Source organism: Streptomyces sp. NPDC058683, from assembly GCF_042716195.1.
Classification (GTDB): domain Bacteria; phylum Actinomycetota; class Actinomycetes; order Streptomycetales; family Streptomycetaceae; genus Streptomyces.
This window is the reverse complement of sequence record NZ_JBHXSK010000009.1, coordinates 1-52,740: the sequence shown is the minus strand read 5'-3', so window position 1 is coordinate 52,740 and position 52,740 is coordinate 1. Positions and strand designations below refer to the sequence as shown.

The window sequence follows — 52,740 nt, the reverse complement described above, 5'->3', positions numbered from 1 at the left end:
CACGGGGGGGGGTTTCTGTACCGGGGTTATCGACACCCTCCAACGGCGGGCGGGCTGGGGGGGGGGGGGGCGGGGCCGGCCGCCGTCGGCCGGCCGCTCCGCGGTGCGCCTCAGCTCGCGGCCCCGGCGGGATGTGCCGTCGCCTCCGCCGTCGCCTGCGGAGCCCGTGCCGGGCGGATCCCGATCAGGGCTACGGCGATGACCGCGGCCACCAGCATCCCGATCCCGCCGACGAGGGCGCAGGTGTGCAGGGCGTCGGTGAAGCTCGCGCCGTAGGCGGCCTGGGCCTGGCCGGTGCTCTCGGGGGTGTTCAGGTGCAGGAAGGCTCCGGCCTGGATACCGACGCTGGAGACCAGTCCGCCGACCTGCCCCTGATCGGCGGGGCTCAGCCCGGACGAGGCGAGGTGTCCGGGCAGGGTGGCCAGGGTGCGGTGGGTGAGGATGACGCCGAAGACGGCCGGGCCGAGGGCGCTGCCGATCTGGCGGAGCGCGCTGTTGGCCGCGGCGGCGGTGCCCCCGAGCCGGTGCGGCAGGGCGTTCATGGCGATGGTGGTGATCGGCGCCATGGCGAGCGCGATGCCGATGCCGAGCACCGCGATGACCAGGGCGGCCTCACCGGTGCCGGTGTCGGCCTGGAAGACGTTCATGACGAGGGCGCCGATCCCGCCGATCACCAGGCCGGTGACCAGCAGCAGCCCGGGCGTGACCCGGTTCATCAGCCGCCCGACCAGCGGGCCGAGCACCACCGTGAAGCCGTTGATGGCGATGAGGCGGATGCCGATGTCCAGCGTCGAGGCGTGGTGGACGAGCCCGAAGTACTCGCTCAGCGAGAAGACCAGGCCGACCTGGGCGAACAGGGTGACGGCCATGACGAGCGCGGCCCCCGAGAACGCCGCCGACTTGAACAGGCGCATGTCCAGCATCGGGCAGGAGGAACGGAGTTCCACGAGCACGAAGCCGACCGCACCGCCGGCGGCGGCCACGAAGGCGATCACGGCCTGGGCCGACGACCAGCCGTCGCTGCCGCCCTCGATGACGCCGTAGACCAGTCCGGTGATGGCGACGACGGCCAGGAGCTGCCCGGGGATGTCCAGGTGGCGTTCGCGCTCCGCGCGGGAGTCGGTCAGCACGACGGCGCCGATCACCGCGGTGGCCACGCCGACGACGAGCGAGGGCAGGAAGATCCACCGCCAGCTCGCGTGCTCCACGATCACGCCGTTGACCACCGGGCCGAGGGTGAGGCCGAGGCCGAGGGCGGCCGTCCACAGGGCTATCGCCCGGGCGCGCTTACGGGGGTCCGGGATCACATGGCCGATCAGGGCCAGCGTGGACGGAAGCAGCGCGGCCGTGCCGACACCGGTCAGCGCCTGGCCCACACAGACCTGGACGACGCTGCCGGCGGTCAGGCACACCACGCAGCCGAGGCAGAACAGCACCAGCCCGGCCAGATACGTCTTCTTGCGGCCGTACAGGTCACCCACCATGCCGCAGGTCAGCAGCAGTGCCGCGGTCGGCAGGATGAAGGCGTCGGTGATCCACTGGAGCCCGACGGTGGAGGCGTCGAGTGCCTGTTGCATGACCGGAAGCGCGACGGAGACACCGACGACGGGCAGATAGGAGACGAACACGCCCAGGCAGGCCAGCACGACGGTGGCCGTGATGTGCCGGGTGCCCGTGTCGGGCGGCGCGGACGGGGACGAGGCAGGAGAAGACATGGCCACAGGGCACCTCGAAGCAGTGGAGTGACAGGGCGACGTGCTGGGGCGGTGATCGGCGACCCGTCGACTCCCGATCGACTGGCGCACCACGGCTCTACCGCCGGTCCGACAGCGCGGACCCGGTCATGTCGATCCCGTCGGCCGGCCGCGCGACGCCTGCGCGGTGGGTTCGGCCGGAATCTCCGTTGACGTGGGCCAGCTCTGTCGGGGCGAGCGTTACGGACCGTATACCGAGGCGTGGCCTGCGGAGATGCCCTTGGGCCTGCAACCTAAGGTGAACGCCGCTGACGCCTGCCCGGCCGTCCTCGGTCGGCGCCCCCGTCGACGCCTGGCGGGTGGGCGGCTTGGGAGCGTTCGTGGCGGGCGGCGCGCCTACTCGCTTCGGGACAGCTCCGCCCGCAGCGCGGTCACCTGCATGTCGAGGGCGAACTCGAAGCGCTCGTCGAAGGTGCCGGCGGTGAGGTGGGAGGAGGCCTCCCGCAGGGCGGGGAATTCCGCGTCGTCGAAAGCGGTCGCGAGGTCGGGTGCCTCGGCAGGCTGGGCTTGCTGTTCCTGTGTGATGCCCAGGATCAGATAGAACACCGTCCAGTTGGCCCAGGCCGCGGTTCGCGGCGGGAACCCGGCGTCGAGAAGGGTCTGGATCATCGTGTCGGCGAACCGGTAGGTGTTGGTCTCCGTCGTGGCGAGCCCCGCGATCAACCGCGCCGCGTCGCGATGCGCCAGGATCGCCCCCCGGCACCAGCGGGCCAGCGCCCGGACCCGCTCCTCCCAGGGCGCGGGCAGGGCGTCGGTGTCCAGACCCGCGAGGACCGCGTCCGACATGAGGACGAGCAGTCGCTGCTTGCTGTCCGCGTGCCAGCGCACCGTGTTGTGCCGTACGCCCAGCCGGTCGGCGACGGCTCGCATCGTCACCTTGTCCAGGCCCTCCTCGTCGAGCACGTCCAGTGCCGCGTCGACGACCGCCGCACGACTGACGACCATGGTGCCTTCCTCCACGACCTCTCTTGTCCAGTGGGAAATACCCCGCGGGAAATATACCCCGGCGGCGATGCGGCAGCCGGGGCGCCGTGGCGCACGGTGTCCGTCGACGACAGGGCGAAACACCTGGTCAGCGTCGACCGGGGCGCCTGGACACCCCTCGCACGACACCTCCCCTTGTCCAATGGACAACGCCAGACCGCGAGAGTATTGTCCATTGGACAAGAGAGAGGAGTGGGTCATGTTCACCGATGGCGAGTTCCTCCCCGTCCACGCGGCGCTGAGCGCGGCCGGCAACGGCGTCGCACTTCACCGCGTGCCGGGAGTACCGCACATGTCCGACGGCCCGGCCCCCGCCACACGCGCCGGCCGCCGGGCCGTCGAGGCACGGGCGACGGCGTTCGCGCACGGCATCGGAGGCGACGGTGACTGACGTGCAGGTGATCGTGCGCCAACTGCGCTGGGAGGCCGCGGGGGTGGTCTCGGTCGAGCTCTCCGCCGCGGACGGGTCGGAACTGCCGTCCTGGCGGCCGGGTGCCCATGTCGAACTCGCGCTGCCCACCGGGATCGTCCGGCAGTATTCGCTGTGCGGGTCCCCGGACGACCGGTCCCGCTATCGCATCGGGGTGCTGCGGGAGCGGGCGAGCCGGGGCGGCTCGGAGTACGTGCACGCCTTCCTGCGGCCGGGGCAGCCGGTGCGGCTCCGCGGCCCGTCGGACAACTTCGGTTTCCGGCAGGAGAAGGCCTACCTGTTCATCGCGGGCGGTATCGGGATCACCCCGATCCTGGCGATGGTCAAACAGGCGGTCGCCCGGGGCGTGCCGTGGCAGCTCCTCTACGGCGGCCGCACCGCCGGCTCGATGGCCTTCCTGGACGAGCTGGCCGGCCATCCCGACAACGTCCGGCTCTACCCGGAGGACCGGGGCGGGCGGATTCCGCTGGGCGAGTGGCTGCAGCGGCCGCACCCCGACACCGCCATCTACGCCTGTGGTCCGGAGTCCCTGCTGACCGCGGTCGAGGACGGGGCCGCGCACTGGGCTCCCGGCTCGGTGCGCCTGGAGCGGTTCCGGCCGCGCCCCAAGCCGGCCCGCCCCGACACCGAGGTCGAGGTGGTGTGCGCCCGGTCCGAGCGCACGGTGACCGTGCCGGCCGGCCGGAGCATCCTGAGCGCGCTGGAGGATGCGGGTCTGCCGGTGACCGGTTCCTGCCGCGAGGGCGTCTGCGGCACCTGCGAGACACGGGTCCTCGACGGCGAGCCCGACCACCGCGACGACATCCTCACCGCCGAGGACCGCGCCACCGGCGACCGCATGTACCTCTGCGTGTCCCGCGCCCGGGGCGGACGCCTCGTCCTCGACCTGTAAGGACACCCGAGCCACTGCCAGGAGGGCCGCCATGAGCCGCCACGACGACACCCGCGCCGCGCCCGCGGCACGAACCGCTGCCGACGACTACCACCCCATCGACATGGACCGCGTCCGGGAGATCATCGGATACCCGGCACCCTTCATCGCGGACAAGAAGGAAGACCACCTCGGCGAGTTCACCACCAGGTTCATCGCCCACAGCACGTTCTTCTGCCTCGCCACGGCGGACGACGCCGGGAACCTCGACATCAGCCCCAAGGGCGATCCACCGGGAGCCGTCCGGGTGCTCGACCCGTGGACCCTGGCCGTCCCGGACCGTCCCGGCAACAAACTCGCCGACACGTTCGAGAACCTCACCCGCAACCCCGGGGTGGGCCTGGTGTTCCTCGTGCCCGGACTGCGCGAGGTCGTACGCGTGAACGGGGACGCGTTCATCAGCGACGACCCCGAGCTGCTGAGCATGCTCAGTGCCGACGGCAAGCCGGCCGTGCTGGCGATCGTCGTGCGCGTGCGGGAGGTGTTCTCCCAGTGCGGCAAGGCGGTGGTCCGCTCGAAGCTGTGGGAGGGCGACCCGCGCCACCTCGCCGACGCCGTCCTGCTCGGCGGCGACTTCTACACGATGCATGTCGCCGAGAACGCCGCCAAGATGGCGGACAATCTCGGCGACCAGCTCGGGCAGCTCACCGCGATCGCCGAGCAGCAGTACCGGCACAACCTCTACTGAACAGCCTGCTCAGTAGCTCGACCCCAGCGCCTGCGTCGTGTACGCGCACTCCGTGTAGATGTAGCCGTAGCTCAGTTTGGCGGTGTCGGAGCCCGGGGAGGCCGTGCTGTCGTTCTTCGGCTTGTGCACGAAGTACGTGGTGCCGGGCGGGAGGCTGATCGTGCGCTGCGGATAGTTCTTGCCGCTGTCACTGCAGGGCTCCCATCCGGGCAGGAGGGAGCTGGCGAACGAGTACGCCTCGCAGCTGCCGCACGCGCCGAGGGTGAAGCTGCCGGTGACCGGACCGGTGTACAGGACGGTGATCTCGTCGGGACTGTCGTTCCTGACGGTCACCGAGATGCCGCCGCCGGATGCCATGGTGGGCAGCTTCTTGCCGGCGGCCGGGAGCGTCTGGGCGACCTCCGCGCCGATGGAGATCTTGCGGGCGCGGTCACGGTTCTTGTCGTGCGGGCTGTCGGAGATGAACTGCTGCATGGTCTCCTGCGCCTGCGCGTAGTCTCCGTCCTCGTACTGCTTGACACCGCACGTGTACTCCCCCGCGTCACCGCTGCGGTCGGCCCGGCCGGCGACCTTGGCCAGGCTGCCCGACTCGGCGCCGGTCCCGTTCGACAGCTGCATGATCTGGGTGTTCAGCGCGTCCAACTGCTTGACGGCGCCGCAGGGGTCCTTCCCGGAGACGGCCTTCGCCGCCTTCTTCTCGGCCGCGTCGACGGCGGGGACGACCTTGGCGGCCTGGCCGGAGTCGGGGAAGGTGTCCAGGAGTTCGCCGAACTGGGGGACCCAGTCGCCCTCGCCGTCGGCCAGACCGCCCGCTCCGCACTGGTACAGCGAGGTGGCCAGCCGGTCGTCGGGCCAGTGCGTGAGCGTGCCGAGCTGGTCCCTGGGCATGGAGTTGGGCACCGTCCGCAGGTATTTCAGCGGTTCGACCGCCGTGCAGTAGTCCTTGTGGCCGTAGGCCGCCGCGACCGTCGTGTAGTACGTCTTCATACGGTCGGGGACCTGCCCGGCGGCCCGCGAGCCGGAGTGGTGGACCGCGAGGTCACGGTAGACGGCCAGGGCGTCCTGGTAGGCGGACTTGGCGGTGGCGAAGTCCTTCTGCCCGGCCGCGTCGACCCGTTTGTCGGCGGCGTCGAGGCGTTCGAGGAGCGCGCGTTCGACGGCTTCCTTGTGGGCGCTGTCGTACCAGAGCGCGCCGCCCACCGGGACGGCGAGCAGGACGACGCCCAGCACGAGTGCGACGGGCTGCTGCCCCGGCCACACCAGCCTTGTGCGCAGGCCGACGAACGCGCCGTGAACGGCCGCGAGCAGCAGGAACACGGCATAGACGACGAGCGCCGATCCGGGCACGCCGTCGGCGTCCGCGGGCAGGGCGACGAGCAGCAGGACCGCGGTCGCCGCCAGACACGCGGCCAGCGGGATCCATCGCCGGACGAGCAGATAGCCGAGGCCGAGGCCGGTCAGGTTGAGCAGGCCCACGGCGGTGGCGCGCAGGGCGTCCGGCGGGGCGGGCGGCGGACTCGACGGCATGGGCGGCGCGAAGGGACCCGGGAGCCGGAAGCCCGGCTGCGAGTACCCCGGGCCCGCGAAACCCTGCCCCGGAGAACCCTGACCGGGCAAACCCTGGTCCGGGATCCCGAAACCGGGAGCGCCTTGAGCCGGCGCTCCCTGGGGCGCCGGCCCCTCAGGCGAAGGCCCCTGATGCAGCGGTTCTTGGTTCGGTGGCCCCTGATGCGGACCGTAGGCATCCCCGGACATGGCGGCCCCCCACCAATTGCTGCCGAATCCTTCGGAATTGACAGCGTACGGCCAAGCGTGCGAATTCGACAGTGCCCCGGGCGCCCATCCCGCCTCCCGAGTGGCCGACATCGTTGTCCGGACTTGATATGGACGTCAACTCCCGTGTCCGCTGGGGTACTTGGGCAGCAGGCGTTGACCGTCGACATGCCGCACCGACAAGGAGCAGAAGCAGGCCCGCTCTGACACTCCCTCACCTCAGCGCTCCCCGGCATCCGGCGGAAGATCACCCCGGACGGCCACCGCGTCGGCAGCTGCACCGGCATGCGCTCGATCGCGGTCGAGAACGTGGACGGTGTCCGGTGGCCGGTCCTCGACGGCGGGTTCGTCTTCCGGACCGGCACCCCCGACCAGGGTCTCCGGCCCGACGGCATCCACACCGCGCCCGCCGACGCCGCCCTGGGCCGTGGCGGCACCCTGGGCGCCCTAGTCCCGTGGGATCTCCTGCTCGGCCCAGATGATCTTGCCCTCGCCGGTGTAGCGGGCGCCCCAGCGGTGGGCGAGCTGGGCCACCAGGAAGAGGCCGCGGCCGCCCTCGTCCGTGCTGCGGGCGTGCCGCAGCCGGGGTGCGGTGCTGCTGGCGTCGGCGACCTCGCAGGTCAGCCGGGAGTCCCGCAACAGCTTCAGCCGGATGGGCGGTTCGGCGTAGCGGATGGCGTTGGTGACCAGTTCGCTGACGATGAGTTCGGTGGTCATCGCCAGCTCGTCGTAGCCCCATGCCACCACCTGGCGGGCGGCCCGGGCCCGGACGTCGGCGACGGCGGCCGGGTCCACGGGCACCTCCCAGGAGACCACGTGGTCGGCGCCCAGGGCGTGGGTGCGGGCCAGGAGCAGGGCGATGTCGTCGGGCTGGGGCACGGGGAGCAGTTGCTGCACGGTGGCCGTGCACAGCGTGGCGAGGTCGGCGCCGGGGTCGGCCAGTGCGGCGCGGAGGCGGGCCATGCCCCGTTCGACGTCCTGGTCGGCACCTTCGATGAGGCCGTCGGTGTAGAGGCCGAGCAGGCTGTTCTCGGCGAGTTCGATCTCGGTGGCCTCGAAGGCCATGCCGCCGAGCCCGAGCGGCGGTCCGGCGGGCATCTCGGCGAACCAGGCCCGCCCGTCGGGTGCCACGACGACCGGCGGTGGGTGTCCGGCCCGGGCCATGGAGCACCGCCGGGTCACCGGATCGTAGACCGCGTACAGACAGGTCGCCCCGACGAACGTGGCCGTGCTGTCCTGGGAGGCCGTGCTCCCGCTCTCCTCCTCCCCCAGCCGCAGCACCAGGTCGTCCAGGTGGGCGAGGAGTTCGTCGGGGGGCAGCTCCATGTCGGCGAGGGTCTGGACGGCGGTGCGCAGCCGGCCCATGCTCGCCGCCGCGGTGAGGCCGTGGCCGACCACGTCGCCGACGACCAGGCCGACCCGGGCGCCGGACAGCGGGATCACGTCGAACCAGTCACCGCCGACGCCGCCGGTCGCGTCCGCCGGCAGATAGGAGGACGCCACCTCCAGGGCCGTGCCGCCCGTCAGGGCCTGGGGCAGCAGGCTGCGCTGAAGGGTGACGGCCGCGGTGTGCTCCCGGGTGTAGCGGCGGGCGTTGTCGACGCAGACGGCGGCACGCGCGACCAGCTCCTGGGCGAGCAGGACGTCGTCGGGCTGGAAGGAGACCGGATTGAGCGAGCGGGCGAACGTGGTGAGTCCCAGGGCGGCGTTGCGGGCCCGCATCGGGACCGCGATGAGGGAGTGCAGTCCGAACTCCCGCATGCTCGCGGCCCGCTCGGGCTGCTCGGCGAGCCACAGGGGGTCCTCCGGGTCGAGCTCGGGGATGAGGATCGGCTCGCCGTTGATGAGCAGGTCGATGCCGTACGTCGGGGGCAGGAAGTCCACGGGGGCGCCGATGCGCGCCACGACCTCGGGGTTGCCGTCCCGGACGGTCTTCAGTGCGGCACGTCGCATCACCGGCCCGGTGGGCACCGGGCCGGCGTCGCTCAGCCAGGTGCCGTTGTCCTCGGTGCTGAGCACGGGCTCCAGGAGGTCGACGACGACGAAGTCGGCGAAGCGGGGCACGGCGAAGTCGGCGAGTTCCTGGGCGGTGCGCAGCACGTCGAGGGTGGTGCCGACCTTGGTGCCGGCCTCGTTGACCATCGACAGCCGTTGGCGGGCGTTCCAGCGCTCGGTGACGTCGGAGACCATGTAGCAGACCCCGGTCACCGAGTCGTCGGCGTCGACGAGCGGGAAGAACGAGGTGGAGTAGGCGCGTTGGCGGTGCGGATCGGCCCAGCTCCAGCCGAGGTACTCGTAGTCCTTGACCGGCTCCCGGGTGGTGAGCACCTTGCGCATCAGGCCCTCGATGGTGGTCGCCTGCAGCCCGGGCAGCAGCTCGCTCAGCCGGCGGCCCAGGCGCTGTTCCCGGGGAACTCCGCCGAAGCGCTCCAGGGTGTCGTTCAGCCACACATAGCGCAGCTCCGGGTTCATCAGGGCCAGGCCGATCGGCGAGCGGGTCAGGAACCCGTCGAGGACGGACTGGCCCACCGTCCACTGCGGCCGCCGCTCGCGGGCGGAGAGGAGGAAACACTCGTCTCCGTCGATGCGGAAGGCGGCGGAGACCCGCAGGTCCACGTCGAGGGTGTGGCCGTCGCGGTGCCGTACCGGGACGAGCCCGCTCCATCCCATGCCGGAGCGGCACCGCTCGGCGACGCCGGCGGCACGCGCCGGGTCGGCTCGCATGGCGAGCAGCCGGGCCGCGGGCCGGCCGACCACCTCGGCGGCCGGGCGGCCGAGCAGGGCCTCGGCGCCACGGGTCCAGCCGATCACGACGCCCTCGGCCGACAGCACCGCCGCGGCGTCGCTGGAGGCGTCGAGGAGGTCGCGCGGGCTCATGGAGGGCGGCGCGTCGAAATCTTCTCGCGGAAAATCCATTGGCTACATCCTCTACGTACCCCAATGTTCCTGCTTGTCCACTCGATGCGCACAGCCCCCGGGGGAACGCGGGCGGGGGCTTCGAGTGTCACGCGGGCACGGGGCGGGAGCGCCGCGCGGATCGGGGTACTCGGCCCGGGTCGGCGCGGTCGGGCAGCCGGGGGCAGCATGGAAGTGCCGCAGCAGCGGTATCGGCCCGCCGGCCGGTGGAGGTGGTTGAGGCATGGCTGTGGGATTCCTGCGGTCCGGTGGCCCGGACGGCTCCGGCGCTGAGGGGTACGGCCTCGGCGGAGCGCGTCCGACCGGTCTGCTGGACGTGCTGAGCGTGGCCGCGGTGGCCCTGGACTCGCAGGGCCGGATCGTGTTCTGGACCCCGCAGGCCCAGGACCTCTTCGGCTACACGGCCGAGGATGCCCTGGGCAAGAACGCGGCGCGACTGCTCGTTCACCCGGAGCATCTGAAGGCCGCCGTGAACCTGTTCATGGAGGTGCTGGAGACCGGCCACAGCTGGGCCGGTGCCTTCCCGGTCCGGTGCAAGGACGGCGGCAGCCGGCTGATGGAGTTCCGCACCATGCGGCTGCTGGACGATCTCGGCGACGTGTACGCGCTGGGCATCGTGGCCGACCACTCCATGCTCCAGCGGGTGGAGACCGACCTGGCGCTGTGCGAGCGGCTGATCAACCAGTCCCCGATCGGTCTGGCCCTTCTCGACCCGGATCTGCGCTATCTCCTGGTGAACCCGGCGCTGGAGCGGATCGACGGCGTCCCCGCCGAGGAGCACATCGGCCGCCATCTGCGGGAGACCCTGCCGCTGCCGGACATCGACAGCGTCGAATCGGCGCTGCGCCAGGTGCTCACCACCGGCACTCCCCTCCTCGACCAGTACCACGTGGGCCGTCCGCCGACCGATCCCGAGCACGAGCACGCCTGGTCGCTGTCGTTCTACCGGCTGGAGGATCCCGGCGGCCGCACCCTGGGCGCGGCGACCTCGGTCGTCGACGTCACCGAGCGGCACCGGGCGGCCGCCGAGGCCGACCGGGCCCGGCGCCGGCTCGCCCTCATCGCGGACGCCTCGGCCCGGGTGGGCACCTCGCTGGAGGTGGAGCGCACGGCGCACGAGCTGGCCGAGATCGCCACCCCGGTCCTCGCGGACGTGGTCGCGGTGGACGTACTGGACTCGGCGCTGGCCCTGCGCCGCTCCCGCAGACCGGAGAACGGCCCGGAGCTGTTCCGTGCCCTCGCCCTCGAGGCGGCCCATCCGACGGTCGCGCTGCGGGCCGCCGACCCGCCCGGCGACCTCGCGGCCTACGAGGGCGACCGGCTGGTCACGCTGTGTGTGCACACCGCGCGGCCGGTCCTGGTCCCGCAGGTCGGCGCACACGACCTGCCACGCATCGCCCGCAACGCGGAGGCGGGCGAGCTGCTGGCGCAGGCCGGTGTGCACTCGTATCTCGCGGTGCCGCTGATCGCCCACGGGGAGGTGCTCGGCGCCCTGGACCTGAAGCGGACCCGCAATCCGCTGCCCTTCGACCAGGACGACGTCGTCCTCGCCATGGAGCTGGCCGGCCGTGCGGCCGTGGCCATCGACAACGCCCGCTGGTTCCAGAGCGTCCGCAACACCGCCCTCACCCTCCAGCGCAGCCTGCTCCCCGACCACCCGCCGCACCACACGGGCCTCGAACTGGCCTCCCGCTACCAGCCCGCCCAGGCGACCAGCGAGGTCGGCGGCGACTGGTACGACGTGATCCCGCTGTCGGAGGACCGGACCGCGCTGGTCGTCGGTGACGTGATGGGCAACGGCATCGACGCGGCCGCCACCATGGGCCGGCTGCGCACCGCCACCTGCGCCTACGCGGACCTGGAGCTGCCGCCGGCCGCGGTGCTCCAGCACCTGGACAAGATCACCTGCGACCTGGAGCACTACATCGTCACCTGTCTCTACGCGGTGTACGACCCGCACACCCGGAGCTGCGAGATCGCCAACGCGGGCCACATGCCGCCCGCGCTGGTGCACTCCGGAGGGACGCCGACCCTGCTGGAGCTGCCGCCCGCCGCCCCGCTCGGCGTCGGCGGCATCCCCTTCGAGACCACCACCGTCGACCTCGCCGCAGGCGACCTCCTGGTCCTGTACACCGACGGCCTCGTCGAGACCCGCCGCCATCCCATCGACGACCGTCTCGGCGTCCTGCTCGGCTTCCTGGACGAGCCGAACCGGCCGCTGGAGGAGACCTGCGACCTGCTGCTGCACGGCCTGCGCCACCCGGACGACCACGACGACGTGGCACTGCTGGTCGCGCGGACGCTCTAAGGCGTACGGCAGCAGTCGGTCCGGCAGAAGCAGGACGCGCCGATCGGCACGTCCGCCGTCGCCGCCGCGAGCTTCAGCTGCTGGGCCACGATCCGCGCTTCACCCTCCTTGCCGAGCCGCTGGAGGCATTCGTGGAAGCCGTGCAGGGACCAGACGTTGCCCGGGTGCTGCAACGGCCGGGGCAGGGTGTCGTCCAGGCCGAGATCGGCCCGGTAGACCGCCTCGGCCTCCTCCACGCGGCCCCGCTCCAGGAGCAGGGCGCCGTAGGCGTGCCGGGTGGGCTGCATCCAGCCCCAGGGTTCGTCGTAGGGAAGGTTGTCGTCCAGGTCGGTCGAGCGGCGCAGTTCGGCGAAGGCGGTGTCGAAGTCGCCCTTGCGGTAGGCGAGTTCGCCGTCGAGCATGGCGGCGGCGATGGCCAGGATGTCGACGCAGGTGTTGTTGAACAGCATGCGGGTCCCGGGGACGGCGGCGGCCGCCTCCCGGAAGCGGGCGCGGTCCGCCTCGGCCTCGGCGGTCCGGCCGGTGGCGGAGTGGGCGACTCCGCGCGCGTAGTGCAGCATCGCGGTGGTCACGCAGTACAGCCGGGGGTCGGCGGGCAGCGGCAGGCGCAGGATGTCGTCCCAGCGGCCGAACCGGATCAGGACGTGCACCCGCATCGCCAGGAAGCCCTCCAGCCAGTCGGCCATCGGCGGGCTCTCCACGCGCAGCAGCTCTTCGGGTACGGCGGCTTCGAGCCGGTCGGCCGTGGCCAGGGCGTCCTGGAGGCGGCCCAGGAACATCGCGCCGTAAATCCGGAAGTGGAGGTTGTGGCAGCGGTAGAGGGTGTAAAAGTTCATCGCGCCGGCGCGGGCATGGTACTTCTCGTCTGCGGCGACGGCCGCGGCGTTGTCGGAGACCACGCGCCGGTAGTCGCCGCAGAGGACTTCCAGGTGCGAGGGCATGTGCTGGAGGTGCCCGGCATCGGGGACGAGGCCGCGCAGCAGGTCGGCGACGGGCAGGGCGGTCTCGGGGGTGGGTGACATCTCCATCAGGTGGATGAAGAGGTGCAGCAGGCCCGGGTGGCGGGTGCCCTCCTCGGTCCCGAGGGCCTGTTCCAGTACGGCCCTGGCCTCCGGCGTCCGGGCGCCCTCGGCCGGCCGGCCGCTGCGGATGTCCCAGAGCTGCCAGGGGGTGAGGTTCATCAGGGCGTCGGCGTACAGGGTGGCCACGTCGAGGTCGTCGGGCGCCAGTTCGTACACTCCGCGCATGCTGTCGGCGTAGGCCGTGTTCCACACCGAGCAGGCCTCCGCGTCCGGAGCCGCGGCCTGCGGGTAGCGGGCGCGCAGCGCCTCGACGAGGGCGCGCTCCACGGGGGTCGCACGGGCGGCCTTGGCGTGGGCGCGCTCCACGGCGGCGTGCGTGCGCTCCACCGTGCGCGCCAGGTCCTCCTGGTCGAAGAACTCCCAGGGCTTGTTGTAGTTGGGGCCGAGGGCATAGGCCACGCCCCAGTCGGCCATGGCGCATTCCGGGTCGGCCTTGCCGGCCGCCTCGAAACAGCGGACGGCCTCCTCGTGGTTGAAGGCGTAGGTCCAGACGAGCCCCCGGTCGAACCACGTCTGCGCCTCGGGGGACGACGTCGTCACGCGCCGGCTGTGACTGCCCAGGTCGTAGTAGTCCACGACCACGAACCTAGCGGCGGAAAGCGCGCGAAAGATCCCGTTCATCCGAAGTCGTGAGGATGGCGCGGCGGCCGACGAGCCGCCGCGCCACTCGTGCCGTTGCTGTCAGGGAGCGACCGCGCGGCCGGTCCCCGGGGAGATCCGGCCGGGGCACAGCCCCTTGGCCGTGAGGGTCCCCGCGATGCGCGGGATCGCGGCGAGCGTGTTGGCCGGCCACTCGTGCATGAGGATGATCTGGCCGCTGGTGAGCCGGGAGACGGCCTGCACGATCGCGTCGGTGCTCGCGCCGTTCCAGTCCTGCGAGTCGACGTTCCAGATGATCTCGGTCAGCCCGTACTTGGCCTCGACCGTGCGCACGGTCGCGTTGGTCTCGCCGTACGGCGGCCGGAACAGTACCGGTGTCCCGCCACCGGCGGCGGCGACTGCGGACTGGGTGCGGGAGACCTCCGAGTCGATCTGTGCCTGGGTCTGCTGGGTCAGATGGGGGTGGGTGTAGCTGTGGTTGCCGACCCACATGCCCGCGCTCACCTCGGCCCGGACCTGGGCCGGGTAGGCGGCCGCGTACTGGCCCTCGTTGAACAGGGTGGCCCGCAGCCCGTTCGCCTTGAGGGCGCTGAGCAGGCCCGGCGTGTGGGCGGTGGACGGTCCGTCGTCGAAGGTGAGACCGACGTAGCCGGCGCAGGTGGCGGAGTGGGCCGGTCCGGCGCCGACGGCGAGCGTGCCCGCGACGGCCAGCGCGAGGGCGACGGCGGTCGCCGGCGAGGGGCGTGCCGAGCGCTCCGATACGGCGCTCATCACGCCACCGTGATGGTGGAGCTGCCGCTGCTCTGGTAGCCCTCGGTCGCGAGGATCTGGTAGTAGCTGAAGCTGCCGAGGGACATGCCGGCCCTGGCCCAGGCGTCGAAGTGGTTGCCGGTGGTGATGGTGCCGCCGGTGCGCTTCGACTGGCGGACGCTCCAGTACTGGTTGAAGGTCTTGGTGCCTTCGACGGACGGGGCGTTGTACCGCGTCGTCAGGTAGATGTCGTAGGTGCCGCCGTCGCTGGTGACGCTGCCCTTGTACGTGCCGGTGGGCCGGTAGGTGCCCCAGCTGTCGACGATGTAGTACTCGACGAGCGGGTTGGACGTCCAGCCGTACAGGGCCAGGTAGCCGTTGCCGGACGGGCTGAAGCTGCCCGAGTAGGTCACGTTGCGGCGGGCGCCGGTGCTCCAGCCCTTTCCGCAGACGAAGTTGCCGGTGTTGCGCCAGCTGGTGCTGTAGTTGCCGCCGGAGCCCAGGGTCATGGAGACGGTGCCCTGCGCGTCGGTCCAGAACGAGTAGTAGTAGCCGTTGTTGGTGCCGGTCTGGTTCGTGGTGATGACGGTGGCGGCGCGGGCGGTGCCGGGCAGGGCCAGCCCGGCGGCGGCGCCCAGCAGCAGGGCGCCGGCACTCCGGCGGCTCAGTGCGTGGTCGAGCGGGTTCATGCGGTGCCTCCTCGTTTGGCCTGTGCGGGTGTGGCTTGGTGGGGAGTGTTGGTCTGCCCATGTCACCTGTCAACAGTTTCGGTAATTATTTCGAAACCTTCGATTTACCTGATCAACCATTTCCGCACTTCACCTACATGGCAAGCGAATCGGCCATCAACTCTGTCGACAATCGGCAAATTCAAGATCAGGTTGATGCTCCCCAAATCCTCGAATGTTTCGACGTCGAGCGCGAATGCTGCCGAGGACGACGGAACATGCCGCTGAGTGGAGCAATCACCGGCGCGGCGGGCGGCGGCCCGGGAGGCTGGGCGTCTTGTCGAGATGCGTATGCCAGGAGTCCCGGGTGAGGCACGACGGTCGCAACTCAGCACTGCCCGCGCCCCCCGCGTGGATGCGCTGGCTTCCGCTCCTGTACGTCATCGGTGTGCTGCTGATCGAACCGGTCACCCCCGTGCAGTGGCCGGTCAGCTTCGCGCTGATCGCCCTCCCCCTGGTGACCGCCTTCGCGCACCCGCCCGTCGTCGTCGCCGGCGCCACCGTCTTCGGTATCGGCTTCGAGCTTTTACTGGCCGGAACCCCGTGCTGCGCGGGACGCGACGTCGGCTACCTCTGGGAACGGCACTATGTCGCCGCCTACGCGTGTACGGCCCTGGTGGGCGCCCTGGGCACGATCCTGGCCGCGCACCGGATCCGCCGGGAACGCACCCTGGCCGACGTCCGGTTCGTGGCCGAGATCGCCCAGCGCGTCCTGCTCAGACCGGTCCCGTACCGGATCGGGAACCTGCTGCTGGAGAGCTTCTACCTGTCCGCCGCCGCGGAGGCACGGATCGGCGGCGACCTCTACGAGGCCGTGCCGACCGCGTACGGGGTCCGGCTGCTCATCGGTGACGTGCGCGGCAAGGGCCTGCTCGCGGTGGAGACCGCGGCCGCGATGCTGGGCGCGTTCCGTGAGGCAGCACACGACGAACCCGACCTCAACGCCCTGGTGGAGCGGGTGGACATCAGCATGACGCGCCGGGCCCATCAGCTGGGCGGCAGCGAGACGGGCGAGCGGTTCGTCACCGCCGTCTTCGCCGAGATCCCCGACGACAAGAGGGTCGTCCGAGTCCTCAACTGCGGCCACCCGCCGCCGCTGCTCATCCGCCCCGGCGAGGTGAGCGAGCTGGACCGGGGGCGGTCGGGGCCGCCCCTGAATCTCGGCATGCTCGTCGGGGACCCCTATCACGTCGACACCTACGCCTTCGGCCCGGGCGACCAACTGCTGCTCTACACGGACGGCGTCACCGAGACCCGCGACCCGGACGGTTCCTTCTACCCCCTGCTCCAGCGGCTGCGCTCATGGGGTCCGATGCCGCCCCCGGAGCTGCTGGAACGGCTCCATCAGGATCTGCTGGCCTACAGCGGCGACCAGTTGCAGGACGACACGGCCGCGCTCACCGCCTTCCTGCTGCCCGCGGGAGCGGCCGGCACGCCGGTCGGCGGCCACGACGGTGCAGCCGCCGGGGAGTTGGACGACCCGTCGGTGTGACGCGTGTTGTGAGGGTTCTGGGCCGGTCTCCGTCAGGCCCTGTGGGGCAGATCACGGGTGACTACACTCCGCCACCGTGAGTTACCACCACGCGGGTGACGTGCGGCGAGGGGCGGGGCGGTGCTGGTAGAACCCGAGGCCGGAGACAGGATCTCCGGCCGTTACGTGCTGCGGGAGGCCATCGGCCGGGGCGGCATGGGTGTCGTCTGGCAGGCCTGGGACGAGCGGTTGCGGCGGCGGGTCGCGGTCAAGTGCGCGCGCCTGGACGACCCCAAGGCCGCACAGCGGCTGATGGGCGAGGCCCGCAACGCGGGGCGCCTGCACCATCCGAACATCGTGGGCGTCTTCGACTTCGTCGACGAGGGCGCCACCTGCTGGATCGTCATGGAGTACGTGCCCTCGCGCAGCCTCGCCCAGCTCATGGCCGAGGACGGTCCGCTCTCCCCCGAGGACGTCGGCTCCGTCGGCTGCCAGATAGCGGACGCGCTGGCGAAGTCGCATGCCGAAGGCGTGGTGCACGGCGATGTGACTCCGGAGAACATCCTGGTCACCGCCGAAGGAGTCGCACGGCTCACCGACTTCGGGATCTCCCGGGCCCTGTGGAGCGACACCACCCAGAGCGTCACGGGCGGGGTGCGCGGCAAACCCCGCTATCTGGCCCCCGAGGTGGCCAGGGGGCGGCAGCCCGGTGAGAAGGCCGACGTGTTCTCCCTGGGCGCCGCACTGTTCGCGGCGGTCGAGGGCAGGTCGCCGTACGGGGAGGCCGAACACCCGATGGCGTACGTCGCCCGGGCCATCGAGGGACATATCGAGACCGCGCGCCGGGCCGGCGCGCTGGCCGAACCGCTCGCCGCACTGCTGGAGTTGGAGCCCCGGCACCGCCCGGACGCCGCACGGGCGCGCAGACTCCTGCTGACGGCCGTCGGTCCGCCCGCGCACCTGCACGACCGGCGGACCATCGACCTCACCCCGCTCACGCTCCGGCTGCCCCGCCCGGTGCGCCGTCGCCGCCGCCCGCTGCTCGTCGCGGGCGTGGCCACGGTGGCCGCGGTCACGACCGGGCTGGTCCTGCTCGCCCCGTGGGACGCGAAGGACGAGGGCGGCGGGAGCACCGCCCCGGACGCGAAACCGCCGGCCACCGCGCGGGCCGCCGGCACGATGGGCGAGGCCCGCACGGCCGACCCCTGCAAACTGCTCGACGCGGCCTCCCTCAGCCGTTTCGGCGGTACCGAACTGGACCCGGACTACGGGGAGATCGACCGCTGCGACGTCCTCGTCAAGAACACCGACGGCGACGACAACGCCGACGTCCAGGTCAACCTCGACGCGGACCAGGACAACTACGAGGGCGACCTCACCACCCGGGTCGTCGGGCACCTCACCGTCGTCGACCTCAAGCCCGACAACGACTCCTGCGAGCGGGCCGTCCTGACCGCCGACCGCCACCAGATCCGCATCATCGGGAAGAAGCTCGGGAAGGTCGCGCCCGACCCCTGCGACCTGGCCGACGCCGCCACCGACCACGTCGTCGGCGTTCTGGACGACGGCCCGGTGCCCCGCCGCACCGCACCGCCCGCCGCGGACTCCCTGGCCCGCCTCGACGCCTGCGCCCTGCTCGGCGCGGCCGACCTCGCCCGCGTGCCCGGCGTCGACGCGGACAACCTGGACCGCGGCTTCGGCGGCTGGGACTGCGACTGGTCCAGCGACGACGGCAACCGCGAGGTGGAGATCCAGTTCAGCCGCGACAACTCGCTGGACTCCGACGACGGGCATCCGGTGGACATCGCCGGCACCCGCGGCTACTTCGTCGCGGACGAGGCCGAGGACGACAGCTGCACCGTACGGACACCCCACCGGACGTACACGGACTCCGCCGGCGACCACACCGTGGAGCTGTTCCAGCTGACCGTGTACGCCCCGCTGCCGGAGAAGAAGCTGTGCGGTGACGCCGAGGATCTCGCGGCGGCCGTCGTGGGGAACATCGCGAAGCGGCTGCCGGGGACGTGAGACGGGCCGCCGCCGCCCGCCTCCCGGGTCTCGTCAGAGGAAGCTGACGCCCTGGGCCAGGGCGAGTTCGCCGGAGTAGTTGACCGTGTTGGTGACCGCGCGCATGTACGCCTTCCAAGCGTCGGAACCGGACTCGCGGCCACCGCCGGTGTCCTTCTCGCCGCCGAAGGCGCCGCCGATCTCCGCTCCGGAGGTGCCGATGTTGACGTTGGCGATGCCGCAGTCGGAGCCGGCCGCGGACAGGAAGATCTCGGCCTCCCGCTGGTCCCGGGTGAAGATGCTGGACGACAGGCCCTGCGGGACGTCGTTGTGCAGTGCGATCGCCTCGTCGAGGGTGTCGTAGGTGAGGACGTACAGGATCGGCGCGAAGGTCTCCTCCCGTACGACGTCGGTCTGTTCGTCGACGCGCACCAGGACGGGCTCGGTGTAGGCGGCCGCCGGTGCCGCCTCCGCCAGCCGCCGGTTTCCGCCGGCCAGGACCTTGCCGCCCTGCGCCTGGACGCGGGTGAGGGCGTCATGCATGGCGTCCAGGGCGGCGGTGGAGATGAGCGGGCCGACCAGCGTCGTGTCGTCGAACGGACTGCCGACGGGCAGCCTGCCGTAGACCGCGGTCAGGCGCTCGGCCAGGGTGTCGGCGATGTCGCGGTGGACGATGAGGCGGCGCAGTGTGGTGCAGCGCTGGCCCGCGGTGCCGGCCGCGGCGAAGACGATGCTCTGGACGGCCAGGTCCAGGTCGGCGGAAGGGGCCACGATCGCGGCGTTGTTGCCGCCGAGCTCCAGCAGGCTGCGGCCGAACCGGGCGGCGACGCGCGGGCCGACCTCGCGGCCCATGCGGGTGGAGCCGGTGGCGCTGACGAGGGCCACCCGGGGGTCGTCGACGAGCCGCTCGCCGACCGTGCGGTCACCGAGCAGGAGGCGGTGTACGTCGCGGGGTGCGCCGGTCTCGTCGGCGGCCCGGGCGAGCAGGTGGTGGCAGGCCAGGGCGGTCAGCGGGGTGAGCTCCGAGGGCTTCCAGGCCACTGTGTCGCCGCAGACCAGGGCGACGGCGGTGTTCCAGGACCACACGGCGACGGGGAAGTTGAAGGCCGAGACGACGCCGACCACGCCGAGCGGGTGCCAGGTCTCGGCCAGGCGGTGGCCGGGGCGTTCGGAGGCGATCGTACGGCCGTACAGCTGGCGGGACAGGCCCACCGCGAAGTCGCAGATGTCGATCATCTCCTGGACCTCGCCGAGCGCCTCGGAGCGGATCTTGCCCGCTTCGACGGTCACGAGATCGGCCAGGTCGCTCTTGTGCTCACGCAGCAACTCCCCGAGCCTGCGTACGAGTTCGCCGCGGCGCGGGGCGGGTGTGGTGCGCCAGGCGAGGAAGGCGGTCCGGGCGGCCGCGAGGGCCTGCTCGATGTCGTCGCCGGTGGCGGACTTCAGCCCGAAGAGGTCCTCGCCGGTGATGGGGGTGCGGGCCGGGAAGTCGTCGCCCTCCGCGACCTGCACGCCGATGGTCCGCAGGCAGGCCCGGGCGCGGGCGCGCAGGTCGTCCGTGGTGGGCAGCGCGGTGCTCGTCATCGTGGGGCCTCCAGGGGGTGAGGGGTCAGCGGAGGGTGCCGGTGAGGCCCAGGGCGCGGGCGACCTGGGCGAGGGAGCGGTTCTGCTGCTGCTCGTAGAGGGCGAAGGGGTCGAGGACCTCGCGGCCGATGGCGCCGGAGAGCCAGTCCGCGTCGTAGGCGGTGCCCTGCTGGTCGTTGTCGCGGGTGCCCTCGCCGGTGAGGTTGGACTGGAAGATGCCGGCGGCGGAGCGGGGCAGGAAGTCCTCGTAGACGACGGGCTCGGCCAGCACCCAGCCCTGCCGTACCAGTTCGCCGACGTCGGTGGGCGGGTTGCCGCCGTCGTGCGGCCGCCGGTCGGCGGGCCGGTAGGTGAAGTAGGCGAGACCCTGCGCCGCGAGTTCCTCCTCGCTGCCGGGCATGTGCCGCTCCCAGACGGCGCGCGCGAAGTCACCGCGCGCCGCCGTGGGGTGCTGGGACGCCTGCTCGTCGACGCGGCCGAGGAGTTCGTCGTAGTGCGCGCGTCCGGTGCGGGTGAGGGCGATGCCACGGGCCTCGACCTCGCCGAAGCGCACCCGCAGGGAGCCGCTGACGACGCTGCCGTCCTCGGTGCGCATCGGGCGGGATTCGGCCAGGGCGCGGAAGGAGGTCTGGCGCAGCAGGACGTCGGGGCCCTTCCAGGCCGGCGGGCCCTGGATGGTGTCGATCATCTCGATACCGCGGTCCGTCATACGCCGGTACAGCTCGTCGATGTCCAGGACGCGCGGGGTGAGATGGTTGATGTGCGTGCCGCGGACCCCGCCGATGTCGGCGGCGACGGCGGAGACCCGCTCCAGGGTCCGGTACCAGGCCCGGTCCACCGGTTCCTTCGACAACTCGAAGACCCGCACGGCCAGTCGGAGGAAGCGTTCGGCGTCGTCCGCCGGCAGTTCGCGCGCGGCCGCTGCACGGTCGGCCAGCGTGAGCAGCTCCGGGGGAAAGAGCTCGCGGCCGGCCAGGAACGTCTCCAGGCGCGAGCGCAACTCGGGGTCGAAGAAGCGCGGGTCGGCGACGGTGAGCATGGAGGTGAACACCCGGAAGGGGTTGCGGGCGAGTTCCACGCCGTCGACCGGCCGGAAGGCGGTGGAGACGACGGGGACGGCGCTGGCGGCTGCCTCCCGCAGGTCGTAGAAGCCGACCGGGTGCATGCCGAGGGCACCGAAGACCCGGGCGACCTGGCGCAGTTCCCGCGGGGTGCCGACGCGGATGGCGCCGTGCCGCTCGGCGGTCACCCGGCCGATGGATCCGAGACGTTCGGCGTCGGCTCCCCGGGCCCGCAGCACGTCCTCGTTGACCTCGCGCGAGACGTCCACCAGCGTCGTGTAGGCGGGCACCTCCCGCCCGTACATCTCCGACAGCCGTTCCGCGAACGCGGCCCGCAGCTGCCATTGACTGATCGTTGACATGGTTCGGCCTTCCGGGCGGACGACGGTACGGCGATCATGTCTTCGATGGTCTCCGACCGGGCCCCTGCCGTACAGATGACAGGGCCGCGCGCGAGGCGCTCGTGGTGGTGTCGGAAACTCACTGGACCGATCTCCACCTGTGATCCCTACGATATGACCGCAAGACATCTATGCGACCGGCCCGTCGGATGCGGGCCGGTCGGGGTCGCCGATGCCAGGGTCCGCTCCCCGGGCTGCGGTGATCTTCCTAACCAGGAGGACCTTCCGCATGTTCCGACGTATTGGCACTGCCGTCGTCCGGCATCCTGTCTGGACGATCGTGGCATGGCTGATCGCGGCGGTGGCGATCGTCGCCACCGCCCCGAGCCTGCCCTCGAACAGCGACGAAAGCAGTTTCCTGCCCAAGAGTTACGAGTCGATCAAAGCGGCCGATCTCCAGCAGAAGGCGTTCCCCAGCGCCTTCACGCCGTCCGCGATCGCGCTGTACCAGCGCACCGACGGCGGCAAGCTCAGCGACGCCGATCTGAAGGACGTCGCCCGGATCACCACCGAACTGGGCGACAAGCACATAGATCAGGTACAGAAGGTGGTCCCCGGCCAGCCGTCCAAGGACGGCAGGTACACCCTGACCCTGGTGCAGATGGACAGCAAGAAGGCAGGTCAGCCCGTCCAGGCGGACGCCGCCAAGGTGTTGCGCGACGACGTCAAGCAACTGGCCAAGGGCACCGACCTGGAGGTCAAGCTCGGCGGCTCCGCCGCGCAGGCCCTGGACCAGCAGGACTCGTCCAAGCGCGGTGAGGCGCTGATCGGCATCGGCACCTTCGTGATCATCCTGGTGACCCTGCTGATCATCTTCCGGGCGCCGATCCTGGCCTTCCTGCCGCTCCTGCTGATCGGCGTGGTGTCGGCGATCGCCAACGGTCTGATCGCGTACGCCACCAAGCTGTTCGGCCTGCAGGCCAACAGTTCCGTCTCGTCGATCCTGATCGTCGTGCTCTTCGGCGTGGGCACGGACTACTTCCTGTTCCTGATGTTCCGTTACCGCGAACGCCTGCGCGCGGGTGACGAACCCAAGCAGGCCATGATCAACGCGGTCGACCGGGTCGGCGAGGCCATCGCCTCGGCGGCCGGCGCGGTCATCATCGCCTTCCTCGCGCTGGTGCTGTCCACGCTGGGCTTCCTCAAGCAGATGGGCCCGGCGCTGGCCATCTCGGTCTCGGTCACCCTGATCGCGGGGCTGACCCTGATCCCGGCCGTGGTCTCGCTCATCGGGCCGAAGGTGTTCTGGCCCTCGAAGTCCTGGCAGCAGGAGCCGGCCAACGCGCGCTTCGCGGCGCTGGGCCGTGGTGTGCAGCGCCGCCCGGCGCTGACCGCGGTGGTCTCCGGTCTGGTCCTGATCGTGCTGTCGCTCGGCACGCTCGGCTACAAGGCCACGTTCGACCTGGCGTCGGGCTCGATGCCCAAGACCAAGGAGTCCATGGTCGTCCAGGACGAGATGCAGACGGCGTACTCGGCGGGTGCCGCGGCGCCCACCGACGTCTACCTCTCCAGCACCGACGGCAAGCCGCTGGACAAGTCCGCGTTCGACGCCTACGCCTCGAAGCTCGGGGCCGTGGACGGGGTCGCGAACGCCCGGATGAGCCAGGTGAACAAGGCCGGGACCACGGCGGACTTCACCGTCACGCTCAAGTACGAGGCGTCCACGGACAAGGCGATCGACGCGGTGGGCCGGGTGCGGGACGTCGCGCATGCCGACGCTCCCGACGGCACCGAGGCCGTCGTGGGCGGCATGTCCTCGATCTACAAGGACATCGACTCCGCGGTCAACCACGACTACCGGACGGTGTTCCCCGTCGCCGCCCTGCTGATCATGGTGATCCTGGGGCTGCTGCTGCGCAGTGTGGTCGCACCCTGGTACCTGATCGCCTCGGTGGGGCTGGGCTTCGGTGCCACGCTCGGTGCCACGGTCTGGATCTTCCAGGAGGCGCAGAACAAGCCCGGGCTGATGTTCATGCTCCCGGTGATCATGTATCTCTTCGTGGTCGCCATCGGCACGGACTACAACATCCTCATGATCGCCCGGCTCCGCGAGGAGGCCCGTGAGGGCCGTGAGCCACGCGAGGCGGCCGGGATGGCGCTGCGGCACGCCGGGCCGACGGTGGCCGCGGCGGGCTTCATCCTGGCGGCGACCTTCGCCACGATGATGCTGGCGGGCAACGCGCTGCTCACGGAGATGGGCTTCGCGGTCTCCTTCGGCATCGCGGTCGCCGCGTTCGTCATGGCGATGTTCTTCACCCCGAGCCTCACCGCGCTCATCGGTCACGCCGCCTGGTGGCCGGGCCACGCCGACCGGGCGGAGCCGGAAGCGGACGCCGGGGCCTCTCCCGCCGCGGACGACGAGTACCAGGCCGCGGGACGTCGCGGCTAGCGGCGACGGGACAGCGGGGGTCTGCCGGGCCGTGTGGTCCGGCAGGCCCCCTTGCCCGTTCCGGAACTCCGCTCAGGTGAGGCGGGTCCGGCGCACGGTGTTGCGCAGTTCCCCGAGCCCGCCGACCCGGGTCACGACCACCTCGCACGGTCTCGCCGGGAGCCGCGGTACTGGCCGCTTTCGAGAGCCTCCGGGCCGCCGCGGACGATGTCGTCGACGGTGCCGCTCTCCGTCGGCAGCACCATGACCGTCTACTCGGGCTCGTCCACGACGCCGGACCGCAGCACGCCGTCGACGCCGAGGGATGCAAGTTTCACGTCGCCTCTTTCGCTATGCCGGGGTTCGGGCACCCCAAGACCGCCCGCGGACCGCGAGGCGACGTGTTGACTTTGAGTGACGGTCGTGAAAAATACGAGATATCACTTCCCCCTCCCCCTCGGAAGGCCGGCCCATGGCTCCTGAAGCGGCCCGCACCGTCCACCGGTGCCGTGTGGAGTGGCCGGACACCGATGCCTCCGGGCACTACCACAACTCGGCGGTGGTGCGGTTCGTGGAGGCAGCCGAGGCGGCGCTGGTACGCGAGCGTGGTCTCGTCGGCTATTTCGGTACGGCGCCCCGCGTGCGCTACGAGGTCGACTTCACCTCCCCCCTCTGGTTCCAGCAGGAGGTGACGACGGTCCTCGACGTGGAACGCATCGGCACGTCCTCCCTGACGTTCCGGTTCGAGGTGTGGGGCGAGGAGACCGACGGCCGACCGCGCCGCCTCGCCGCGTCCGGCCGCTACACGGTCGTCCACGTGCCGCAGGGGGAGGAGCGGGTGAGCGCGCCCTGGCCCGCCGAGTGGATCGCCGCCCTCGCCGCGGCCCCGGCGGACGCCGGAACGGGCCTGTCCCGGCAGCCGTAGCCGCCGGGACGGGCCGCCGGGCGATGACGTCGCGGCACGCGGCGGGCCGGCCACCGGAGCCGGGCCGCCGCGCCGTGAGGACGGTGCTACGCCGCGAGAGCGTGGCCGGGATGCAGGACGACCTTGGTGTAGCCCTCGATCCGCTGGTCGAACTTCTCGTACGCGCGCGGTGCGTCCTCCAGGGGCAGTTCGTGGGAGACCACGAAGCTGGGCTTGGCCCGCCCCGCGATGATCAGGTCACGCAGCTGCCGGTTGTACTGCTTGACGTTGCACTGGCCGGTGCCCATCCGCTGGCCCTTTTCGAACATCCTGCCGATGGAGACAAGCAGCTGGCCGTGCTTGGCGTGCTCGTCGGGTCCGCCCGGGTCGGACGGGACGTACAGGCCCGGTATGCCTAGCATGCCGGTCGGCCGTACCGTCTCGACGAGGGTGTTGAGGACGACGGCGGGTTCCTCGTGGCTGGCGTCGGGCGACTGGGCCTGGTAGCCGACCGCGTCGACGCCCTTGTCGGTGCCCTCACCTCCGGTCTGTGCCTTGATCTGCTCCGCCGGGTCACCCTTGGAGAAGTCGATCGGTATCGCCCCGATCTGCTCGGCCTTGGCGAGCCGCTCGGGCACCCGGTCGACCGAGAACACCTTGGCGGCGCCGCGCAGCAGCGCGGAGTACGCGGCCATCAGCCCGACCGGGCCGGCTCCGAAGACGGCGACGCTCTCACCGGGGGTCACCTGGGCCAGCTCACAGCCGTGGTAGCCGGTCGGGAAGATGTCGGCGAGCAGCACGAAATCGGTCTCGAACTCCTCGCCCGGCGGCAGCTTCAGGCAGTTGAAGTCGGCGAACGGCACCCGTAGCAGCTCTGCCTGTCCGCCCTCGTAGGGGCCCATGGCCACATAGCCGTAGGCTCCGCCGGCGAAGCCCGGATTGACCGTGAGGCAGAAGCCGGTCTTGCCGGCCAGGCAGTTCTTGCAGAATCCGCAGGCGACGTTGAACGGCATGACCACGCGGTCGCCCTTGGACAACGAGGTCACACCGGTGCCGATCTCCTCGACTATGCCGAGGTTCTCGTGTCCGAAGACGATGCCCGACTCGGCGGCCGTACGGCCCTCGTACATGTGCAGGTCGGATCCGCAGATGGCGGTCGACGTGACGCGTACCAGCACGTCGTTCGGGTGCTGGATGCGCGGATCGTCGACGTCCCTGACCGCGACACTGAAGGGCTTCTCATACACAACGGCTTTCACCTGGTTCACCTCCGCGTGGAACGCCGGGACGCGACGACGGACCGCACAGACCGAGGCTCTGGCCAGGAGAAACATGTCGAGACAGAGCCCCCGGTCCATGCCGCAACCCTAGGCGCTCGTGTTTCACCATCGGATACTTCAAGAAAACGCCGGTCCCGCAGGCGCTGCAACCCCCGGAGCGGATCACCGGCCCGGACCGCCGGTCCCTGACCGCGCGCCACACCGCCGCAGCGGCTCCGCCGCCTCGGTCGCCAGGGCCGCGCAGCGGCCTTCGGGCCGGGCCGCCACAGCACCTCGCACCGGCCCCTCGCCGCCCTGGACCGGCAGCGGCGCGGCGAGCAGGACGGCGCCGCCGGTGCTCGGCCGCTGCACCCCGCCACCGCCGGACGGCTCGCCCGTTGATCCACGCCGCCCCGCGCGTCGCCCTCGACACCACCACCATGCCGGGACGTAGGCTCGCCAACAGGTCCATATGGCAAGGGTGTTGGTCCAAGGGGGAGATTCGTGGCAGTGGCGGAGACACCGGCCGTACGTCCCGTTGCGGAGTTGCTCGTCGAGAACTCCCGGCGGCAGGGCGGGAAGACCGCCTTCGCCGACGACCGGAGGGCGGTGAGCTGGGCGGAACTGGAGCGCAGGACCGGCCGGTTGGCGGTCGGCCTCGGCGTCGGCCGTACGGCACGGGTGGCGTTCTGCCTGGACAACAGCGTGGAGCTGGTCGAGGGGCTGCTCGCCACGGTACGGGCCGGCGCGGTGGGGGCACCGCTGAGTGCGCGCGCCACGGATGCCGAACTCGCCCAGTTGCTGGCCGACTGCGATCCGGCCGTGCTGGTCACCGACCGGCGCAACCTGCCCCGGCTCGCCCGGCTGACCGCCGGCCGGCCGGTCCGGTTGCTGGTCACCGGCGAAGGCCCGCCGCCGGACGGGGCCACCGGCTGGGAAGCCCTGGTCACGGAGTCGTCGTCCGTTCCCCCTGACGACCTGGGTCTGGACGAGCCGGCCTGGCTGCTCTACACCTCGGGCACCTCGGGCGTCAGCCGGGCCGCGGTCTCCAGTCAGCGGTCCGCACTCTGGTCCTCGGCCGCCTGCTACCTCCCCCGGCTCGGTCTCTCGGCCGGGGACCGCGTCCTGTGGCCGCTGCCCCTCTCCCACACCTACGCCCACTCGCTCTGCGTCCTGGGCACCACCATGGCCGGGGCGAGTGCCCGGATCACCGAGGCCCCCGAACCGGCCGCGCTGGTACGGCTGGTCGAGGAGTACGCCCCGACCGTCCTGGCCGGGGTTCCCCTCACCTACCGGCAGTTGCTGGACGCCGGGCTGGGTTCCGTGCCCTCGCTACGGCTGTGCGTCACGGCCGGCGCACCCAGCGACCCGGAACTGCGGGAGGAGGCCGAGGCACGGTTCGGCGCCCCGCTGCTGGACGGCTACGGCTCCACGGAGACCTGCGGAAAGATCGCCATGGAGGGGCCCGAGGGGCCGAGGGGTCGGGGCAGCAGCGGAATGCCGCTGCCCGGCATGGAGGTGCTGATCGCCGAGCCGGGGACCGGCGGCGGGGACGGGGACGGGGAGATCTGGGTGCGCGGCCCCGGCCTGATGCTCGGCTACCACAACCGGCCCGAGGAGACCGCCGCCGCTCTGCGCGACGGCTGGTACCGCACGGGTGACCTGGGCCGGCTCGACGGGCACGGCCGTCTGACCGTCACCGGGCGGGCGAACGACCGTATCGTGCGCGGCGGCGAGAACGTCGATCCGGCCGAGGTGGAGCGCGTGTTGTGCGAGCTGCCCGGTGTGCGGGACGCGGCCGTGGTCGGGCGGGCCCATCCGCTGCTCGGTGAGGTTCCGGTGGCCTTCGTGGTACCGGACCGGCCGGACCTGGACCCCGCACCGCTGCTGCGCGCCTGTGCCGCGGTGCTCTCCGCGCCCAAGGTGCCCGAAGAGGTACTGCTCACCCCGGCCGTGCCGCGCACCTCCGCCGGCAAGCCGCGCCGGGCGCTGCTGCGCCAGGCACTCGCCGCCCGCCCCGCCGAACCCGGCCTCGCCGGACTGGCCGGCCGGACCCCGGGAGAGCGGCGGGCCGCCCTGACCGACCTGGTGTGCACGGAGACGGCGGCGATCCGGGGAACCGGGGGGACGGCCGCCGAGCCCGGCACCGCGTTCGCCGACCTCGGGCTGACCTCGCTGGACGCCATGACCCTGTGGCACCGGCTCGGCACCCGCACCGGGCTGCGGCTGCCGGCGACGCTGGTCTGGGACCACCCGAACCCGGCCGCGGTCGCCGCCTACCTGGACACCCGGCTGCACGGCACGGCCGGGTCCGCGCCCGCGCCGGGTCCGCACCGGCGGGTCTCGGAGCCGGTGGCGATCGTGGCGGCCGGCTGCCGCTACCCGGGCGGGGTGAGCTCACCGGAGGACCTCTGGCGCCTACTGGCCGAAAAGGTCGACGCCACCGCCGAGTTCCCCGCCGACCGAGGCTGGGACCTGGCGTCGCTCCACCACCCCGACCCCGACCGGCTCGGGACGACGTACACCCGCCGCGGCGGATTCCTGGACGGTGTGGCGGACTTCGACCCGCTGTTCTTCGGCATGTCGCCCCGTGAGGCGCTCGCCACCGATCCCCAGCAGCGGCTGCTTCTGGAGGTCGCCTGGGAGACCTTCGAACGCGCGGGCATCCCGGCGCCGGAGCTGCGCGGGACCGACACCGGGGTATTCGTCGGTCTGATGCATGCCGGCGGGTACGCCACCGGGCTGCCGCCGCACGAGCTGGAGTCCCACCTCGGGGTCGGCTCGTCGGCGAGTGTGGCGTCCGGCCGTATCTCGTACGTCCTGGGGCTGCGCGGCCCGGCGCTGACCCTGGACACGGCCTGTTCGTCCTCGCTGGTCGCGCTGGACCTGGCGGCCCGGTCGCTACGGGCCGGGGAGTGTTCGCTGGCGCTGGCCGGCGGGGTGACGGTGCTGTCGAACCCGCAGCCGTTCGTCGCGTTCAGCCGGCTGCGCGGGCTGTCGCCGGACGGCCGCTGCCGGTCGTTCGCGGCGGGCGCGGACGGCACCGCCTGGGCCGAGGGCGCCGGTCTGGTACTGCTCGAGCGGCTGTCGGACGCCCGGCGCAACGGTCATCGGGTGCTGGCCGTGCTGCGCGGCTCCGCCGTCAACTCGGACGGCGCGTCGAACGGACTGACGGCGCCCAACGGCGAGGCCCAGCGGGAGCTGATCCGACTGGCGCTGGCGGACGCGGGGCTGCGGCCGGCCGACGTCGACGTGGTCGAGGGCCACGGCACGGGAACCGAGCTCGGCGACCCCATCGAGGCGGGCGCGCTGCTGGCGGTCTACGGACAGCACCGCGACCGGTCCGACCCGGTGTGGCTGGGGTCGGTGAAGTCGAACCTCGGACACACCCAGGCCGCGGCGGGGGTGGCGGGCCTGATCAAGGTGATCGAGGCGATGCGCCACGACGAGTTGCCCGCCTCGCTGTACGCGGACCGGCCGTCGCCGCACGTCGACTGGTCCGCGGGCGCGGTACGGCTGCTCGACCGGGCCCGCCCGTGGCCGCCCCGGGAGCGCCCGCGCCGCGCGGCGATCTCGTCCTTCGGCATCGGCGGCACCAACGCCCACGTGATCATCGAGGAACCGGCCGCGGAGGACGCCACGGCCTCGGCCGGGCCGGCCGGAGTGCTCGCACGACGGCTGCCGGTCACCCCCTGGCTCGTGGGCGGGGGCGACGAGGCCGGGCTGCGCGCGCACGCCGCCACGCTGGCGACCGCGCTGACCGGCGTACAGGACCGGGCCGGCGCCCTGGACATCGCGTACTCGCTGGCCACGACCCGGGCGCCGCTGACCCACCGGGCCGCCGTCCTGGCCGCGGATGCCGAGGGCCTGCGCGCGGGTCTGCGCGACCTGGCGGCCGGCGTCGACGGTCCGGGCCTGCTGCGGGGCGTCGCACACCCGCGTCCGAAGGTGGCGCTCCTGTGCCCCGGCCAGGGAGCCCAACGCCCCGGGATGGGCCGGGAACTGCGGGCGGCCTTCCCGGTCTTCGACGCTGCCTTCACGGGGCTGTGCGAGGAGTTCACCCCGTGGCTCGACCGCCCCCTGCTGGAGGTGCTCGACGACCCCGGCCTGCTCGACCGTACCGACTACGCTCAGCCCGCGCTCTTCGCCTACGCGGTGGCCCTGCACGCCCTGCTCGACGCCTTCGGGGTGCGCCCGGACCTGCTGGCCGGGCATTCGATCGGCGAGCTGGCCGCCGCCCATCTGGCCGGGGTGTTCTCCCGCGCCGATGCGGTACGGCTGGTCGCCGCGCGCGGCCGGCTGATGGCGGCCCTGCCTTCCGGCGGCGCGATGATCGCCGTCCGCGCGCCCCTGGCCGAGGTGACGCGCCTCCTCGACGGGACGCCCGGCCGGGCCGTCGCGGTCGCCGCGGTCAACGGTCCTGAGGCGGTTGTGCTCTCCGGGCCCGAGGACGCGGTGACGGCGCTGGCGACCGCCGTCGGACGGCCGTACCGCCGGCTGCGGGTGAGCCACGCCTTCCACTCGCCGCTGCTGGACCCGATGCTGGCCGAGTACCGTGCGGTCGCCGAGTCGGTCGCCTACCACCGGCCGTCGACGCCGGTGGTGTCCACGCTGACCGGTCGTCCCGAGTCGGACGCGCTCGCCACCGCCGACCACTGGGTGCGGCAGGCACGGGAGACGGTCCGGTTCGCCGACGCGGTGAACCGGCTGGCCGAGGCGGGCGGCACGGCCTTCGTCGAAGCCGGTCCCGCCCCCTCCCTCGTCGTGGCGGCCGAGGAGTGCCTCGGGCCGGACACCGGTGCGGTGTTCGTGTCCTGCGGGGACGCGGGTACGACGGTCGAGGCGCTCGCCGCGCTCCATGTGCACGGCGTGCCGGTGGACTGGCGGCCGGTGTACGCGGACACCGGTGCCCGTCGGCGTCCGCTGCCCACCTACCCCTTCCAGCGGCAGCGTTACTGGCTCGACGGCACCCCGCATCCGGGCCGCTCCGGCCACCCGCTGCTGGGAGAGCCGCTGCCCGACGCCGACGGTCCCGGCGTCCGGCACACGGCAGTGCTGTCGCTCGCCCGTCATCCCTGGCTGGCCGATCATGTGATCGGCGACCGGGTGGTGGTGCCCGCGACGGTCTTCGCCGAACTCGCCGCGCGGGCGGGCGGCTCCCCCGGCCCCGCCCGGCTGGCCGAACTGTCCCTCCACGAACCGCTCGTACTGTCTCCTGAGCATGGCGCGCAGGTGCAGGTGGTGGCCGGGGAAACGGACGGCCTGGGCGGGCGCCCGGTCACCGTCTGGGCGCGCCGGGCCGGGGCGGCGGGGCCGTGGACCCGACACGCCACCGCCACGACCGCTCCCGCCACGACCGCTACTGCCGGGGCTTCGCCCGCCGCCACGCCCGGCCCGTGGCCGCCGGTGGGTGCCGAGCGGCTCACCGTCGACTACGGGCGCCTCGCCGCCCACGGGCACGGTTACGGAGCCGCCTTCCGCGCGGTGACCGCGCTGTGGCGCCGGGACGACGAGGTCTTCGCCGAACTGGCACTGCCGCCCGGGGAGGCGGCTACCGCGGGCTCGTACGCCCTGCACCCGGCGCTGTTCGACGCGGCGCTGCACGCCGCGCTGCTGGCAGAAGGCCCGTGTGAGCCGAAGGCGCCGCTCTCCTGCTCCGGTGTGACGGTGTTCGCACCCGGTGCCTCCGCCGCGCGGGCGGTCGTACGGCGGCTCGGCCCGGACGAGTTCCGGGTCACCCTCACCGACGGGACCGGGCTGCCTCTCGCCGCCGTGGAGTCGGTGGTCACCCGGGCGATCCCGACACAGCCGTCCGCACGGACCTACCGCCTCGGCTGGCGGCCGGTGTCGCCGGACGGTGCGGGGAGCACGGAGCACGAGGTGCTGGACGTGGCCCGGCTGGCCGCCGCCCTGCCCCCGGACGCCGCCGTTCCCGACCGGGTGCGCGGGCTGCTCACCGCCGTGCTGGGGCGGGTACGGGACTGGACGGCCGACGTGCGGCCGGGCCGTCTGCTGGTGCTCACCCACAACGCCACCGGCGACGATCCCGACCTCGCCGAGGCGGCCGTCGCCGGACTCGTGCGCAGCGCCCGGTCCGAGCATCCCGGCCGGATCGTCCTGGTCGACCGGCGGGGCGCCGCGGCCACGGCGGCGGTCCTGGCGGCGGCGCTGCGGTCCGGCGAGCCGGAACTGGCCCTGCGCGACGGTGTCGCGCTGGCGCCCCGGCTGACTCCCGCCGGTCCGCCGGCCGCCGAGCCGGCCGCGCTGGGGCCGGAGGGGACCGTGCTCGTCACCGGTGGCACCGGCGCGCTGGGGGCGAGCCTGGCCCGGTATCTGGTTGCCGAGCGCGGGGTCCGGCATCTGCTGCTGGTCAACCGCGGCGGAAAGGTGCCGGACTGGGCGGGCGAACTGGCCGCCGAGGTGCGGGTGGTGGCCTGCGAGGTGAGTGACCGGGCCGCCGTGGACGCCCTGGTCGCGTCCTGCCGACCGGCGCTCACCGCGGTCTTCCACCTGGCCGGGGTGGTGGACGACGGTGTGGTGGACACCATGACGCCGGAGCGGCTCGCGGCCGTGCTCGCACCGAAGGTGGCCGGCGCCTGGCACCTGCACGAGGCGACGAAGGACCTGGGCCTGTCCGCCTTCGTGCTCTACTCCTCCGCCGCGGGCGTCCTCGGCCGGCCGGGGCAGTCCACCTACGCGGCCGCGAACGGGTTCCTGGACGCGCTCGCCCGGCACCGGACGGCCCACGGCCTGCCCGCGCGGTCGCTGGCCTGGGGACCGTGGGCCACGCAGGACGAGCAGGGCATGGCGGGCCGGGTCGCGCCCGACCGCCTCCGCCAGGGCGGTGTCCTGCCGGTCGGCGAGGCGGAAGGCCTGGCCCTCCTCGACTCGGCGCTGCGGACTCCGGAACCGGTGCTGGTGCCGGTACCGCTGGACCTGCGGGCCGCCGCCGCGGACGCGGCGCCCGTACTCGCCGACCTGCTGCCGCGCAGCCCGGCCGCCGCCGTCGCGCCACCCGCCGAAGGCGCGGGGCAGGCGCCCGGTGCCTGGCGCGAGCGGCTGGCCGCCGTACCGGCACCCGAACGACCGGCTCTGCTGGCGGAGTTGATCCGCGCCGAGATCGCGACGGTGCTGGGTTTCGCGCACCCCTCCGCCCTCCCCGTCGACCGCGGCTTCACGGAACTCGGCTTCGACTCGCTGTCCGCGGTGCGGGTCCGCAACCGGCTCAGCGCGTTCACGCGGGTACGGCTGTCCCCGACCGTCGTACTGGAGCACCCCACGCTGCCCGAGCTGACGGCACACGTCCACGCGGCTCTGGCCGACGGGGAGGCGGTCCCGGAAACCGGGCAGGAGCGGGTGGCCGACCTCCGGGAGGCCGAGGCAGCGCCCCCGGCACGGGTCTCCCACGCCCCCTACCGGTTCAGCCCTCTCTACCACCGTGTCCTGCGCGAACAGGGGCCGCGGGAGGCGATGAGTCTGCGCTTCTTCGCGTCGTACGCCCTGCCGGTCTTCTCGGACGGGGAACGCGCCCGCCACTCGGTGCCGCCACTCCGGCTCGCCCACGGCGACGGCACCCCGCTGGTGTACCTGCCGGACTACATGGCTCCGCACCTGCGGCTGCCCACCACGCTGGCGCGGCGGTTCGACGGTGAGCGCGATCTGTACATCCTGGAGCATCCCGGGTTCGGCACCCGCCGGGCCGTTCCGGACAGTGTGGCCACGCTGGTGCGGGCGCATGCCGACGCCGTGCGCTCGCTGCCCGTCCAGAGGGCACCCGTGCTCGTCGGCTACTGCGCGGGCGGGGCGATCGCCCATGCCGTGGCCCGGCGGCTGGCGCGGGAGGGGCGGCCGCCGGCCGGGGTGGTCCTGATCGACTCCCATGCCGGAGTGCTGCGGCGCGACGACGCGCGCGGGCAGGCCCTGATGGCCGCGGGCGCCGCGCTCAGCACCGATGTCGTCGACGGGCTGGACGACTCCCTGCTGCTCGCTGGGGGCGCGTACGCGCGGGTGCTGGAGGACTGGCGGCCCCGGCCGTCCCCGGTCCCGGCCCTGTTGCTGCGCGGGCGGCCCACCGCCGAGATGCTGCGCAGCGCACCCGACGGGGACTGGCGGCCGTACTGGCCGCTGCCGCACGACGGCGTGGACGTCCCCGGCGACCACTACTCGGTACTCCACCAGGACGCCGACAGCACGGCCGCGGCGATCCGTGCCTGGCTGCCCCGCTGACCGCTCGGGACCACGGACCACCACGAGGAGAGCTCCCGGATGACTTCGGCACCGTGTGCTCCCGCCGGAGCGGGAGACCTTCTGTCCTGGCTCCCCCCGGTGTCTAGGGTGTGAGCCATGGACGCCAGTACAACACCCCTTGCCCCGGCCGACGTTGACCGCGCGGAGCTGCTCGCCGACCCGTACGCCGTGTATGCCCGGCTCCGGGAGGCCGGACCCGTGCACCGGGTCGCCGGAACCGACGGGCTGCCGGCCTGGCTGGTGACGCGGTACGAGGACGTGCGGCAGGCCCTCGCCGACCCCCGGCTCTCGCTCGACAAGGCCCACGCGAAACCCGGGGGCTACCGGGGGCTCGCCCTGCCGCCCGCGCTCGACGCCAACCTGCTGAACATGGACCCGCCGGACCACACCCGCGTCCGGCGCCTGGTGTCCCAGGCGTTCACCCCGCGTCGTATCGCCCTCCTGCGTGAACCCGTCCGGCGGACCGCCGACGCGCTGCTCGACGCCATCGAACCGCTCGGCCGTACCGACCTGATCGCCGGTTACGCCGCGCCGTTGCCCATCGCCGTGATCTGCGAGCTGCTGGGCGTGGCCGAGGAGGACCGGCTGGACTTCCGGTCCTGGACCGACGCGCTTGTCATCCCCGACCCCGCGCGGCCCGAGCGGACGAAGGAGGCGGTGAAGGCACTGCTCGCCTTCTTCGCCAGGCTGCTCGCCGGCAAACGTGCCGAGCCCGCCGACGACCTGCTCTCCGCGATGATCGCCGTACGGGACGAGGAAGACCGGCTCAGCGAGGACGAGTTGATGTCCCTCGCCTTCCTCATCCTGTTCGCCGGATACGAGAACACCGTCCACCTCATCGGCAACGCCACCCTCGCCCTGCTCCGCAACCCCTCCCAACTGGCCGCGCTGCGGGCCGATCCCGCCCGGATCGGCGCGGCCGTCGAGGAACTGGCCCGCTACGACGGCCCCGCCCCGCTCGCCATCCGCCGTTTCCCCAGCGAGGACGTCACCATCGGCGGGGTCACGGTCCCGGCGGGCGAGACCGTGCTGCTGTCCCTGGCGGCGGCCCACCGCGACCCGCGCCGCTTCCCCGAACCCGACCGGCTCGACATCGGCCGCGACGCGACCGGGCACCTGGCCCTCGGCCACGGCATCCACTACTGCCTCGGCGCACCGCTCGCCCGCCTGGAGACCGAGGTGGCTCTCGCCGCGCTGCTGGAACGCCTCCCCGGCCTGGAACTCGACGCCCCCGCCGACGAGCTGCGCTGGCGCCCCTCGATGCGCACCCGCGGCCTGCTCGGACTACCCGTGCGGTACTGAGCGGTTCCGGCGGAAAAAAGGACGCACCTGCGGGCAGCGGTCCGGCAGGGCGTCGCCGGTACGGCTGCGCAGTCGGCCGTACGGCCGCGCAGTCGGCGGTCGAAGAACGCGGCGAGGCAGGCCCGTTCGGCAGTGGTCGCGCGCCGCGACCGGAGTCGCTGTGCTCCTGGACGTACGCGAGGACACCGTCGAAGTCGGCCGCCGCACTGGGGGCCGCCGTACCCGGGGCCGGGGGCGCGTGGCCGGTCCGGCGCCGGGGGACGGCGGCTGTCAGGAAGGCGGTCAGGAGGCAGTGAGGCGCAGGTAGTCGAGGTTGAAGCCGCCGGTCTCGCAGTAGACGGTGACCGTCTGTTCCCCGGCGCGGAGGGCGACGGGTACGGACACCGACTGGTAGCTCCCCCAGCCGCCCGTGGACGGCACGGACGCCGTCGCCAGGGTCGTACCGCTGTCGTCCCGGAGGGACACGGCGTTCGCCGCGGTGGCGGCCGTGCCGTTGGCGACGCGCAGTTCGAGATCGTACGAGCCGGTCCGCGGCACCTCGACGCGGTACGTCAGCCAGTTGCCTGCGGCGGTCCAGCCCACGTTCCTGCCGCCGCTGGCGGCCGGGTTGCTCTCGATGAAGTTGCTGCCGTCGGCGGGCCAGCCGTGCTGGTCCGTATAGCCCTCCGCCTCGATCTTCTCTCCCACGGGTGCCGCATGCGGGCGGACGGTCAGGTGGAGGGTGACCTGGTCGCGTGCCCTGCCGTCGGTGGCGTAGAAGGTCAGGTCCTGCTCACCGGTGGCCGTCGGCCGGATCGTGACCAGGCCGGTCGCCGGATCGAGGGTGACACCGTCGGGCAGTTCGGTCGCGTAGTAGGAGAGCCGGTCGCCGTCCCGGTCGGTGGCCTTCAACTGCACCTGCGTGGTGCCGTACTGGTCGGCGACGACGTCGGCGGCCGGCGCGAGGACCGGGGCGTGGTTGCGGGAGCCCGTGGCGGCCTTGCCCTGCCACCGGTAGGTGGCGAAGGAACCCGCCGGCACCGTCACGACGAACGTCTGGTCGCCGACGACCACCCGGACCCTGCGGTCGGATCCGGCGCCGTTGCCGAGGACGGCCACGTAGCCGCCGTCGCGGGTCCGGTAGACCACGTTGCTGACACCGTCCTGCGCGGCGCTGGACTCCAGGCGTACGTCACCGGGTGAGAGGTACTTCGCGAACTGGCCCAGCTGATAGAGCTCGTCGCGGACCGTGAACTCTTTGGTGCCGGTGTTCACCGTGACCAGCCGGTCGGGCCACTTGGTGGTGGCCGCGACCTCGTCCCAGTCGATGTTGTTGTCCCTCGACGGCGTCCAGTGCAGGGTGCCGCCGTCCTGGTCGGTGGTCTGGGCCCACAGGATGTAGGAACCGGCGTCGAGGCGGAAGTCGTCGAGGACGGTCGAGGGCGACAGGTCGCTCGTCTCCGTGAGCTGGACCGGCTTCCCGGTCTCCTCGTAGGCGTCGCGCATGACGGTCGGGTCGCCCCAGTAGGGGTGGAAGGCGATGGCGTCCGCCGCCTTGCGGACCTGGGCGCCGGTCACCGAGCCGTCCGGGGCGTCCTCGAAGATGCGGTAATAGTTCTTCGTCGCCGTGCTGTTGGGGTCGCGCCAGTCCCAGAAGTTGAAGTCGTGCACGTACAGCTGGGTGGTGCCCAGGTGGGCGGTACGCAGTTCCCGCTTGATCGCCAGGGCCAGCTTCTGCTGCTGGGCGACGCTGATGTCCATGGCCGGGTAGACGACGTCCATGCCCGGCTCGTTCAGCAGGGTCAGCGCGTCGACGCGGATGCCCTGCCGGGCGTACGCCTGGACGAACTTGACGTAGTACCGGGCGAACACCTCGATGCAGTCGTCCCGCAACTTGCCGACCTGGTAGTAGTCCGTGCTGCTCCCGGGCTTGAGGGCGACCTCGCCGAGGAACCGGTTGTTCGTCTTCATCCAGGCGGGCGCGCTCCACGCCGACGCGAAGAACGTGGCGTGGGGGTTGTAGCGCTGGATGAGTTTGATGGTGTCGACGATGTGCAGGTCGAGATCCCGCCGGATGGAGAAGTGCTTCAGGCCGAAGTCCTCGGTGACTCCGGCGGGCAGGTCGTCCTCCGACCAGAACGGGAGGTGCTCGATGAGATCGGGGCTGCCGATCGTCAGCCGGAACCGGTCGAGTCCCGCACCGTGCTCGGGGTCGACAAGGAGCCTGATGGCCTTGGCACGTTCACCGGGGGTGAGCTTCCACAGGTTGGACACGCTCGTCTCGTCCAGGGAGAAGCCGATGCCGGTGTACCGCTGCCGAAGGGCGCTGGGGTCGGCGACCACGGTGGCGTCGACGGGGCCGCCGGTGTCCGTGCCCGTCCTGACGATCGGCAGGGGGCGCCAGGTCTGCGCACCGCCGGTGGAGTAGGTGCCGGTCACGGCCTGGCCGTGCCCGGTGCGGCCGCTCGCGGCCCGGTCGGCCTGCGCGGTCGGGCCCGCGCCGATGAGTGGCAGTGTCATGACAGCTACGGCCGCGATCGTGGTGAGCGTACGTCTCACAGCTGCTCCTGGGCTCTGGTGGGTCGGGGGTGGTGCCGTGCCGAACCAAAGGCGCGTGACCGCTGCGGCAGCAACGGCACACAGAGAACGCCGACTTGAGATCCAAGCAATGTCCCCGATGTTAAGTCAAGGCGTGAAGAAAGGGTTTCGCGGCGGGCGGTGCCGACGCCCGGCCGGTGCCACCGGGTGGTGTGGCCGACTGCCGTCACAGGTAGGGCTGTCGCGGCCGGGCGCCGACGGCCCGTCAGGTCAGGGCCGGTGAGGTGTCGGCCCGGACCAGATGCCGGGCGAAGAAGCGGACCGCGCTGTCGGCCTCGAACCTGGGCAGTTCCTTGTGGCTGCCCGTGTTGGCGTGCAACGTCTTCTCCTTCGAGGCGAAGGCGTCGAACAGCGCGAGTCCGGCCTCACGCGGGATGTGCTCGTCGTCCCACTGGAGCGCGAACTCGATCGGGACGGTGATCCGCCGGGCCGCCTCGGCCAGGGCATCGGGCCAGTGGAGCCCGAAGACCGCGGCGGTGATCCTGGCGTCGGCCGCCGTCAGCGGAACCCCGATCGCGGTGCCCATGTTCAGGCCGTAGTAGCCGACCGGTCCCCCGGCACCGATCTCCGGAAGCTCCTGGAGGGCGTCGAGGGTCGCCTGCCACTCCGGTACGGCGCGTGCTGCCAGGTGGGCGTTGTAGCGGACGACGACGGGACCTTCCGGTTCGCCCGCCGCCCGCGCCCGGTACAGCTCGGCGATCTCCCGCTCGTCGTACGCGGTTCGCGGCCGGTCGCCGTGACCGGGCGCGTCGACACAGGCGACGTGGAAGCCGCAGCCGGTCACGAGGAGACGGGCCCGGCCCGTCATCGCCGGCCACCTCTTGTGGGTGCCGCCGCCGTGGCCCATCAGCACGAGGGGGGCGCGGTCGGGACCGGACTCACGGCCGGCCCCCGAGCCGGATACGGACTCCGGTGACCAGAGCACGCCGGGGATCCCGCCCAGGGTGAAGTCGCGTTCGACGACGCCGTCCGACGTGGTCTCCGCGGTGAAACACAGGGACTGCATGGGTTGTTGCCTTTCGGGATGGCCTTCTCGTACAGGCGCTCCCGGCGACACCTACGTCAGTCGCCCGACCGTGACGGGGAGAGGGAGCACCCACTCTGCTACAGCGTTCATGGGTCTCACCTCCTCACACGGCATCACGGCCCGACGGACGTTACGCACCCGAGCCCGACCCGTCCACCGCATTTACGGCCCGCACGACGCCGTCCGCGCGCGTGTCGATGCGTCCAAGCGCCCTGGATCTCTGTCCATGGACGGAGCCGCCGTCGGCGGTGAAGGTCGGTCCATGGGCGAAATCCGGGTCATCGGGGTCGGCGACGGGGCTGCGCTGCCGGACGGCCGCGGGACGGAGCCGCGGCGGATGCCGATCGGGCTGGTCGCCTTGGCCCTCGGCGGCTTCGGCATCGGGCTGACCGAGTTCCTGATCGCCGGTCTGCTGCCCCAGGTGGCCTCGGGTTTCTCGGTGTCCGAGGCGACCGCGGGCTGGCTGATCTCCGGGTACGCGCTGAGCGTCGCCGTCGGCGCGATCGCCCTCACCGCGGCGACGACACGGTTGCCGCGCAAGCACGTCCTGGTCGGGCTGATGGCCTTGTTCGTCGTCGGAAACTTCCTGTCCGCGATCGCGCCCACCTACTCCGTGCTGCTGCTCGGGCGGATCGTCGCCGCCCTGTGCCACGGTTCGTTCTTCGGTATCGGCTCGCTCGTCGCGCGTGGCCTGGTCACGCCGGAACGGAAGTCCCGTGCGGTGGCGGTCATGTTCGCCGGGCTGACGCTCGCGAACGTGCTCGGTGTGCCGTTCGGCGCGCTGGTGGGCGAGCGTTGGGGATGGCGGGCGGCCTTCTGGGCGGTCACCGCGATCGGTGTACTGGCACTGGCCGGCATCATCGCCCTCGTACCCGGCGGGGCGGGGGCGTCGACCGGCGCCGGGGCGTCGACCGGCCTGCGGGACCAGTTCCGGGCGTTGTGCTCCTGGCAGGTGTGGCTGACGCTGACCGCCACCGCGCTCGGCTACGGCGGGATGTTCGGTGCGTTCAGCTACATCGCGTACACCTTCACCGAGGTCAGCGGCTTCTCCGCGGCGGCTGTCGCCTGGTTGCTGATGCTGTACGGCGCCGGCCTGGTCGCAGGGAACCTGATCGGCGGGCGAGCGGCGGACCGGGACCGCGATCGCGCCCTGGTGCTGGCACTGCTGGGACTGACCGTCACTCTGACCCTGTTCGGTCTGCTGGCCGGCAGTGCCGTGGCATCGGTGATGCTGGTGTTCCTGATGGGGGTGGCCGGGTTCGCCGCCGTCCCCGGCATGATCACCCGGGTGACCGACGCGGCCCACGGATCGGCACTGGCCGCGAGCGCCAACGTCTCCGCGTCCAACGTCGGCAACGCCCTGGGCGCCTGGCTCGGCGGCCTGGCCATCACCGCGGGCCTCGGCTACCGGGCGCCGCTCTACACCGGCGCCGCGCTCACCCTGGCCTCCGTGGTCGTCATGCTGGTGGCCGCACGCCGGGCGACGTGATGCCGAACATCCCGGTCGCCGAGGGGGATCTGTCAGGCGCCCAGACGGTTGATGTCCTTGCTGTACAGCACCCGGTTCTCGGTCACGCCCGGGCGGGTCAGCGCCAGCATGGCGTGGGCGAGGTGTTCGGTGGTCGTCGTGTGGGCGGGCACCAGGCGGTGCAGCAGCGGGTAGAGCCAGGAGGTGAGGGAGTACATGACGCGGTAGACGCGGGTCCGGGAGACCGCTCCGTGGCGGGGCTGGATATAGCCGGGGCGGAACATGTACGCGTTCATCGGCATGGCCAGCAGGGCGTTCTCGGTGCGCCCCTTCACCCGCGCCCACATGGTGCGGCCCTGTTCGGTGCTGTCGGTGCCCTCACCGGAGACATAAGTGAAGGTCGGTCCGGGACTGGCGGCGACCAGCGCGCGGGCGGCGGCGAGGGTGAAGTCGTAGGTGACGCGGGTGTATTCGGCCTCGCTCATCCCCGTGGAGGAGACACCGAGGCAGTAGAAGCAGGCGTCCAGGCCGGTCAGCCGGTCACTGATGGCGGACAGGTCGGTGAAGTCGTCATGGATGACTTCCGTCAGCTTGGGGTGGGTGACGCCGAGCGGGCGGCGGACCACCACCCGGACGCTGTCGACCGTGGGGTCGAGGAGGCAGGCGCGCAGGACGCCTTGTCCGACCATGCCGGACGCGCCGAAGACGACGACGTTCACAAAGGGCTCCATCACTGGGAGGCGGGGTCCGGCACGGGACCGGACCTCCACCAGGCGGGTGCACAGGCCATGGCCGAGGCGACCAGTTCGTCCTTGGTGACGGACGGGTTGTCGAGCCAGGCCCTGACGGCCCCGGCGAAACCGTGGGCCATGAACTGCGCGATCATCTGACGGCCGGCACCGGGGGGACCATGCTGCTCGGTGCGGGCCAGGAATGCCAGGGCGTACGCGCCGCAGTGCCGTACGAATGCCTCGTACACACCGCTGTCCGCCGGATCGGCGAGGGAGTTCCGGTAGACGCCGATGAACCGTTCGGCGTGGTCGGCGATGCCGGCCGCGGCCAGGCGGAACAGCTCGGGAGCGGAATATCCGCCCTCGGCACACAGCTCGTCGTCCCTGCGCCGGCCGCGCTCCAGGTCGTCGTACAGCACCTGGATGAGCGGGTCCAGCGGGGTGCTGTAGCGGTTGTAGAAGGTCGCCCGGCTGACACCGGCCCGGTCCGCGAGCTCGGCGACGGTGATCTGAGAGACGGGACGCTCCGAGGCCAGCTCCACGACGGCCTGCTCGAAGGCGCGGACCGTTCGGGTCACGCGCGGATCGATCCGGTCGTTCAGAGCACTGCCCTCCTGTACACACTCCTGTACCCAGCCGTTGCGCGGCCACATCTACGATGCTTTTATACATCTGTCAAACAGACAGGCGCAAGAAAGTCCCGAGGAGCTCCGCATGGCCGCCCATACCTCCGTCTCACCTCAGGAAGCCGCCGACCGGCTGGCCATCCGTGAGCTGATCGACGCCTACGCCCACTGCGCGGACCGGCGCGACGCAAAGGGCCAGATGAGCCTGTTCACCGAGGACACCCGTTTTCTGGTGTTCATGGACGCCACGGCGGCGGAGCCGACGCAGGAACTGCACGGCCGCGCCTCCCTCGCCCCCGTGTTCGACAACCTCAACTCGTATCGGACGACGACGCACTTCAACGGCCAGAGCACCGTCTCCCTCGACGGGGACCGCGCAACCGGCGAGAGCTACTGCCTGGCCCACCATCTCTCGGTCGGGGACGACGGCGGGCGCACGCTGATGATCGCGTCCATCCGCTATCTCGACGAGTTCACCAGGCAGGACGGCGAATGGCTGTTCGCCGAGCGCCGCCTGATGGTCGACTGGACGGAGACGCGCCCCTCGACACCGTGACCGGCGGGCGCTGCGGCGAAGGAAAGGCCGCCGCTGCACGCCGCTCCGGTACGGGGTGAGACGGTCACAGCGGGTCGGTCCAGCGCGCGTCCGAGCGGGTCAGGGCGAACGCGTCGAGCGCGCTGCCCGCGAGGAGCACGGTGGCCAGCAGCAGGGGCAGGGCGGGGGTGCCGTCACGGACGGCGAAGGCTCCGATCAGGGCACCGGCGAACATCGCCAGCACCGAGAGGGCGCGCCGGCCGGTCTTGCCCCCGCCGCCTCCGGCGGCCTTGCTGTCGGAGGCCATGCCGGTGATGGTCAGGGTCAGCACGGTCGTGGTGAGGTCCGGCACGGCGAGCGCGCGGGCGGTCGCGTTCTGGACGCCCATGGCGAGGCCGAGGAGCGCGATCAGCGAGTACCGGGTCCCGGCGGTGTCCAGGGGGGCGCCGTACCGGGCGACGACGTAGGCCGCCAGGAACAGGACCGTCTCCAGGACGAGCGCCAGGCGCAGGACGCGGCCGCGGTGCGCGCGGGCCCGGTGCGCGATCCGGCCGCCCAGCAGGGCGCCCACGCCGAAGGCGGCCAGCGCGGCCAGCGAGGCGGCCAGGGAGAACCCCGCGGCGCCCGCGATCGAGAAGCCGGCGAAGACCACGTTGCCGGTCATGTTGGCGACGAAGACATGGCCGAGCACCAGGTAGCTGAAGGAGTCCACGAGGCCGGTCACCACGGTGAGGGCGAGCATCAGCGGGGGCAGAGGGCCATGGCGGTCCGCCGGGTCGGGCAGCACGGTCGCCCGTGCGTCGCGGACTACGGGCCGGACGGCATCCATGATCGACATGGCGGTCCCTTCGGGACTGGAACGAAACCGCACCTCGCGTGGTGCGTCCTCTCCACCCTCCGGCCATCCCGGTCGCCCTGTCCAACATATGGATCCGGGCGCAGCGATCGGTCATGCCGATCGATCGCCCCCGTGGTGTTCGAGGACGTCGAGAAACGCCTCGGCGGCCGGAGCCAGCCGGGTGCCGTCGTACGCCACGCAGATGTGGTGCACGGCCTCCTCGTCCGTCAGACGCAGCATCCGCGCGCCCCGGGGCAGCTCGTCGGCGTCGTCGAGGCCCAGTACGGAGCCGGGGCCGACGACGGTGGACCGGGGTACGACGGTGACGCCCACCCCGCGTGCGGCCAGCCGGATCATGTCGTGGATCTGGCCCACCTCGAAGTGCTGGCCCGCCTCCGCTCCCGCGCGGGCGAAGGCCGCCTCGACCTGGCGGCGCAGACCGCTGCCCCGTGTGAACTGGATCAGCGGGTGGCTGTCGGGCAGCTCGGCGAGATCGATGGCCTCCCGGTCCGCGAGAGCGTGGTCGCGCGGTACGACGGCGACCAGCGGGGCGCTGCCCAGCGTCCGGTGGTCCAGCCCCTCCGGCACCTGCCGGGCGGAGAGTCCGACCACCCCGACATCGAGGGTGCCGGCGAGGACCGCGGCGGCCATCCGGGAGCTGGGATCGTTGGAGACGCGCAGGTCGACGCCGGGATAGCGGGCGCGGTAGTCGGCCAGCACCTCCACCATGTCGAAGGGCACGGCCATCGTCTGCACCAGGCCCAGCCGGAGCCGGCCGCGGCGCAGGCCCGCCAGCGCGTCGAGGGCGGCCTGGGCGTTGTCGACGTCGGCGAGGATGCGCCGGGCACGCGGCTCCAGCAGCTCACCGGCGGCGGTCAGCCGGACCGAGCGGCTCGTACGGCTGAACAGCGGGGCTCCGACGTCCTTCTCCAGCCGGGCGATCTGCTGGCTCAGCGCCGACTGCGCGACATAACAACGTGCGGCAGCCTGGGTGAAGTTGTGGGTCTCGGCGACCGCCAGGAAGTACCTCAGATGCCGCAGCTCCATGGACATCAATCTCTCTCGCCGATCGATTCCGGTCAATTCATGCGCCAGACCGATGTCGATCAGTAGGCGCACGGCACCTCCGCCGTGAGAACTCCCGCGGAGCACGGCCAACTCGACGGCGTTCGACGGATGATCTTCGGCTCTGCTTCTGAGAGGCTTACGCCGTTCCGGTCCGGCGGCGGTGTGGGCGGGCCGGGGCGCCCGGGACCCAACCCTCGCGGAGCGGTGACATGGCAGTGACCACGAAACCCGGCCCCGGCAGCGGTTCCTCCGGGTCGGAGTCGTCCTGGGCGCCCCTGGCCCTCCCGGTGTTCCGGGCCCTGTGGATCGCGCAGTTCGTGTCGAACGTCGGCACGTGGATGCAGACCGTCGGCGCCCAGTGGCTGCTCCTCGGCCACGGGGCCACCCTGGTCACCCTCGTCCAGACCGCCTCCAGCCTGCCCGTCGTCCTGCTGGCACTGCCCTCCGGGGTGCTCGCCGACCGCTTCGACCGGCGCCGGCTGCTGGTGGTCGCCCAGCTGGCCATGTGCGCGGTGGCCACGGTCCTCGCCGTCCTGGCCTTCGCCGGCACGCTCTCCCCCGGACCGCTGCTCGCCCTGACGTTCCTGCTCGGCTGCGGCACCGCCCTGATGGGCCCGGCCTGGCAGGCGATCCAGCCGGAACTGGTCCCGCGCAGCCAGCTGGCGGAGGCGTCCGCGCTGGGCGCGGTGAACATGAACCTGGCCCGGGCCATCGGACCGGCGATCGGCGGTGTCCTGGTCGCGGCGGCGGGCGCGGGCTGGACCTTCGCCTTCAACGCGGTCTCGTTCCTGGGCATCGTGATCGTCCTGCTGCTGTGGAAACGCCAGCCGACCCCGCGCGTCCCGGAGGCCGAACGCGAACGGTTCCTCACCGCCCTGTACGCCGCCCGCCGCTATGTGCGCAACGCGCCCGGCGTCCGGCGCGTCCTGCTGCGCACCGCCCTGTTCATCCCCGGCGCGGCCGCCGTGTGGTCCCTGCTGCCGCTGGTCGCCGGCCACTCGCTCGGCCTGGGCTCCGGCGGATACGGCCTGCTCCTGGCCGCCGTCGGCGTCGGCGCGGTCAGCGGCGCCTTCCTGCTGCCCCGGATGCGCAAGGTGCTCGGCGCCAACGGCACGCTCGCCGCCGGAGCCGCCGCCTTCGCCGTGGTGCTGGCCGTCCTGGCCACTGTCCACGTCACCTGGGTCGTCGCGCTCGCCCTGTTGCCCGCCGGGCTGGCCTGGATCGGGGTCCTGTCCACCCTCAGCGCCGCGACCCAGACCCGGCTGCCCGGCTGGGTACGGGCCCGTGGCCTGGCCGTCTACCTGCTGGTCTTCCAGGGCGGGCAGGCGCTGGCCGCACCGCTGTGGGGCGCGCTCGCCCAGTGGCTCGGGCTGACCACCGCCCTGCTGATCGCGGCGGCCCTGCTGCTGCTCACCGCGGCGAGCGTCCGGCTCTGGCCGCTGTACGACGCCGCCCGCATCGACCCGACCCTGTCCGACCACTGGCCCGTCCCGCCCCTGGTCTACGAGCCCGGCCCGGCCGACGGCCCGGTCCTCGTCTCCGTCGTCTACCACGTCGCCCCCGCCGACCGCGCCGCCTTCACCACCGCCATGCGGCAGGTGGCCCACTCCCGGCGCCGCACCGGGGCACTCACCTGGGGCCTCTACGAGGACGGCAACGCGCCCGGCCGCTTCATCGAGAACTACCTCATCGGCTCCTGGGCGGAGCATCTCGCCCAGCACCACACCCGGCTGACCGAGACCGACCACCGCTTCGAGGCGGCCTCCCGGGCCCTGCTGCTGCCCGGTACCGAGCCGGAGGTCACGCACGCCTTCGACGCCACCGCCACCGTGCGGGACACAGTGACCTGAGCGCGCGCAGACGGCAGTACCGGACACCGTGGCCGAAGATCATTGCGCGTACGCTCGTGCGCATGGTTCAGCATCGATTGATCGACGTGAACGGGATCCGGCTGCACATCGCAGAGGAGGGTTCCGGCCCGCTGGTCGTGCTGCTGCACGGCTTCCCCGAGTCATGGCACTCCTGGCAGCACCAGTTCGGCCCGCTGGCCGCGGCCGGCTTCCATGTGGTCGCCCCCGACCAGCGGGGCTACGGCAGCAGCGACCACCCCGAGGATGTCGACGCGTACAGCATCTTCCACCTGGTCGGCGATGTCGTCGGGCTGATCCGGGAGTTGGGCGAGGAGAAGGCGTTCGTCGTCGGGCACGACTGGGGCGCGCCGGTGGCCTGGCACACCGCGCTGTTCCGGCCCGACCTGGTGCGCGGGGTGGCCGGGCTGAGCGTGCCGCCGCCGTTCCGGGGGACGAGGCCGCCACTCCGGGCCATGGACGAGATGTTCGGTGGCCGCTTCTACTGGAACTACTTCAACCTGCCGGGTGTCGCCGACGCCGAGTTCGCCCGCGACACCCGTACCACGCTGCGGAAGTTCTTCCACATGGCCTCCGGTGACAGCGGTTCGGTCGGACAGCCCCTGGTCGACCCCGAGCGCGGCTGGCTCGCCGACATGCCGGATCCCGAGCGGCTGCCGAAGTGGTTCACCGAGGAGGACCTGGACGCCCTCACCGAGAGCTTCTCGCAGGGCTTCACCGGGGCGCTCAACTGGTACCGCAACCTCGATCGCAACTGGGAACTGACCGCTCCCTGGCAGGGTGCCCGCGTCACTCCGCCCGCGCTGTACGTCTACGGCGACCGTGACGTGGTCCCGGCGTTCCCCGGCACGCCCGAACTGATCGAGCGGCTGCCCGTCCTGATGCCCAACCTGGTGCGCGAGCCCCTCAAGCTGGCGGGCTGCGGCCACTGGACCCAGCAGGAGCGTCCGGACGAGGTGAACGCGGCGCTCGTCGACTTCCTCAAGTCCCTTTCCTGAGCACTCTTCCGCGGTCGGGCTCCGCGGTCCGCGCCTGCCTCTACGATCTTCTCGTGAGCGCGTGGAATCAGAGCCTGACCGCGGCCGGGATCCGGGATGCGGAGCTGCGGCGGGACTACAGCACCCAACGGCGTACGGTCCGGCGGTATCGCCGGAGCGCCTATCTGGCCTGCCGGATGCTGCTGCCGCCCGCGGTGCAGCCCCATGTGGTGGCCGCGACGGCCGTGATGCACCACGGGGACGACCTGCTGGACAGCGGTCCCGAGGCGGGGCGTGCGCAGGCGTGGGCCGACTGGGAGCGGCGGGTGCGTGCGGGGCTGGAGACGGGGAGCAGTGCCGATCCCCTGGTCCGCACCCTCCTGCACACGGTCACCGTGTACCCCCGGCACCGGGAGCTCGTGGAGGCCTATCTGGCCACCGCCACCGCCGAGTTGGAGTTCGCCGGTTTCGCGACCGAGGCCGACTACCAGGACTATCTCGACGCCTACTCGATGCCGGCCTTCCTGCTGATAGGCGCGCTGCTGGGCCCCGAGACCGATCCCGGCGGACGGTTCCTGGCCGGCTGCCGCAAGCTCATCGACGGCAGCCAGCGGCTGGACTTCGTCAACGACCTCGCCGAGGACCTGCGGGAGGGCCGGCCGGGCATCCCCGCGGAGACCCTGAAGCGTTTCTCCGTCACGGCGGAGGACCTCGCGGCGGGACAGGCCTCGCCCGGCCTGCGCTCGCTCGTGGCACACGAGGTCGAGACCGCCCGGGCCGACCTGCGGTCGGCCCGGGACCTGCTCGAACTGATCCCGGCCGCCCACCGCCCGCTGGTGGGCACACTGATCGAGATCGAACTGCTCACCGCCGACGCTGTGCTCGCGCCCGGCACGGACGTCCTGCGCGGCTCGGCGTCGCCGTCCACGGCGGGCACCCTCAAGCTGGTGCTCGGTGCCCGCCGCAGGGCGGTGCGTGCTCAGCGGTAGCAGCTGGTGACGCCCGGGTGCCAGCGGCAGGCGATCCCGGCGAAGCCGCCGTCGGCGACGACGTCGACGCTCAGGTCGTCACCGCCGCGCAGGACCTGGCTCTCCTGGACGAGGCCTTGGGCGCCGTCCCGGATCGTCTGCACCAGCCACCGTCCGCGGCCGACGGTCAGGGGGACCGTGGCGGTGTGGGCGGCGCCTGCGTACACCCCGCCCAGGAACCAGCGGTTCCCGCTGCGGCGGGCGAGGACGGCTTCCCGGCCGGGGCTGCCGGCCAGCAGGCGGGTGTCGTCCCAGGCCGCGGGCAGCTGGTCGAGGAAGTCCCGGGCGAGCGGCCGGGCGTCGTACGACTCGGGGGTGCCCGCGAGCATCTGGAGGCCGGACTCGTAGGCGACGGTGAGTCCGGTCTCGGCCGCGTCGGAATTCGGGCGCTGGCCGACGCGCTGGAAGCCGCCGGGAGTGAAGTCCATGGAGCCGATGACGTTGCGGGTGAAGGGCAGGGTGGTGAGGTGGGCGGCGGTGTTGGTGCGCTTCTCCTCGCCGCCGACGGACTCCATGCTCATCACCTGGGGCCAGGTGCGCTGGATGCCCTTGGGGAGGGTGGCGCCGTGGAAGTCGACCAGGAGGTGGTGGGCGGCGGTCTCCGGGAGGATGGCGTCGTACCACCGGAGCATGGACTGGGCCTCGGAGTTCATGAAGTCGATCTTGACGCCCTTGACGCCCCAGCGTTCCAGGGTGGGCAGCCACTGGGCGCGTTCCTCGGCGGTGTCGAGGTCGCGCTGGTGGATCCAGACGACGATCCCGACGCCCTTGGCGCGCGCGTAGTCGACGAGTTCCGGCATCCAGCTGTCCGTCTGCCAGTCCGGGTCGGTGGTGTCCCACTCGTCGGTCTTGAAGTACCAGCCGGCGTCGACGGCCTCGTAGGGCCAGTGCCGGGCGGCCGCGTAGTCGACGTACGCCTTCTGCGCGGCGAGGCTCTGGCCTGCCGTGCGGCCGCCGGCGAGCCAGGTCCACAGCACGGTGCCCGGATGGATCCATGACGGGTCGGCGACCTTGGACGCGGGAGCGAGGTCGTCGGTGAAGGTGGACCGGGTGACGGTCGCGAGGTCGCCGGTGATCATGGCCCGCCAGGGGGTGGCGAGCGGCCCGTCGGCGTGGACCTGGGTGTCGGCGAGCTTGATGCGGTAGGTGCCGGTGCCCTGGGTGTGGGCGAGCCGGGCGCCGGAGTAGGTGCCGGTGAGGTCGGACTCGGCGAGCAGGGCGTAGCCGCCGGGGGTGGCGAAGAGGGCCTGGTCCGAGTACTCGGCGGTGGGGGCGGTCGCCGCGGTGTACTGGTTGAACTGGCCCTCGTTGTCGACCCGGTAGGTGCTGAGCCAGGCTCCCGCGTCGGCCGGCAGGTCGAACGCGGAGGTCTCGCCGAGCACGTCGCCGGATCCGGCGGGCAGGACGTACCGGTAGGCGATGCCGTCGGCGGAGGCGCGGACGACCAGGTCGAGGCGGGCACCGGCAGCGGTGGCGAAGGACAGCCGGGTCTCGTTCATGCGCACCCTGCGGTCCAGCCGTTTCCCGGACTTCGCCCGGTAGTGCTCCTCGACCGTCCGGTCCTTGCGGTGCAGGAAGCGCAACCCCTGGGAGAGGTCGGCCTGTTGGGTGACGATGCCGACGGGCGACGGTTCGATCACCGTACGGCCGGCACGGGAGACGGTGAGGCTGAGGGTGCCGGTGGTGGTGTCGAGGTCGATGCGGGCCCGGGGTGCGTGGGCCGTCTCGGAGACGGTCCAGGTGTGCGCCCGCTGCTCGGCCCGGGCGGGCGCGGTGGTCAGGAGGGTGGCCGCCAGTCCGGCGCAGAGCGCGGCGACCACGGTTCTCGGGAGCGGAACAGCCATGAGAAGCCTGTCTTCCGGTCGGTGGTTACGGCAGTCCCCAGGCCGCGCCCGGTTCGCTGACGGCGACGGGCGCGATGACGAGGTCGGGGCGGGAGCCGGAGTGCACGAGCACCTCGCGGCCGCGCGGCAGGTCGATGGCGAGGGTGCCGTCGCCGAGGTCGTGGGTGCGGGCCGGGGTACCGTCGTCGAGCAGGACGGTGAGCGGGCCGGTCAGGCCGTGCCGGAGCTTGAGGGGCTCACCGGCCAGGCTCCGGATACGGATGAACCGGGTGGTCCCGGCCTTGCGGACGGCGCTGACCAGGAACGCGCCCTGGGTGCGGAAGTCGTGCAGGGTGAGGTCGGCCCAGGCGGTCGGTACGGCCGGGAAGACCCGGACGATCCCGCCCCAGCTCTGGCAGAACATGTCGTGCAGGGACTGCGAGGCGGACAGCGGGGTCTCGATGACCGGACCGGCCTCGGTGTAGTGGGTGTTGGCCCGGCACGGGTAGCGGGTCGTGGGGTCGAAGAACTTCCGCAGGTAGCCGATGGCGGTGTCGCCGTCGCCGGTCATCGCGTACATGGAGGCGGCTCCGGTGTAGCTGTAACCGCGGTGGGCGCCGGTCAGCGCGTGCCAGCGGACCACGGACTTCGTGATCAGGTCGCGGTTCTCCGGCTGGTCCCAGTTGACCAGGTACAGCGGGTACACCATGAGCATGTGCGAGTAGTGCCGGTGGGACTGGGCGTACGGGGTGTCGGCGCCGATCATGAAGCCGTTGTCGTCGACGGGGTACGGGGTGAGCCGGGCCAGCACCTCCTGCCAGCGGGGCTTCGACTCGTCGTCGATGCCGAGCAGTTCGGCCGATTCGAGGAGGGTCTGGCAGCCCCAGCGGATCAGCGCCAGGTCGTAGTTGGTGTCCTGCGGCGGGACGACCGGGTACTCGGGTGAGAGCGTGCTGGGGAGGTGCAGTTTGCCGTCACTGCCCGGGGTGAGGAAGTGCAGGTAGTAGTTGATGGCGCGGCGCAGCACCGGGTAGACGGTGTCGCGCAGCAGGGACCTGTCCATGGAGTGCCGGTAGGACAGCCACACGTTGTGCAGAGCCCAGGTGAGGTCGCCGGTCTCGGCGCCGGTGCCGGGCCGGCCCACCTCGCGGTCGGCGAACATGTCGGAGCTGCGGCCGATGCCGGAACTGTCCGAGCGGTAGCCGGCGGGCACGTTGGCGATGAGCTGTTCCTGGTTCTGGCGCAGGGTGGTGGCGAGGGCGTCCAGTTCCGGGTGGTTGAAGGCGTGGATCAGCCAGTACTCGAGCTGGACGTTGAGGTTCCACCAGACCGCCGGCCAGGGGGTGGGCTCCAGCCAGGGGCCCGGGGTGGCCATGACCGGGCCGTCCGCGCGGCTGGCGCAGGCCACCTTGTAGAGCTGGATCCAGTGGAAACTCTGCAGCCGCTGGTCGGGGAACGACACGAAGCTCTTCCGGTAGAAGGCGTGCCACCAGCGGATGTGCCGTCGTCTGAGGGTGCCGTAGGACACCGCGCGGCGCAGGTTGCGGCGCGAGTCGGCCTCGGCGGCGGTGTCCGAGGGGAAGCTGTGGCCGACGCTCAGCAGGAGTTCGTCGCCGGTACGGCGGTAGGAGGTGGCCGTCTGGCCGCCGCCGGTGAGAGGTTGGAGGACCTGCTCGGTGCCGTCGGCCGAGGTCCGTTCGGTCCAGGGCGGGTTGGCGGTGTACCCGGCGGGTGGTGACTCCTGGATCTTCCGCGGGCTGATGGCCTCCTCCGGGTGAAAGGTCCAGGTGACCTCTTCACCGCCGTGGGCCGTGGCGCGGACGGCGAGGACCTCGTCATGGATGAGGGCGGCAAGGGTGAGGGTGCCGGCGGTTGTGGTGACGGTGCCGGTGAGTTCGGCGTTCCACAGGCTCAGCCGCCAGTCGACGGCGGTGACGGTGCCGGCCGGTTCGAGCGTGAGGTGCCCGACCGGGAGGCGGGCGGTGCCCCAGCCGCTGCCGAACTCGGGCCGGTGGTCCTGGACCCGGCCGTGCTGGACGGTGAAGCGGATCTGCTGGGCGCCCGGCTCCTGGTAGATCATGCTGCCGAGCAGCCCGTCGCCGAGGAACGGCCCCTCGTACCAGAGGGTGGGCAGTCTGCTCCACAGCAGGTCCTGGCCGCGCAGGAACCGGTCCCAGGCGCCGTCGGCGGTCATGGTGTCGCGGAGTTTCCAGGGGCGCCCGCGGGCGCCCGCCGCCACGGGGGGCTGTTGTTCGGCATGGGCGGTTCCGGGCAGGGCCGCGGCTGCCGCGCCGCCAAGGGCGGTGCCGAGTACGGCTCTGCGGGGCACCGGTGAACGTTGCTCCGGCTGCGAGGTCATCGTCGTCCTCCAGACCTGACGGATCCTCGATACATCGGGTGTATCGCGGAACCTAGCAGCCCGCGTGGACCTGTCAACTGCCTCGGCAGGTCAAGCTCGTTCGCCACTCCGGGCGGTGAGCTTTGCGTTCACATCGACAACCCCGACTCAGGTTCTTGACTCATCCGATGAATTGACTTGTTCTGGCGCAGCCGAACGCGCGTGCCGGTCATCTCGGAGGGCGGCGGTGGCCGGCCTGAACGCCGTCGGCCGCGACCCGTTCACCGG

At 72.2% G+C, this 52,740-nt stretch carries 33 protein-coding genes and 1 pseudogene; 16 read left to right on the top strand and 18 right to left on the bottom strand.

The window, feature by feature from the left end:
- Nucleotides 1–110 precede the first annotated feature (110 nt).
- Both ACFWXC_RS11595 and ACFWXC_RS11590 read right to left on the bottom strand, forming a co-directional pair.
- Entirely contained in the window at nt 111–1,715 is a 1,605-nt protein-coding gene (locus ACFWXC_RS11595; RefSeq protein ID WP_384476787.1) for an MFS transporter, read from the bottom strand.
- A gap of 375 nt (nt 1,716–2,090) precedes the next feature.
- On the bottom strand, nt 2,091–2,699 hold the full coding sequence (locus ACFWXC_RS11590; RefSeq protein ID WP_384476784.1) for a TetR/AcrR family transcriptional regulator C-terminal domain-containing protein: 609 nt from the start codon (nt 2,697–2,699) through the stop codon (nt 2,091–2,093).
- Nucleotides 2,700–2,937: 238 nt separating this feature from the next.
- On the opposite strand from ACFWXC_RS11590, the gene ACFWXC_RS11585 reads away from it, so the two are divergent.
- The 3 genes from ACFWXC_RS11585 to ACFWXC_RS11575 are packed head-to-tail and all read left to right on the top strand — an operon-like array spanning nt 2,938 to nt 4,787.
- Entirely contained in the window at nt 2,938–3,129 is a 192-nt protein-coding gene (locus ACFWXC_RS11585) for a hypothetical protein (RefSeq protein ID WP_384476781.1), read from the top strand.
- A complete protein-coding gene (locus tag ACFWXC_RS11580; protein WP_384476778.1) occupies nt 3,122–4,060 on the top strand; it encodes a PDR/VanB family oxidoreductase in 939 nt (312 codons plus the stop codon). Before ACFWXC_RS11585 ends, ACFWXC_RS11580 begins: the two co-directional genes overlap by 8 nt.
- Nucleotides 4,061–4,091: 31 nt before the next feature.
- Nucleotides 4,092–4,787, top strand: coding sequence for an MSMEG_1061 family FMN-dependent PPOX-type flavoprotein (locus ACFWXC_RS11575; protein ID WP_384476775.1), 696 nt, complete (start codon nt 4,092–4,094; stop codon nt 4,785–4,787).
- A gap of 9 nt (nt 4,788–4,796) precedes the next feature.
- Here the strand turns inward: ACFWXC_RS11575 and ACFWXC_RS11570 are convergent, their stop codons facing one another.
- Both ACFWXC_RS11570 and ACFWXC_RS11565 read right to left on the bottom strand, forming a co-directional pair.
- Nucleotides 4,797–6,314, bottom strand: a complete 1,518-nt coding sequence (locus ACFWXC_RS11570; protein WP_384476772.1) for a hypothetical protein — start codon at nt 6,312–6,314, stop codon at nt 4,797–4,799.
- Nucleotides 6,315–7,007: 693 nt separating this feature from the next.
- Nucleotides 7,008–9,476 (bottom strand): SpoIIE family protein phosphatase, encoded by a 2,469-nt coding sequence (locus tag ACFWXC_RS11565; RefSeq protein ID WP_384476769.1) that lies wholly within the window; start codon nt 9,474–9,476, stop codon nt 7,008–7,010.
- A 223-nt stretch (nt 9,477–9,699) separates the two neighbouring features.
- Here ACFWXC_RS11565 and ACFWXC_RS11560 point away from each other — a divergent pair, with 223 nt between their 5' ends.
- Nucleotides 9,700–11,784 (top strand): SpoIIE family protein phosphatase, encoded by a 2,085-nt coding sequence (locus tag ACFWXC_RS11560; protein ID WP_384476766.1) that lies wholly within the window; start codon nt 9,700–9,702, stop codon nt 11,782–11,784.
- Here ACFWXC_RS11560 and ACFWXC_RS11555 read toward each other — a convergent pair.
- The 3 genes and pseudogenes from ACFWXC_RS11555 to ACFWXC_RS11545 form a co-directional block, all read right to left on the bottom strand.
- Nucleotides 11,781–13,442: a hypothetical protein gene (locus ACFWXC_RS11555; RefSeq protein ID WP_384476763.1), complete on the bottom strand. Its 1,662-nt coding sequence runs from the start codon at nt 13,440–13,442 to the stop codon at nt 11,781–11,783. The two genes, ACFWXC_RS11560 and ACFWXC_RS11555, sit on opposite strands and share 4 nt — an antisense overlap.
- A 108-nt stretch (nt 13,443–13,550) precedes the next feature.
- A pseudogene (locus tag ACFWXC_RS11550) lies at nt 13,551–14,237 on the bottom strand (polysaccharide deacetylase family protein); the annotation flags it as partial.
- Nucleotides 14,237–14,905, bottom strand: coding sequence for a glycoside hydrolase family 11 protein (locus ACFWXC_RS11545; RefSeq protein ID WP_384476760.1), 669 nt, complete (start codon nt 14,903–14,905; stop codon nt 14,237–14,239). The gene ACFWXC_RS11545 and the pseudogene ACFWXC_RS11550, both read right to left, overlap by 1 nt.
- 59 nt (nt 14,906–14,964) lie before the next feature.
- Here ACFWXC_RS11545 and ACFWXC_RS11540 point away from each other — a divergent pair, with 59 nt between their 5' ends.
- The 3 genes from ACFWXC_RS11540 to ACFWXC_RS11530 all read left to right on the top strand — a co-directional run bounded on the left by ACFWXC_RS11540 (nt 14,965) and on the right by ACFWXC_RS11530 (nt 18,443).
- Entirely contained in the window at nt 14,965–15,255 is a 291-nt protein-coding gene (locus tag ACFWXC_RS11540) for a hypothetical protein (protein WP_384476757.1), read from the top strand.
- The gene (locus ACFWXC_RS11535; RefSeq protein WP_384476754.1) at nt 15,252–16,436 is read left to right on the top strand and encodes a PP2C family protein-serine/threonine phosphatase; all 1,185 of its coding nucleotides are present in this window, start codon (nt 15,252–15,254) and stop codon (nt 16,434–16,436) included. The genes ACFWXC_RS11540 and ACFWXC_RS11535 overlap by 4 nt, the downstream gene beginning before the upstream one ends.
- Before the next feature lie 120 nt (nt 16,437–16,556).
- Nucleotides 16,557–18,443, top strand: a complete 1,887-nt coding sequence (locus ACFWXC_RS11530; RefSeq protein WP_384476751.1) for a protein kinase — start codon at nt 16,557–16,559, stop codon at nt 18,441–18,443.
- 33 nt (nt 18,444–18,476) lie between these two features.
- Here ACFWXC_RS11530 and ACFWXC_RS11525 read toward each other — a convergent pair whose 3' ends face one another.
- Nucleotides 18,477–20,006, bottom strand: coding sequence for an aldehyde dehydrogenase family protein (locus tag ACFWXC_RS11525; RefSeq protein ID WP_384476748.1), 1,530 nt, complete (start codon nt 20,004–20,006; stop codon nt 18,477–18,479).
- Between the two features lie 25 nt (nt 20,007–20,031).
- Complete coding sequence (locus tag ACFWXC_RS11520; RefSeq protein WP_384476745.1) at nt 20,032–21,429, bottom strand: 2-oxoadipate dioxygenase/decarboxylase family protein; 1,398 nt, start codon at nt 21,427–21,429, stop codon at nt 20,032–20,034.
- 268 nt (nt 21,430–21,697) lie between these two features.
- On the opposite strand from ACFWXC_RS11520, the gene ACFWXC_RS11515 reads away from it, so the two are divergent.
- Together ACFWXC_RS11515 and ACFWXC_RS11510 are read left to right on the top strand one after the other, a co-directional pair.
- Entirely contained in the window at nt 21,698–23,857 is a 2,160-nt protein-coding gene (locus ACFWXC_RS11515; protein WP_384476742.1) for an MMPL family transporter, read from the top strand.
- 451 nt (nt 23,858–24,308) lie between these two features.
- Complete coding sequence (locus ACFWXC_RS11510) at nt 24,309–24,761, top strand: acyl-CoA thioesterase (protein WP_384476739.1); 453 nt, start codon at nt 24,309–24,311, stop codon at nt 24,759–24,761.
- Nucleotides 24,762–24,847: 86 nt separating this feature from the next.
- Here ACFWXC_RS11510 and ACFWXC_RS11505 read toward each other — a convergent pair whose 3' ends face one another.
- Complete coding sequence (locus ACFWXC_RS11505; protein ID WP_384476736.1) at nt 24,848–25,999, bottom strand: glutathione-independent formaldehyde dehydrogenase; 1,152 nt, start codon at nt 25,997–25,999, stop codon at nt 24,848–24,850.
- A 504-nt stretch (nt 26,000–26,503) separates the two neighbouring features.
- On the opposite strand from ACFWXC_RS11505, the gene ACFWXC_RS11500 reads away from it, so the two are divergent.
- Nucleotides 26,504–34,225 (top strand): SDR family NAD(P)-dependent oxidoreductase, encoded by a 7,722-nt coding sequence (locus tag ACFWXC_RS11500; protein ID WP_384476733.1) that lies wholly within the window; start codon nt 26,504–26,506, stop codon nt 34,223–34,225.
- A gap of 117 nt (nt 34,226–34,342) precedes the next feature.
- Complete coding sequence (locus ACFWXC_RS11495) at nt 34,343–35,548, top strand: cytochrome P450 (RefSeq protein WP_384476730.1); 1,206 nt, start codon at nt 34,343–34,345, stop codon at nt 35,546–35,548.
- 282 nt (nt 35,549–35,830) lie between these two features.
- On the opposite strand, the gene ACFWXC_RS11490 is transcribed toward ACFWXC_RS11495, so the two are convergent.
- On the bottom strand, nt 35,831–38,086 hold the full coding sequence (locus ACFWXC_RS11490) for a carbohydrate-binding protein (RefSeq protein ID WP_384476727.1): 2,256 nt from the start codon (nt 38,084–38,086) through the stop codon (nt 35,831–35,833).
- 244 nt (nt 38,087–38,330) lie between these two features.
- Complete coding sequence (locus tag ACFWXC_RS11485) at nt 38,331–39,131, bottom strand: alpha/beta hydrolase (protein ID WP_384476724.1); 801 nt, start codon at nt 39,129–39,131, stop codon at nt 38,331–38,333.
- A gap of 358 nt (nt 39,132–39,489) precedes the next feature.
- On the opposite strand from ACFWXC_RS11485, the gene ACFWXC_RS11480 reads away from it, so the two are divergent.
- Nucleotides 39,490–40,641, top strand: coding sequence for an MFS transporter (locus ACFWXC_RS11480; RefSeq protein WP_384477287.1), 1,152 nt, complete (start codon nt 39,490–39,492; stop codon nt 40,639–40,641).
- 32 nt (nt 40,642–40,673) lie between these two features.
- Here ACFWXC_RS11480 and ACFWXC_RS11475 read toward each other — a convergent pair whose 3' ends face one another.
- Together ACFWXC_RS11475 and ACFWXC_RS11470 are read right to left on the bottom strand one after the other, a co-directional pair.
- Complete coding sequence (locus tag ACFWXC_RS11475) at nt 40,674–41,339, bottom strand: epimerase (protein WP_384476721.1); 666 nt, start codon at nt 41,337–41,339, stop codon at nt 40,674–40,676.
- 11 nt (nt 41,340–41,350) lie between these two features.
- Entirely contained in the window at nt 41,351–41,929 is a 579-nt protein-coding gene (locus tag ACFWXC_RS11470) for a TetR/AcrR family transcriptional regulator (RefSeq protein WP_384476718.1), read from the bottom strand.
- A gap of 136 nt (nt 41,930–42,065) precedes the next feature.
- Between ACFWXC_RS11470 and ACFWXC_RS11465 the strand changes: the two genes are divergently transcribed.
- Entirely contained in the window at nt 42,066–42,533 is a 468-nt protein-coding gene (locus tag ACFWXC_RS11465) for a nuclear transport factor 2 family protein (protein WP_384476715.1), read from the top strand.
- A 64-nt stretch (nt 42,534–42,597) separates the two neighbouring features.
- On the opposite strand, the gene ACFWXC_RS11460 is transcribed toward ACFWXC_RS11465, so the two are convergent.
- Nucleotides 42,598–43,350 (bottom strand): YoaK family protein, encoded by a 753-nt coding sequence (locus tag ACFWXC_RS11460; RefSeq protein ID WP_384476713.1) that lies wholly within the window; start codon nt 43,348–43,350, stop codon nt 42,598–42,600.
- Nucleotides 43,351–43,461: 111 nt separating this feature from the next.
- Nucleotides 43,462–44,397 carry a LysR family transcriptional regulator gene (locus tag ACFWXC_RS11455; protein ID WP_384476710.1) on the bottom strand — a complete coding sequence of 312 codons (936 nt, stop codon included), beginning with the start codon at nt 44,395–44,397 and terminating at the stop codon, nt 43,462–43,464.
- Nucleotides 44,398–44,627: 230 nt separating this feature from the next.
- Here ACFWXC_RS11455 and ACFWXC_RS11450 point away from each other — a divergent pair, with 230 nt between their 5' ends.
- The 3 genes from ACFWXC_RS11450 to ACFWXC_RS11440 all read left to right on the top strand — a co-directional run bounded on the left by ACFWXC_RS11450 (nt 44,628) and on the right by ACFWXC_RS11440 (nt 48,252).
- Nucleotides 44,628–46,268, top strand: a complete 1,641-nt coding sequence (locus tag ACFWXC_RS11450) for an MFS transporter (RefSeq protein ID WP_384476707.1) — start codon at nt 44,628–44,630, stop codon at nt 46,266–46,268.
- A 62-nt stretch (nt 46,269–46,330) separates the two neighbouring features.
- Nucleotides 46,331–47,284 (top strand): alpha/beta fold hydrolase, encoded by a 954-nt coding sequence (locus tag ACFWXC_RS11445; protein ID WP_384476705.1) that lies wholly within the window; start codon nt 46,331–46,333, stop codon nt 47,282–47,284.
- 53 nt (nt 47,285–47,337) lie between these two features.
- Nucleotides 47,338–48,252 carry a phytoene/squalene synthase family protein gene (locus ACFWXC_RS11440; RefSeq protein WP_384476702.1) on the top strand — a complete coding sequence of 305 codons (915 nt, stop codon included), beginning with the start codon at nt 47,338–47,340 and terminating at the stop codon, nt 48,250–48,252.
- On the opposite strand, the gene ACFWXC_RS11435 is transcribed toward ACFWXC_RS11440, so the two are convergent.
- Both ACFWXC_RS11435 and ACFWXC_RS11430 read right to left on the bottom strand, forming a co-directional pair.
- Complete coding sequence (locus ACFWXC_RS11435; RefSeq protein ID WP_384476699.1) at nt 48,243–50,135, bottom strand: glycoside hydrolase family 97 catalytic domain-containing protein; 1,893 nt, start codon at nt 50,133–50,135, stop codon at nt 48,243–48,245. The two genes, ACFWXC_RS11440 and ACFWXC_RS11435, sit on opposite strands and share 10 nt — an antisense overlap.
- A gap of 25 nt (nt 50,136–50,160) precedes the next feature.
- Entirely contained in the window at nt 50,161–52,473 is a 2,313-nt protein-coding gene (locus ACFWXC_RS11430; protein WP_384476696.1) for a Tat pathway signal sequence domain protein, read from the bottom strand.
- Nucleotides 52,474–52,740: the final 267 nt, after the last annotated feature.

Coding starts and splice junctions, on each gene's coding strand:
- ACFWXC_RS11595 (WP_384476787.1), bottom strand. CDS start 1,715: ATGTCTTCTCCTGCCTCGTCCCCGTCCGCGCCGCCCGACACGGGCACC.
- ACFWXC_RS11590 (WP_384476784.1), bottom strand. CDS start 2,699: ATGGTCGTCAGTCGTGCGGCGGTCGTCGACGCGGCACTGGACGTGCTC.
- ACFWXC_RS11585 (WP_384476781.1), top strand. CDS start 2,938: ATGTTCACCGATGGCGAGTTCCTCCCCGTCCACGCGGCGCTGAGCGCG.
- ACFWXC_RS11575 (WP_384476775.1), top strand. CDS start 4,092: ATGAGCCGCCACGACGACACCCGCGCCGCGCCCGCGGCACGAACCGCT.
- ACFWXC_RS11570 (WP_384476772.1), bottom strand. CDS start 6,314: ATGCCGTCGAGTCCGCCGCCCGCCCCGCCGGACGCCCTGCGCGCCACC.
- ACFWXC_RS11565 (WP_384476769.1), bottom strand. CDS start 9,476: ATGGATTTTCCGCGAGAAGATTTCGACGCGCCGCCCTCCATGAGCCCG.
- ACFWXC_RS11560 (WP_384476766.1), top strand. CDS start 9,700: ATGGCTGTGGGATTCCTGCGGTCCGGTGGCCCGGACGGCTCCGGCGCT.
- ACFWXC_RS11545 (WP_384476760.1), bottom strand. CDS start 14,905: ATGAACCCGCTCGACCACGCACTGAGCCGCCGGAGTGCCGGCGCCCTG.
- ACFWXC_RS11540 (WP_384476757.1), top strand. CDS start 14,965: ATGTCACCTGTCAACAGTTTCGGTAATTATTTCGAAACCTTCGATTTA.
- ACFWXC_RS11525 (WP_384476748.1), bottom strand. CDS start 20,006: ATGACGAGCACCGCGCTGCCCACCACGGACGACCTGCGCGCCCGCGCC.
- ACFWXC_RS11520 (WP_384476745.1), bottom strand. CDS start 21,429: ATGTCAACGATCAGTCAATGGCAGCTGCGGGCCGCGTTCGCGGAACGG.
- ACFWXC_RS11515 (WP_384476742.1), top strand. CDS start 21,698: ATGTTCCGACGTATTGGCACTGCCGTCGTCCGGCATCCTGTCTGGACG.
- ACFWXC_RS11510 (WP_384476739.1), top strand. CDS start 24,309: ATGGCTCCTGAAGCGGCCCGCACCGTCCACCGGTGCCGTGTGGAGTGG.
- ACFWXC_RS11495 (WP_384476730.1), top strand. CDS start 34,343: ATGGACGCCAGTACAACACCCCTTGCCCCGGCCGACGTTGACCGCGCG.
- ACFWXC_RS11485 (WP_384476724.1), bottom strand. CDS start 39,131: ATGCAGTCCCTGTGTTTCACCGCGGAGACCACGTCGGACGGCGTCGTC.
- ACFWXC_RS11480 (WP_384477287.1), top strand. CDS start 39,490: ATGCCGATCGGGCTGGTCGCCTTGGCCCTCGGCGGCTTCGGCATCGGG.
- ACFWXC_RS11465 (WP_384476715.1), top strand. CDS start 42,066: ATGGCCGCCCATACCTCCGTCTCACCTCAGGAAGCCGCCGACCGGCTG.
- ACFWXC_RS11460 (WP_384476713.1), bottom strand. CDS start 43,350: ATGTCGATCATGGATGCCGTCCGGCCCGTAGTCCGCGACGCACGGGCG.
- ACFWXC_RS11455 (WP_384476710.1), bottom strand. CDS start 44,397: ATGGAGCTGCGGCATCTGAGGTACTTCCTGGCGGTCGCCGAGACCCAC.
- ACFWXC_RS11450 (WP_384476707.1), top strand. CDS start 44,628: ATGGCAGTGACCACGAAACCCGGCCCCGGCAGCGGTTCCTCCGGGTCG.
- ACFWXC_RS11445 (WP_384476705.1), top strand. CDS start 46,331: ATGGTTCAGCATCGATTGATCGACGTGAACGGGATCCGGCTGCACATC.
- ACFWXC_RS11435 (WP_384476699.1), bottom strand. CDS start 50,135: ATGGCTGTTCCGCTCCCGAGAACCGTGGTCGCCGCGCTCTGCGCCGGA.
- ACFWXC_RS11430 (WP_384476696.1), bottom strand. CDS start 52,473: ATGACCTCGCAGCCGGAGCAACGTTCACCGGTGCCCCGCAGAGCCGTA.